At 72.8% G+C, this 56290-nt stretch carries 49 protein-coding genes, 2 tRNA genes, 1 other RNA gene and 2 pseudogenes (2 of these 54 only partly in view); 31 read left to right on the top strand and 23 right to left on the bottom strand.

The genetic code is table 11. From position 1 onward, the window contains the following. Nucleotides 1–450, top strand: partial view of an FkbM family methyltransferase gene (locus tag ACGFIR_RS28865; protein WP_393148353.1) — the 3' portion only. 306 nt of this gene lie to the left of the window's left edge; 450 of the gene's 756 nt are visible here — the last part of the coding sequence; the start codon falls outside the window, past its left edge; the stop codon is at nt 448–450. A 16-nt stretch (nt 451–466) separates the two neighbouring features. Here the strand turns inward: ACGFIR_RS28865 and ACGFIR_RS28860 are convergent, their stop codons facing one another. Beyond that, complete coding sequence (locus tag ACGFIR_RS28860) at nt 467–2344, bottom strand: hypothetical protein (protein ID WP_393148351.1); 1878 nt, start codon at nt 2342–2344, stop codon at nt 467–469. 135 nt (nt 2345–2479) lie between these two features. Here ACGFIR_RS28860 and ACGFIR_RS28855 point away from each other — a divergent pair, with 135 nt between their 5' ends. Next, nucleotides 2480–4198, top strand: a complete 1719-nt coding sequence (locus ACGFIR_RS28855; RefSeq protein WP_393148349.1) for a hypothetical protein — start codon at nt 2480–2482, stop codon at nt 4196–4198. Beyond that, nucleotides 4195–4359 carry a hypothetical protein gene (locus tag ACGFIR_RS28850; RefSeq protein WP_157747273.1) on the top strand — a complete coding sequence of 55 codons (165 nt, stop codon included), beginning with the start codon at nt 4195–4197 and terminating at the stop codon, nt 4357–4359. The genes ACGFIR_RS28855 and ACGFIR_RS28850 overlap by 4 nt, the downstream gene beginning before the upstream one ends. A 156-nt stretch (nt 4360–4515) precedes the next feature. On the opposite strand, the gene ACGFIR_RS28845 is transcribed toward ACGFIR_RS28850, so the two are convergent. Next, a complete protein-coding gene (locus ACGFIR_RS28845) occupies nt 4516–5673 on the bottom strand; it encodes a glycosyltransferase family 4 protein (protein ID WP_393148347.1) in 1158 nt (385 codons plus the stop codon). Between the two features lie 251 nt (nt 5674–5924). Between ACGFIR_RS28845 and ACGFIR_RS28840 the strand changes: the two genes are divergently transcribed. The 6 genes and pseudogenes from ACGFIR_RS28840 (at nt 5925) to ACGFIR_RS28815 (ending at nt 15927) form a co-directional block, all read left to right on the top strand. After that, entirely contained in the window at nt 5925–7595 is a 1671-nt protein-coding gene (locus ACGFIR_RS28840; protein WP_392997859.1) for a substrate-binding and VWA domain-containing protein, read from the top strand. Next, on the top strand, nt 7592–11938 hold the full coding sequence (locus ACGFIR_RS28835) for an alpha-(1->3)-arabinofuranosyltransferase (protein WP_393148345.1): 4347 nt from the start codon (nt 7592–7594) through the stop codon (nt 11936–11938). The genes ACGFIR_RS28840 and ACGFIR_RS28835 overlap by 4 nt, the downstream gene beginning before the upstream one ends. Next, complete coding sequence (locus ACGFIR_RS28830) at nt 11935–12756, top strand: class I SAM-dependent methyltransferase (RefSeq protein ID WP_393148343.1); 822 nt, start codon at nt 11935–11937, stop codon at nt 12754–12756. Before ACGFIR_RS28835 ends, ACGFIR_RS28830 begins: the two co-directional genes overlap by 4 nt. Before the next feature lie 67 nt (nt 12757–12823). Further along, the gene (locus ACGFIR_RS28825) at nt 12824–13843 is read left to right on the top strand and encodes a DUF3068 domain-containing protein (RefSeq protein ID WP_393148341.1); all 1020 of its coding nucleotides are present in this window, start codon (nt 12824–12826) and stop codon (nt 13841–13843) included. 536 nt (nt 13844–14379) lie between these two features. Next, nucleotides 14380–14478 (top strand): annotated as a pseudogene (locus ACGFIR_RS28820) (cholesterol esterase); the annotation flags it as partial. Nucleotides 14479–14553: 75 nt separating this feature from the next. Beyond that, on the top strand, nt 14554–15927 hold the full coding sequence (locus ACGFIR_RS28815; protein ID WP_393148339.1) for a DUF6114 domain-containing protein: 1374 nt from the start codon (nt 14554–14556) through the stop codon (nt 15925–15927). A 59-nt stretch (nt 15928–15986) separates the two neighbouring features. On the opposite strand, the gene ACGFIR_RS28810 is transcribed toward ACGFIR_RS28815, so the two are convergent. Beyond that, nucleotides 15987–17657 (bottom strand): DUF885 domain-containing protein, encoded by a 1671-nt coding sequence (locus ACGFIR_RS28810; protein WP_393148337.1) that lies wholly within the window; start codon nt 17655–17657, stop codon nt 15987–15989. A gap of 234 nt (nt 17658–17891) precedes the next feature. Between ACGFIR_RS28810 and ACGFIR_RS28805 the strand changes: the two genes are divergently transcribed. Next, on the top strand, nt 17892–18893 hold the full coding sequence (locus ACGFIR_RS28805; RefSeq protein ID WP_393148335.1) for a DMT family transporter: 1002 nt from the start codon (nt 17892–17894) through the stop codon (nt 18891–18893). Here the strand turns inward: ACGFIR_RS28805 and ACGFIR_RS28800 are convergent. The 3 genes from ACGFIR_RS28800 to ACGFIR_RS28790 all read right to left on the bottom strand — a co-directional run bounded on the left by ACGFIR_RS28800 (nt 18878) and on the right by ACGFIR_RS28790 (nt 23862). Then, complete coding sequence (locus ACGFIR_RS28800; RefSeq protein ID WP_393148333.1) at nt 18878–19954, bottom strand: PHP domain-containing protein; 1077 nt, start codon at nt 19952–19954, stop codon at nt 18878–18880. The genes ACGFIR_RS28805 and ACGFIR_RS28800 overlap by 16 nt on opposite strands. 65 nt (nt 19955–20019) lie before the next feature. After that, on the bottom strand, nt 20020–22929 hold the full coding sequence (locus tag ACGFIR_RS28795) for a glycosyl hydrolase (RefSeq protein ID WP_393148331.1): 2910 nt from the start codon (nt 22927–22929) through the stop codon (nt 20020–20022). Between the two features lie 171 nt (nt 22930–23100). Continuing rightward, complete coding sequence (locus ACGFIR_RS28790; RefSeq protein ID WP_393148329.1) at nt 23101–23862, bottom strand: peptidoglycan DD-metalloendopeptidase family protein; 762 nt, start codon at nt 23860–23862, stop codon at nt 23101–23103. Between the two features lie 60 nt (nt 23863–23922). Here ACGFIR_RS28790 and ACGFIR_RS28785 point away from each other — a divergent pair, with 60 nt between their 5' ends. The 4 genes from ACGFIR_RS28785 to ACGFIR_RS28770 all read left to right on the top strand — a co-directional run bounded on the left by ACGFIR_RS28785 (nt 23923) and on the right by ACGFIR_RS28770 (nt 25892). Next, the gene (locus tag ACGFIR_RS28785; RefSeq protein ID WP_393148327.1) at nt 23923–24315 is read left to right on the top strand and encodes a hypothetical protein; all 393 of its coding nucleotides are present in this window, start codon (nt 23923–23925) and stop codon (nt 24313–24315) included. Nucleotides 24316–24436: 121 nt separating this feature from the next. Next, on the top strand, nt 24437–24604 hold the full coding sequence (locus ACGFIR_RS28780; protein WP_357877863.1) for a hypothetical protein: 168 nt from the start codon (nt 24437–24439) through the stop codon (nt 24602–24604). 123 nt (nt 24605–24727) lie between these two features. Next, nucleotides 24728–25255, top strand: coding sequence for a tRNA adenosine deaminase-associated protein (locus tag ACGFIR_RS28775; RefSeq protein ID WP_392997871.1), 528 nt, complete (start codon nt 24728–24730; stop codon nt 25253–25255). A 184-nt stretch (nt 25256–25439) separates the two neighbouring features. Further along, nucleotides 25440–25892: a nucleoside deaminase gene (locus ACGFIR_RS28770; protein WP_393148369.1), complete on the top strand. Its 453-nt coding sequence runs from the start codon at nt 25440–25442 to the stop codon at nt 25890–25892. A gap of 92 nt (nt 25893–25984) precedes the next feature. Here the strand turns inward: ACGFIR_RS28770 and ACGFIR_RS28765 are convergent, their stop codons facing one another. The 3 genes from ACGFIR_RS28765 to deoD all read right to left on the bottom strand — a co-directional run bounded on the left by ACGFIR_RS28765 (nt 25985) and on the right by deoD (nt 27907). Next, nucleotides 25985–26452 carry an acyl-CoA thioesterase gene (locus ACGFIR_RS28765; protein WP_393148325.1) on the bottom strand — a complete coding sequence of 156 codons (468 nt, stop codon included), beginning with the start codon at nt 26450–26452 and terminating at the stop codon, nt 25985–25987. Beyond that, the gene (locus ACGFIR_RS28760) at nt 26449–27087 is read right to left on the bottom strand and encodes a TetR family transcriptional regulator C-terminal domain-containing protein (RefSeq protein ID WP_392997873.1); all 639 of its coding nucleotides are present in this window, start codon (nt 27085–27087) and stop codon (nt 26449–26451) included. Before ACGFIR_RS28760 ends, ACGFIR_RS28765 begins: the two co-directional genes overlap by 4 nt. 112 nt (nt 27088–27199) lie before the next feature. Then, a complete protein-coding gene (gene deoD / locus ACGFIR_RS28755) occupies nt 27200–27907 on the bottom strand; it encodes a purine-nucleoside phosphorylase (protein ID WP_392997874.1) in 708 nt (235 codons plus the stop codon). Nucleotides 27908–27982: 75 nt separating this feature from the next. Here deoD and ACGFIR_RS28750 point away from each other — a divergent pair. Beyond that, nucleotides 27983–28069, top strand: a tRNA-Ser gene (locus ACGFIR_RS28750). 180 nt (nt 28070–28249) lie between these two features. Here ACGFIR_RS28750 and ACGFIR_RS28745 read toward each other — a convergent pair. Beyond that, on the bottom strand, nt 28250–28801 hold the full coding sequence (locus ACGFIR_RS28745; protein ID WP_392997875.1) for a DUF5872 domain-containing protein: 552 nt from the start codon (nt 28799–28801) through the stop codon (nt 28250–28252). A 294-nt stretch (nt 28802–29095) separates the two neighbouring features. On the opposite strand from ACGFIR_RS28745, the gene ACGFIR_RS28740 reads away from it, so the two are divergent. Continuing rightward, nucleotides 29096–30277: a right-handed parallel beta-helix repeat-containing protein gene (locus ACGFIR_RS28740; RefSeq protein ID WP_392997876.1), complete on the top strand. Its 1182-nt coding sequence runs from the start codon at nt 29096–29098 to the stop codon at nt 30275–30277. Nucleotides 30278–30436: 159 nt separating this feature from the next. Here ACGFIR_RS28740 and ACGFIR_RS28735 read toward each other — a convergent pair whose 3' ends face one another. From ACGFIR_RS28735 to ACGFIR_RS28720, 4 genes are all read right to left on the bottom strand, one after another. Continuing rightward, a complete protein-coding gene (locus ACGFIR_RS28735; protein WP_392997877.1) occupies nt 30437–30931 on the bottom strand; it encodes a hypothetical protein in 495 nt (164 codons plus the stop codon). 32 nt (nt 30932–30963) lie between these two features. Beyond that, nucleotides 30964–31578 (bottom strand): hypothetical protein, encoded by a 615-nt coding sequence (locus tag ACGFIR_RS28730; RefSeq protein WP_393148323.1) that lies wholly within the window; start codon nt 31576–31578, stop codon nt 30964–30966. A 215-nt stretch (nt 31579–31793) separates the two neighbouring features. Continuing rightward, nucleotides 31794–31985 carry a DUF397 domain-containing protein gene (locus ACGFIR_RS28725; protein ID WP_393148321.1) on the bottom strand — a complete coding sequence of 64 codons (192 nt, stop codon included), beginning with the start codon at nt 31983–31985 and terminating at the stop codon, nt 31794–31796. Beyond that, nucleotides 31976–32743: a Scr1 family TA system antitoxin-like transcriptional regulator gene (locus tag ACGFIR_RS28720; RefSeq protein ID WP_393148319.1), complete on the bottom strand. Its 768-nt coding sequence runs from the start codon at nt 32741–32743 to the stop codon at nt 31976–31978. The genes ACGFIR_RS28725 and ACGFIR_RS28720 overlap by 10 nt, the downstream gene beginning before the upstream one ends. 297 nt (nt 32744–33040) lie before the next feature. Between ACGFIR_RS28720 and ACGFIR_RS28715 the strand changes: the two genes are divergently transcribed. The 3 genes and pseudogenes from ACGFIR_RS28715 to ACGFIR_RS28705 form a co-directional block, all read left to right on the top strand. After that, a complete protein-coding gene (locus ACGFIR_RS28715; RefSeq protein ID WP_393148317.1) occupies nt 33041–33502 on the top strand; it encodes a hypothetical protein in 462 nt (153 codons plus the stop codon). Next, the gene (locus ACGFIR_RS28710; protein ID WP_392997882.1) at nt 33499–33750 is read left to right on the top strand and encodes a flavin reductase; all 252 of its coding nucleotides are present in this window, start codon (nt 33499–33501) and stop codon (nt 33748–33750) included. Before ACGFIR_RS28715 ends, ACGFIR_RS28710 begins: the two co-directional genes overlap by 4 nt. 202 nt (nt 33751–33952) lie before the next feature. Next, nucleotides 33953–34177, top strand: a pseudogene (locus ACGFIR_RS28705) (tyrosine-type recombinase/integrase); the annotation flags it as partial. Between the two features lie 71 nt (nt 34178–34248). On the opposite strand, the gene ACGFIR_RS28700 reads toward ACGFIR_RS28705, so the two are convergent. Both ACGFIR_RS28700 and ACGFIR_RS28695 read right to left on the bottom strand, forming a co-directional pair. Beyond that, entirely contained in the window at nt 34249–35109 is an 861-nt protein-coding gene (locus ACGFIR_RS28700; RefSeq protein ID WP_393148315.1) for a hypothetical protein, read from the bottom strand. A 244-nt stretch (nt 35110–35353) separates the two neighbouring features. Continuing rightward, nucleotides 35354–35438: transfer RNA gene (locus ACGFIR_RS28695), tRNA-Ser, on the bottom strand. Nucleotides 35439–35520: 82 nt separating this feature from the next. Here ACGFIR_RS28695 and ffs point away from each other — a divergent pair. Beyond that, nucleotides 35521–35610, top strand: an RNA gene (ffs, locus tag ACGFIR_RS28690) — signal recognition particle sRNA small type. A 107-nt stretch (nt 35611–35717) separates the two neighbouring features. Then, a complete protein-coding gene (locus ACGFIR_RS28685) occupies nt 35718–38402 on the top strand; it encodes a DNA polymerase III subunit gamma and tau (RefSeq protein WP_393148313.1) in 2685 nt (894 codons plus the stop codon). Nucleotides 38403–38468: 66 nt separating this feature from the next. Here the strand turns inward: ACGFIR_RS28685 and ACGFIR_RS28680 are convergent, their stop codons facing one another. Further along, entirely contained in the window at nt 38469–39542 is a 1074-nt protein-coding gene (locus ACGFIR_RS28680; RefSeq protein ID WP_393148311.1) for a DUF2332 domain-containing protein, read from the bottom strand. Between the two features lie 261 nt (nt 39543–39803). Here ACGFIR_RS28680 and ACGFIR_RS28675 point away from each other — a divergent pair, with 261 nt between their 5' ends. From ACGFIR_RS28675 to ACGFIR_RS28645, 7 genes are all read left to right on the top strand, one after another. Continuing rightward, nucleotides 39804–40112, top strand: a complete 309-nt coding sequence (locus tag ACGFIR_RS28675; protein ID WP_233600326.1) for a YbaB/EbfC family nucleoid-associated protein — start codon at nt 39804–39806, stop codon at nt 40110–40112. Between the two features lie 7 nt (nt 40113–40119). Continuing rightward, entirely contained in the window at nt 40120–40713 is a 594-nt protein-coding gene (gene recR, locus ACGFIR_RS28670) for a recombination mediator RecR (RefSeq protein WP_392997886.1), read from the top strand. A 319-nt stretch (nt 40714–41032) separates the two neighbouring features. Next, complete coding sequence (locus ACGFIR_RS28665) at nt 41033–42697, top strand: ABC transporter substrate-binding protein (protein ID WP_392997887.1); 1665 nt, start codon at nt 41033–41035, stop codon at nt 42695–42697. 78 nt (nt 42698–42775) lie between these two features. Beyond that, a complete protein-coding gene (locus tag ACGFIR_RS28660; protein ID WP_392997888.1) occupies nt 42776–43780 on the top strand; it encodes an ABC transporter permease in 1005 nt (334 codons plus the stop codon). Continuing rightward, nucleotides 43777–44733, top strand: a complete 957-nt coding sequence (locus ACGFIR_RS28655) for an ABC transporter permease (RefSeq protein WP_392997889.1) — start codon at nt 43777–43779, stop codon at nt 44731–44733. The genes ACGFIR_RS28660 and ACGFIR_RS28655 overlap by 4 nt, the downstream gene beginning before the upstream one ends. A gap of 63 nt (nt 44734–44796) precedes the next feature. After that, entirely contained in the window at nt 44797–45978 is a 1182-nt protein-coding gene (locus tag ACGFIR_RS28650; RefSeq protein ID WP_393148309.1) for an ABC transporter ATP-binding protein, read from the top strand. After that, entirely contained in the window at nt 45975–47078 is a 1104-nt protein-coding gene (locus tag ACGFIR_RS28645) for an ABC transporter ATP-binding protein (protein ID WP_392997891.1), read from the top strand. Before ACGFIR_RS28650 ends, ACGFIR_RS28645 begins: the two co-directional genes overlap by 4 nt. Nucleotides 47079–47239: 161 nt before the next feature. Here the strand turns inward: ACGFIR_RS28645 and ACGFIR_RS28640 are convergent, their stop codons facing one another. Together ACGFIR_RS28640 and ACGFIR_RS28635 are read right to left on the bottom strand one after the other, a co-directional pair. Continuing rightward, nucleotides 47240–47695 (bottom strand): hypothetical protein, encoded by a 456-nt coding sequence (locus tag ACGFIR_RS28640; RefSeq protein WP_392997892.1) that lies wholly within the window; start codon nt 47693–47695, stop codon nt 47240–47242. Then, nucleotides 47677–48339, bottom strand: a complete 663-nt coding sequence (locus ACGFIR_RS28635; protein ID WP_393148307.1) for an HNH endonuclease family protein — start codon at nt 48337–48339, stop codon at nt 47677–47679. Before ACGFIR_RS28635 ends, ACGFIR_RS28640 begins: the two co-directional genes overlap by 19 nt. Nucleotides 48340–48446: 107 nt before the next feature. On the opposite strand from ACGFIR_RS28635, the gene ACGFIR_RS28630 reads away from it, so the two are divergent. After that, entirely contained in the window at nt 48447–49883 is a 1437-nt protein-coding gene (locus tag ACGFIR_RS28630; protein ID WP_393148305.1) for an MFS transporter, read from the top strand. Nucleotides 49884–49924: 41 nt separating this feature from the next. Here ACGFIR_RS28630 and leuA read toward each other — a convergent pair whose 3' ends face one another. From leuA to ACGFIR_RS28615, 3 genes are all read right to left on the bottom strand, one after another. Beyond that, a complete protein-coding gene (gene leuA / locus ACGFIR_RS28625) occupies nt 49925–51676 on the bottom strand; it encodes a 2-isopropylmalate synthase (RefSeq protein WP_393148303.1) in 1752 nt (583 codons plus the stop codon). A 237-nt stretch (nt 51677–51913) separates the two neighbouring features. After that, nucleotides 51914–52465: a nitroreductase family protein gene (locus ACGFIR_RS28620; RefSeq protein WP_393148301.1), complete on the bottom strand. Its 552-nt coding sequence runs from the start codon at nt 52463–52465 to the stop codon at nt 51914–51916. 85 nt (nt 52466–52550) lie between these two features. Continuing rightward, entirely contained in the window at nt 52551–53378 is an 828-nt protein-coding gene (locus ACGFIR_RS28615) for a hypothetical protein (protein ID WP_393148299.1), read from the bottom strand. 226 nt (nt 53379–53604) lie between these two features. On the opposite strand from ACGFIR_RS28615, the gene ACGFIR_RS28610 reads away from it, so the two are divergent. Together ACGFIR_RS28610 and ACGFIR_RS28605 are read left to right on the top strand one after the other, a co-directional pair. Beyond that, nucleotides 53605–54870, top strand: coding sequence for an aspartate kinase (locus ACGFIR_RS28610; protein ID WP_392997898.1), 1266 nt, complete (start codon nt 53605–53607; stop codon nt 54868–54870). 5 nt (nt 54871–54875) lie between these two features. Next, on the top strand, nt 54876–55937 hold the full coding sequence (locus tag ACGFIR_RS28605) for an aspartate-semialdehyde dehydrogenase (protein WP_392997899.1): 1062 nt from the start codon (nt 54876–54878) through the stop codon (nt 55935–55937). A 206-nt stretch (nt 55938–56143) separates the two neighbouring features. Here the strand turns inward: ACGFIR_RS28605 and ACGFIR_RS28600 are convergent, their stop codons facing one another. Then, on the bottom strand, nt 56144–56290 hold the 3' end of the coding sequence (locus ACGFIR_RS28600) for a diguanylate cyclase (protein ID WP_393148297.1). 1314 nt of this gene lie beyond the right edge of the window; the window shows 147 of its 1461 coding nt (coding positions 1315–1461); its start codon lies beyond the right edge, outside the window; it ends in the stop codon at nt 56144–56146.

Genomic DNA, 56290 nt, shown 5'->3' with positions numbered 1-56290 from the left:
GAGGGCACCGCGTCGCTCTACCTTCCCGAGGGCGGGGCGATCGTCGGCACCTCCTCGCTGGAGGACCCTCGGCAGGGCGACCCGGTGGAGGTCCGGCGGATCACGCTCGACTCGCTCGGCCTGACCGACGTGCGCTTCGTGAAGCTGGACATCGAGGGGCACGAGCTGCCGGCGCTGCGGGGCGCGGCGGAGACGGTCCGCCGGGACCGGCCGGTGCTGCTCATCGAGGTCGAGGAGCGCATCCAGCCGGTCGGCCCGCTGCTGGAACTGCTCGACGGCTGGGGCTACCGGGGGTACGTGCTGCCGGGGCGGGACTGGGTGCCGCTGGCCGACTTCGACCTCGGCGGGCACCAGCGCGCGGCGATCGCCCGGGTCGGGCAGAGCTTCGCCCGCCGGGTGCTCTGGCCGCGCCCCCGCTACGTGAACTCGGTGCTGTTCCGTCCCGAGTGACCCCGCCCCGGCAGGCTCACTGCTGCGGCACGGGGGTGCCGACGACGACCTCGTTGGTGCAGATCGTCACGCCGTGGCGTGGGACGTGCAGCTCGACGCTGTCGCCGCCGCCGGTGAACTCGAAGTGGTACTGGTGCAGGCCCTTCTTGACGGGGAACTCCCGGGCGCTGCCGCCGAGGCGGAAGACGGCGGTGGCGTCGGCGGAGCTCAGGTAGCCGATCCGGACCACCCAGAACCAGTCGTCGCGCGGCGCGCTGAGCGGTATCCGTACCGTCTGCCCTCCGAGGATCTTGTAACCGCAGCCCTCGTCGGGCCCGGGCGGGACGGCGGGCCCGTCCACCCGGACCGGGGCGATGCGTCCCTGGTCGTCGAAGATCGCCGGCTCCTCCGCCCCGGTGACGAAGACCGGGCCGTCCTCCAGCGCCTGGAAGAACTTCGACTGCCGGTTGTACGGCGCGGAGAGGTTGGGCACCACGCCCTCGGGAACGGGCCGGTCGAGGAAGACAGTGCCGGGCGGGGCGGCGGCCAGCTCGGTGCGCGCGGTCTCCAGGTAGGCCAGGCCCCGCTTCACGGCCCACTCGTCGCCGTACCGCGCGGTGCTCCAGGCCGTGCCCAGACCGGCGGCGAGCAGCACGACGACGAGCAGGGTGCTGGCCGTCTCGCGGTACCGGGTCAGCCACTCCGGTCGCTCGCCGTCCGCCGGGTCCGTCTGCGTACCGGCCGCCGGCTGGCTGACAGGAGAGGCCAGGCCGAGCAGCGCGACGCCGATGCAGAGCGCGGCCACCACGACGACGTCGCTGACGTACCGGGGCACGGAACCGGCCACGGCGCTGTAGACCGAGCCGAGCCGGGTCGCGCCCAGCAGGGTCACCACCAGGACCAGGTACGCCCCGAGCAGCACCCAGGCGCGCCCGGCGGTGCGACGCAGTCGTACGGTCAGCACGACCAGGGTCAGGAAGACGGCCCAGGACAGCCAGCGGCCCAGCTCCGGTGGCGCGGTCACCGGGGCGCCGTCACCCGCCGCCATCCACTGCCACGGCCCGCCGAGCAGGCCCGGAACGACGGTCGAGCCGAGCAGCTGCCACAGGAACGACAGCACCTCGTTCAGCGAGTCCGGCTGGCGCAGGGAGGACTCCGAGCGGGTCAGGTAGAGCCCGGCGAAGCCCAGCGAGACGGCGGTGAGTACGGCCCACGACGGCCAGTAGCGGCGCACCGTGTCCCACACCGCCCGTACCGGCGGGCCGTCGACGAGCAGGCACGCGGTGAACAGGAAGACCAGCGGTACCACCAGCAGCGCCTTCTCGAAGAAGAGCAGCCCGAGCACCACCGCCAGGGCCAGGCTGACCAGGTGTCGGCGGCGGCCGGTGCGGACGTAGCGCAGCTGGGCGCCGACCGCCAGCACCATGGCGAGCTGCATGGGCACCATGTTCACGCCCACCGCCCACCAGGTGCCGGCCTCCAGGGTGAGCGGACTGAACAGGAAGATCGCGAGCGGCACCAGCAGCGCCAGACCGGGCCGGACCAGCGTGCGGAGCAGCCGGAAGAAGGCCACGGCCAGCACCGCCTGGCCGGCGGTCATCAGCAGCACGTACGGCCAGTAGGCGAGGCCGACCACCCGCGTCACCACCCAGGTGAGCAGCAGGGCGGCCGGCATGAAGTGGTTGTTGTACAGGGTGAGCAGGAAGCCCGGCGTGAGGTCGGCCTCCGCCGCCCGGGAGACCAGCACCCAGTCGTCGACCGCGAGGTGACCCCGGGAGGCGAGCTGCGCCCGCCACAGCAGGCTGACCACGATCATGGCGACGCCGATCGCCCGCACCGGGTCGGCGCGTACCCAGCCGCCGGTCGTTCCGTTCTCGTCAGGCTGGGCGGCCCCCTCGGACCCGGTCGATGCCATGGCGGGAAGACTGCCACACCGCCGACCGCTGTTCCCATCAGGCCAACGGATGGTTCGGTCGCGGCCCGGCGTCCGCGTACAGTGGCCGCCACCAGCGCGGCGGTCGTCGCGCCCGGGCAGTGGTGAGGTCAGGGGATGCGCGAACGGCTGGTGCCGCACGGCGTGGCCGCCGCCGTGACGGCGGTGGTGCTCGCCCCGCTGGCCCTGCCCGGGTACGTGCTCCGCTACGACATGGTCTTCGTGCCCCGGCAGGCGCTGAGCTGGGAGGCGATCGCCCCGGCCACGGCGCTGCCCCGGGCCGTCCCGCAGGACGCGGTGGTCGCGCTGGCCAGCCAGGTGGTGCCCGGCTGGTTGCTGCAACGGCTGGTGCTGTGCGCGATCGTCTACCTGGCCGCGCTGGGCGCCGCCCGGCTGGTGCCGACCGACCGGGTCGCGGTCCGGGTGGTGGCCGCCGTCGGGTACGCCTGGACGCCGTACCTCGCCGAGCGGCTGCTCATCGGGCAGTGGGGGCTGCTGGTCGCGTACGCCGCGCTGCCCTGGCTGGTGCGGGCGGCGCTCGACGTGCGGGCGGGCCGGCGGGGCGGGCTGCGCCGGCTGCTGCTCGCGGCGGCGGCGTCGGCGATCACGCCGACCGGCGGCGTGCTCGCCCTGGCCGCGGTCGCGGTGCTGCTGCCCGGGCGCTGTCCGGCGGCCGTCCGGTCGACGGCGCTGGGCGTGGGGTTGACGGTGCTGCTCAACGCGCCGTGGCTGGTCGCCGGGTCCGTCACCGCCGACGCCGGTCGGTCCGATCCGGCGGGGGTGGCGGCGTTCGCCGCGCGCGCGGAGAACTGGGCCGGTCCGCTGGCGGCGCTGGCGGGCACCGGCGGCATCTGGAACGGGCAGAGCACTCCCGCCTCCCGGGCGGTGGTGCTGGTGCCGCTGGCCACCGTGCTGCTCCTGGCGGTCGCCGGGTACGGCGTGCCGCTGCTGCGCCGGCGCTGGCCGCCGTCGGCCGCCGGTCGGTTCGGTCTGCTCGCCGCCGGCTCGTGGCTGGCGGCGGCGCTCGGGGTGCTGCCCGGCGGCGCGGACCTGCTCGGCTGGCTGGTCGCCGACGTGCCCGGCGCCGGGCTGTTCCGCGACGGACAGAAGCTGCTGGTGCCGTACGCGCTGGCGCTGGCGGTGGCCGGCGCGCTCGGCGCGGAACGGCTCGCGGAGCGGCTGGCGGCCCGCTTCGACGCGACGACCGCCGCGGTGACGCTGGTCGGCGCGGCGCTGCTGCCCGTGGCGATCCTGCCCGACCTGGCCTTCGGCGGCGTCGGCCGGCTCCGCCCGGTGGCCTGGCCGGCGGACTGGGCGACGGTGGCCAGGTTGACCGCCGAGCGGCCGGGCGAGGTGATCTCACTGCCGTTCCAGGAGTACCAGAGCCATCCGTGGAACCACGGACAGGTGGTGATCGATCCGGCGCCCCGGTACCTCGCCGTGCCGGTGCTGATCGACGACACGCTGCGGGTGGGCGGCCTGGCGGTGGCCGGCGAGGACCGCCGCGCGGCGCGGGTGCGCGAGAAGCTCGCCGCCGGTGCACCCCTGTCGACCACCGGCGCCCGGTGGGTGCTGGTGCAGCGGGCGGCCGGCCCGCCCCCGACCCCGGCGGCGCTGGCCGGGCTGCGAACCGTCCACGCGGGACCGGAGCTGACCCTCTACGAGAACCCCGACTGGACGCCGCCGCCCGCGCCGGCCCGGCCCGGCGCGGTGGGACTGGCCCACCTGTTGGCCGGAACGGTGGTGGTGGGGATCGTTTTTTCGGGCGCTGCGCGGGTAGGCTACCGCGTGGTAGCGTCCCGGCACGCGAGTCCCGCGGAAGGAGAAGGTGGATGAGGAACCTGCCCGCGTTCGTCGCCGTCGGGGTACTCGGGGTCGTGCTCGGCCTGCTCGGGAGCGTCGGACTGGCGAATGCGCTCAGCCCGTCCGCCAAGGAGGCCGCCAACACCAAGGTGAGTGAGCAGGGAACCGAGGCTCCGCTTTACGGCACGCGCTGAACCAAACGCACGAAGGGCGCCCGCTGACGCGGGCGCCCTTCGTCGTTCCCGGCGGCGGGCGGGCCGGAGCCGTTGCAGGCGACGCTGCGCGAGCCAGCGGACACGTCGGCTCGTTCCCGGCCGGCGGACACGGCGTCGGTGGCCAGGGGGCCGCGCTCAGGGGCGGGCGGTTACCTGCGTGACCAGGTGGGCGAACCGCGCGCCGGTCGCGGTCCAGGTGAAGCGGGACGCGTGCAGCAGCGCGGCCTCACCCATCGCCTTGCGCCGCACGTCGTCGCCGAGCAGTTCGCGGACGACGGCGGTGAACTCCGGCTCGTCGTCGACGAGGAGCCCGGTCTCGGTGTCGACCATCGCCTCGGCGACGCCCCCCGCGTAGCGGAACGCGACGGTCGGGGTGCTCCGGGCGGCGGCCTCCACGATGGTCAGGCCCCAGCCCTCCTTGAGCGAGGGGGTGAGCGCCAGCCACGCCGACGAGAGCACGCGATGCTTCCCCTCCTCGCTGATGAAGCCGGTGAACCGGACATGATTCGCGATGCCGAGTGATTCGGACAGCTCCCGAAGTGGCTGCGTCCACCAGCCCTGGCCGGCCACCACCAGCTCCAGATCGGGCATCTCGGCGACCAGCTCGGCGACCGTGCGCAGGGCGATCTCCACCCGCTTGTGCGGCACCAGCCGGCCGAGCACCAGCAGCGACGGGTGCGGCGTGCGGGGCAGCGGTGGGCCGGTCACCGGCGGCGTCCCGTTGGGCACCACGTCGATCCGGTCCGCGTTCACCCCGAGGGCGGCCAACTCCGCGCGGCTCGCCTCCGACACCGTCACGTAGCGGCAGCGGCGGTAGAGCCGGACCGCCAGCCGTGACTCGATCCACCAGCCCAGCCGGGCCATCTTCGGGCCGAAGACCACCGGCCACTGCTCCCGGTGCACGTGGTGCACCAGGGCGAGCACCGGGCGGCCGGCGTAGAGCGGGGCGAAGAACGGGACCCCGTTGCAGACGTCGACGACCAGGTCCGGCCGGCCCAGGCCACGCCGGCTCAGGGGGCCGAAGCCGAACCGGCCCGCCAGGCAGGTCAGCGCCGCCCGGGCGTAGACCGTCATCCGGGAGCCGCGCCGCAGCACGCGTACGCCCTCGGGCGTGGTGGTGGCCGGGCCGGCGTTCTGGTGCGCGGCGCAGAGCAGGGTGACCCGGTGCCCGGCGGCGACGAGTTCGGCGGCGATGCGCTCGACGTAGACCTCGGAGCCGCCGCCCTCGGGGTTGGTGGTGTCGCGCCAGTTGAGGAACAGGACGTGGCGCGAGCGGGTGTCGGAGTTGTCCACGCTACTCCTACCGGCGAGTAATGAAGCTCGATTCGCGCCACACTAGGGCGACGCGGCTCACATTCGCAATGGGCCGGCGCGACGGCGACGGTTCGGTCACGGCCGGTCGCCAGGGGTTTGCCGGCAACCGAAAACCTTGGCAGGGTGTGCAGCGCGACTGCGTACGGTGTTGGGCGTCGCTCGGCGCCACGAGGCGCGACCTGCGGCCGGACGTCCCCTTCGTTCCGGCGACGACGAGGAGGTGACCGGGCGTGCTGCGCGACGATCCGGCAGCGGTGCGGGGCCTCTTCCGGCGGTCGCCGGTGGTGCTGCTCAGTGCCGCGCTCGCGCTGCTGCTGGCCGGCTGGGCCACGGTGGCGTACCTGCGGTCCGACCGCAACGTCCCGGAGTGCGTGGACCGCGTCCAGCTACGGGTCGCCGCCGCCCCGGTGATCGCGCCGGCCCTCGACCGGATCGTCCGGGCCAGCGTCGGCACCCAGCCCTGCGTCTCGATCTCGGTGCAGGCCCAGGAGTCCGCCGCCGTCGCCGCGCAGGTGGCCGAGGGCGTGGACGTCGCCGACGCGTGGGTGCCGGAGTCGACGTTCTGGCTGTTCCGGGCCCGCGCGGCCGGTGCGTTCGAGGTGCCGGCGCAGGGCACGTCGGTGGCGAGCACGCCGGTCGTGCTCGCGGTGGCCGAGCCCGCAGCGCGCCGGCTGGGATGGCCGGCGAAGCAGCTGACCTGGCGGTCCGCCGTCGGCCCGAAGGCCCGCGCCGTCAAGGTGGGGCTACCCGACCCGGCCGTCGACCCGGTCGGTGTCGGGGCGGTGCTCGGGGTGCGTGGCCTGGCCGCCGGGGAGGACGACCCGGCCGGGGCGGTCGCGGCGGTGCTGCGCCGGCTCGCCGACCGGACGTTCACTCCCGACGCGGGCGGGACGCTGCCGGTCGGGTCGGCCCTGCCGCGCAAGGCCGACGCCGTGGCGACCAGCGAGCAGGCCGTGCTCGTGCACAACGCGCTGGCCGGCGACGACAAGCTGGTCGCGGCGTACCCGGAGGTGGCCGTTCCCGCGTTGGACCTGCCGTACGTGGTGCTGCCCGCCGCCCGCGCTCCGGTCCGGGACGCCGCCGCGCGCTTCCTGACCGACCTGCACACCGTCGAGGCACGCGACCTGCTGAGCGAGTACGGCTTCCGTACGGCTGCCGGTTTCCCGCCGGCGGTGCCCCGCGACAACCGGCTGTCGCCGGAGGTACGCCAACCGGTGCCGCTGCCCGCCGAGGAGGTCGTCACCGAGGCGCTGACCGGCTGGAGCGGCGTGCAGCGCAGTGCCCGCATCCTCACCGTGCTCGACATCTCCGGCTCAATGGCCGCCCAGGTGCCCGGTTCGGACGAGACCCGCCTCGAGGCCACGCTCAAGGCGGCCCGGGAGGGCTCCGGCCTGCTGCTCGACAACAGCGAACTCGGGGTGTGGGTCTTCTCCACGAAGGTCGACGGCGACCGGGACCACCAGGAGATCCTGCCCGTCGCGCCGCTGGACGAGAAGCAGCGGAAGCGGCTGACCGAAGGGCTGCGCGCCGTCCGCGTGAAGCCCCAGGGCGGCACCGGGCTGTACGACACGACGCTGGCCGCGTACCGCGACGCCCGGCGGCACTGGACGCCCGGGCGGATCAACCTCGTGCTGATCATGACCGACGGGCGCGACGAGGACGGCGACAGCATCGGCCGGGCCCGGTTCCTGACCGAGCTGGCCGAGTTGCAGAATCCGCGCCAGCCGCTGCCGATCGTCTTCATCGGGCTGGGCAAGGACATCGACGCCGACGACCTGAAGTCGATCGTCAAGGTCACCGGCGGGCAGGTCTTCAGCACCGACGAGCCCAGCGGCATCCGCGAGATCTTCTTCTCCGCGCTCGCCGACCTCAGCTGCCTGCCCCCGGAGTGCCGACGGTGAACCAGCACTCCCGGCCCCGGCACCCCGGCGGCCTGGTGCGTCGAAGCGTCCGGTCGGTACGCGAGGCGCCGGGCACCGTCCTGTCGCTGCTGCTGCTCACCGTGATCGCGTTCGTGCAGCGGCCCGGTCAGGTCACCTTCGACACCAAGCTCGACCTCGCCGCGAACCCCGTGCACTTCATGGCCCGGGCGCTGCACATGTGGAACCCGGAGGCCACCTCGGGGGAGCTGCAGAACCAGGCGTACGGCTACCTGTTCCCGATGGGGCCGTTCTTCGCCGGGGGGCAGCTGTTGGGCGTACCGCCGTGGATCACCCAGCGGCTGTGGACGGCGCTGCTGCTCGCCGCCGCGTTCTACGGCCTGCTGCGGCTGGCCCGGGCGCTGGGCATCGGCACCGAACCGACCCGGTACGCGGCGGCCCTCGGCTACGCGCTGGCCCCCCGGATGCTCACCGAGATCGGTGCGCTCTCCTCCGAGACGCTCTCCGCCGCGATGCTGCCCTGGGTGCTGCTGCCGCTGGTCCTGGTGCGGCGGATCGGGTCCCCGCGACGGGCCGCCGCGCTCTCCGCGCTGGCCGTGCTCGGCATGGGCGGGATCAACGCGGCGGTGGTGCTGCTCGCCCTGCTGCTGCCCGGGGTCTGGCTGCTCACCCGCCGCTGGGACCGCGAGCACCTGCGGCTGGTGGGCTGGTGGTGCCTCTGCGTCGTCGGGGTCTGCCTCTGGTGGATCGTGCCGCTGCTGCTGCTCGGCGAGTACAGCCTGCCGTTCCTCGACTACATCGAGTCGTCCACCACCACGACCGCCGTGGCTTCGCTCTTCCAGGCCGTACGCGGCACCAACCAGTGGGTCGCGTACATCGTGCAGGGCGATCCGTGGTGGCCGGCGGGGTGGCTGCTGATCGACAACCCGGTGCTGATGACGCTCACCGCAGTGGTGGCGCTGGTCGGCCTGGCCGGGCTGGCCGGCAACCTGCTGCCCGAGCGCCGGTTCCTGGTGCTGGGCTTCCTCACCGGGCTGACCCTGCTCACCATGGGCTACGTCGGCAGCCTGGACAGCCCGTTCTCGGCGCCGGTGCGGGACCTGCTGGACGGCCCGTTGGCGCCGTTCCGCAACGTGCACAAGCTGGACCCGGTGCTGCGGCTGCCGCTGATGCTCGGCTTCGCGCACGGCGTCGACGCGTGGGCCACCCGGCTGCACCGGGCCGCCACCCGACGCCGCCCCGCCGGCCGCCTCTCCCGCCGGCTGCGCCCGCTGCTGTTCGTACCGGTGCTGCTGCTGGTGCTGGGGGCCGCCGCGCCGGCCTGGCTGGGGCAGCTGCGACCCGGTCCGGGCTGGTCGGACCTGCCGCCGCACTGGCGGGCGGCGGCGACGTGGCTGGCCGAGCGCGACGCGTTGGCCCGCACCCTGATGGTGCCGGGCTCCGGCTTCGGCCAGTACGAGTGGGGGCGGTCCGTCGACGAACCGCTCCAGGCCCTGGCCGGGGCGCCCTGGGCGGTGCGCCACCAGATCCCGCTCGGCTCGGCGGGCAACACCCGGATGATGGACACGGTCGAGTCGGTCCTGGCCCACGGCCGGGGTTCGGCCGGGCTGGCCGACTTCCTGGCCCGCTCCGGGTTCCGGCACCTGTTGCTGCGCAACGACATCGACCGCACGCAGGTGGACGCGCCGCCGGTGGCGGCGCTGCGCCAGGCGCTCGCCGGGTCGCCGGGGATCACGCGGGTGGCGACCTTCGGCAGCACCACCACCTTCGGCCGTACGCCGGGCAGCCCCGTCGACGAGGCTGCCGGCCCGCTGCCGGCCGTCGAGGTGTACGAGGTGCAACGCCCGGTGGCTGCCGCCTCGGCGGTGCTCGCCGCCGACGTGCCGACGGTCAGCGGTGGGCCGGAGTCGCTGCTGCCGCTGCTGGAGCAGGGGCTGGTGGAGCGGGACCGGCCGGTGGTGCTGGCCGGTGACCGGGCCGGCTTCCGCGACGGCGGCGACGAGTCGTGGATCGTGACCGACGGGCTGCGCCGCCGCGAGCGTGACATCGGCCGGGTCCGCGACAACCTCAGCCAGACGTTGACCGCGGCCGAGGCGAGCCGGCAGGGCCGCGTCGCCCTGGACCTGCTGCCGTTCCCCGGCGACCAGCACCAGACGGTCGCCACCTACCAGGGCGTACGCGAGGTCAGCGCCTCCAGCGCGATCAGCTTCGTGGACAGCTTCGGCCCCGCCGACCCGTCGCACCTGCCCTTCGCGGCCGTCGACGGCGACGAGCACACCGCCTGGCACTCGGCGCCCCTGGCTGGGCCCGTCGGCCAGTGGCTCCAGGTGGACCTGGACACGCCGCGCGAGGTCGACCGTGTCACGCTCAGCTTCGTCGACGACCTCGGGGTGGGGTGGCCGGTGACCCGGTTCCGGCTCACCACGGACCGGGGCTCGGTGGACCACGAGGTCGCCCGCACGCTGGGCGCGCACGCGTACTACACGCTTCCGGGCTCCACGAGCCGCGTACGCGTCACGGTGCTGGCGGTGGCCGGTGAGCGGATCGACGGCGGGGTCGGCATCAGCGACCTCGGCATCCCCGGCACCACCCCGCGCCGGGCGCTGCGCGTCCCGGCCGACATCCCGGCCGGCTTCGTCGGCCCGGTCGCCTGGTCGTTCAGCCGGGGACCGGCCGACCGCCCCGCCTGCTTCCCGGCCGCCGCTGCCGACTCCGGCTCGGACGCCGCGCCGTCCACGGGTTCCGGCCTCCGGCCCGCCGGCACGGTGATCCGGTGCGACCGGTTCCTGGCCCGGACCGGTGAGGAGCCGCTCGGGGTGGACCGGGTGTTCCAGAGCGCGGCCCCCGGTACGTTCCGGCTGGACCTGACCGCCGTGCCCCGCCCCGGCGGGCAGTGGACGCTGTCCGGGGTGCCGGTGCGGGCCACCGCCTCCTCCCACCTGGCCGGCGATCCGGCCGTGGCCGCGTACGCGGCGATCGACGGCGACCCCGGGACGGCCTGGCTGGCCGACACCGGCGACCTGCGCCCCACCCTGCGGCTGAACTGGTCGGAGCCGCGCCGGATCGCCGAGCTGCGGCTGCTTCCCGCGGAGCTGCCGGTCGGCTCGCTGCCACAATCGGTCGAGGTACGCACGCCGGGCGCCAACCGGGTGCTGCCCGTCGACGCGGACGGCACGGTGCGCTTCCCGGCCGTACGGACGGACCGGATCGAGATCGTGGTGCGCGAGTCCGCCGAACGGATCGCCGACCGGCGGGGCAACGGCTGGACGGCGACCGTGGGGATCGCCGAGGTGCAGATCCCCGGGCTGGACGGCCTGCTCCGCCCGATCGCCGGTGCGACGCGCGTCGTCGAGCGGTGCGGGTCGGGGCCCTCCGTCGAACTGGACGGGCTCCGCTACGACACGTCCGTCGCCGGCACCCTCGCCGACGTGCTCGACGGCCGGCCGCTGCCGGTCACCGTCTGCGGCGCCACCGGCGCGGTCGTGGACCTCCGGGCGGGCGGGCACCGCCTGGCGACCACGCCGTCGGACGGTTTCATCGTGCAGGACGCCGTACTGCGTCCGGAGGCGGCGCAGGCCGCGCCCCGGCACCGCGAGGTCACCGTGGTCGACTGGAACCCGGCCGACCGGCGGGTGCGGGTCGCGGCCGGCGACACGGCGCTGCTGGTGGTGCCGGAGAACGCGAACGCCGGCTGGACGGCCACCGTGGACGGCCGGCCGCTGACCGCCACCCGGGTCGACGGCTGGCAGCAGGCGTGGGTGCTCCCCGCCGGTGGTGAAGGAGAGGTCCACCTGACGTTCGCCCCGGACCGGACGTACCGGGGTGGGCTGGCGGCGGGGGCGGCGACGGCGTTCGGGGTGTTGCTGCTGGCGCTCCTCCCGGTACGGCGACGCGCGGCGGCTGGCGTTCCGCCCCTGTCCGGAGCGGTTCCGGCCGAGGGCCCCGTCTGGGCCACCGGCGCCCTGCTGGTGGTGCTGCTCGCCGCGCTGGGTGGCGTACTGCCGGTGGCCATCGTGCTGGCCGCGATGCTGCTGCGGCAGTTCACCCGCCGGGCGCTTCCGGTGGTGGTGTTCGGCGCGCTGAGCGTCGCCACGGTGACGACGGTGGCCGGCCGGTTGCAGGGCCACGGCCAGGAGTGGGCGTACGGCCCGTGGGTGCAGGGGGCGATGCTCGTCGCCGTCGGGGCGGTGGTCGCCGCCGTGCTCCCCGTTCCGGGCGTCCCGCCCGAAGAGGCCGTCGCGCCGGCGGCGGTGCCCCGCACGAGGACGGGCACGGGAGACGCGGATGATGTGACGCCGGGCCTCGGGAACGGGCGACCGGCCGCAGCCACGGATCGGGACGACGACGGGACGGTGGCGCGATGAGCGCAGCACATGACGGGACGGGTCGGGCGGCGCGCCGCCGGTTCGCCACGCTGGGCAGGTCGGTGGCCCTGTTCCGGGCCTTCCTGGTCGAGCAGACCGACCCGGACCGCTTCTACGGGCTGCTCGCCGGGGACTCCGTACGCCAGGTGTCCGGTTACGTTCCGCTCGCCGGACGGACGGTGCTCGACGTCGGCGGCGGCCCCGGCTACTTCGCGGCGGCCTTCCGTGCCGCCGGGGCCCACTACGTCGGGCTCGATCCCGACGTGGGCGACTTCTCGGCGGCCGGGGACTCGGTCTCCGGCATGCTGCGGGGCAGCGGTACGGCCCTGCCGGTCCGCTCCGGCGCGGTGGACGTGACGTTCTCGTCCAACGTGCTGGAGCACGTCTCGGAACCGGACCGGATGCTCGACGAGATGGTCCGGGTGACCCGGCCGGGCGGGGTGCTCTTCGTGTCGTTCACCCCGTGGTTGTCGCCGTGGGGCGGGCACGAGACCGCGCCCTGGCACTATCTCGGCGGCGACCGGGCCCGGCGGCGGTACGAGCGCCGCAACGGCCGCCCCCCGAAGAACCGGTTCCGGGAGACGCTCCACCCGACCTCGATCGCCCAGACGCTGCGCTGGGCCCGGGGCAACCCGGAGGTGGAGCTGCTCGACGCACTGCCGCGCTACCACCCGTGGTGGGGCCGGTGGGTCATCCGGATTCCCGGCGTCCGCGAGGTCGCGGCGTGGAATTTCCTGTTCGTTCTGCGTCGGACCGGTGCGGAGCCGGGCGGCGCGGCGGAAAAAACAGAGCTGACCGGGGGTCGCATTGCTATGTGACTTGGTAGTAACCTCGCGGCCATCTCTCATCGACAGCAGCGAAATTTAGGTCCTCCGGGGAGGAAACATGAAGCACCGCGCCATAGGTGCCGTGCTGTTCGGCAGCGGCATCCTGCTCCTGGCGCTTGCCGCCGGGCTTGTGTTCGTGGTCAAGCCGGCGATGACCAAACTGCCATACGATCTGGAAGCCTCGACTTCGGTCGCTGAGGCGAGGGGTGCGACCTTCCTCCAGATCACCAACGGCAACATCGCGATCAACCGCGCCGACCTGAGGTCCACCGTCCGCGTGACGCCCGACGCGAAGACGACCGGCGAACTCTCCGGTGACCTCGACGGCAAGGCCATGGTGTGGCAGGTCGGGCAGACCGTGGAGCGGACGGACACCAAGGAGTTGGTGAGCGCCTACGGTCTGGCGCTGGCGCTGGACCGGGTTTCCGGTGCCGCGCTCGACTGGAACAACCAGTACCTCGACGACACCGGTACGCGGGAGAAGGTGCAGTTCTCCGGCCAGATGTACAAGCTCCCGTTCAACGCGGAGAAGAAGGCCTACCCGTTCTACGACCGTGACCTGCGCAACGTGCGGCCCGCGGAGTTCAAGGGCACCGAGGACATCAAGGGCATCGAGTCCTACCGCTACGAGCAGGTGATCACCGACGAGCAGCTGAACCTGGCGGAGGAGCGGGTCAAGCTGCTGCTCGGCACGCTCGCGCCGGGTGCGACCACCGGCAAGGTCGTCTACAGCAACACCCGTACCGTCTGGATCGACCCGGTGACCGGCTCGTTCCTCAAGGTGCGCGAGGTGCAGCGCAAGACCCTGGTGCCGGACATCGGCGCGCCGGCCACGCTGCTCGACGCCGACTTCTCGTACACCGAGGACACTATCGCCGCCTCGGTGAAGCGGGCGGAGGACAGCCGGCAGAGCCTGACCCTTCTCGGCGTGTGGGCGCCGATCGGCCTCGCGCTGCTGGGCCTGATCCTGGCGGTGGTCGGTCTCATGGTGGCCCGGCGGGGCGCGGCCCAGTCGGCGACGGAGCCGCGTCACCGGGCGGACGTGACCGCCGAGCAGCCCGCCGTCCCGGGTCGCTGAACGATGGAGGATTCCCCGGTGTCGACGACGTGGCGTGCGGACGGTCCGGCGGTGCCGGGCCGGCGTCCGTCGCCGGGGAAGGTGGACCAGCGCTGACTGCGCGCTGAGCGTCATGCGAAGGGGTGGGCCGGGTTCGGTCCGCCCCTTCGCTGTGTGCTGGGCGCGACGGCCTCGTTACTGAATCGTAATGCATCGATGCGTAGTCACTCAGAGTAATCGATGCTGGCGGGGTAAATCCCCTTTGGCCGTTTTGTGGTGCGGTCGATGCCCTGCCGTCGCCCACTCTCGGTCACCGCAGCGCCACCTCGCGCGGATCCTGCGTCGCGCGCGGGCGGTCGGGGTCTTGTGACCCGTGCCGCGCAGGAGCAGCATCATCGGCACATTCGTTACCCGCCGGTAACAGGGGGCGAGGCTCAGGTGCGGGGCCACCAGTCGCCGACCGGCCGTCCGCGCGACATGGCCGAGGAGGAAACCTCGTGCAGGATCGGTTCGACAACCAGGGCCGCACCCGGTGGCGGCGCTTCGCCGCGATGATGGTGCCCGCGACGGCGCGGTCCACCCACGCCGGCACCTTCAACCTGACCGGCCTGACGATGAAGGTCAACGTCGGTGCGGACGCCAAGGAATGTTTCTGACCTGATCCCCGGGCCCGCGGCGGTCACGCTCCGCGGGCCCGATCCCGTCCCCTCTGGTTCCGGCAGGAGGCGTACGTGACGACCGTCGATCAGCAGCCCGCGCGGCTCGACCGGTTCCGCGAGGCGTGGCACGGCTTCCGCCGCTGGCGGCGGGTGCGACCGTTCTGGGGCGGCCTGCTGACCGCCCTGGCCGGCCTGGAGATCTTCGGTACCACCCAGATGTCGCTCGGCGACCTCACCTTCCAACTGGGACCGACGGGCTTCCTCTCCTGGCTGATCCCCACCATGCTGGTCGCCTGCGGGCTGCTGATGTGGTTCAGCCCGCAGCAGCGGATCTTCTACGCGGTGATCGCCTCGGTCACGGCGCTCTTCTCACTGATCGGCGTCAACCTGGGCGGCTTCTTCGTCGGCCTGCTCCTCGGCCTGGTCGGCAGCGCCCTCGGTTTCGCCTGGATGTCGGACGCCGCCCCCGCCGACGGCCCGGCACGGTCGGCCGGCGACCACCGCTCGTACGCCGTGCTTCCGGTGCTGCTCGGCCTCTCGGCCGCCGTGGCCCTCGTCGCGCCCGGCCCGGCGCCGGTGGGTGCCGCCGCGCCGCCGGCCCCCGCCTGCCCGACCACGGCTCCCGGTCCGGGCGGGACGCGGCCGGCCCCGACGGGCACGCCGAGCGCGACGGCGGCCCCGACCGGCACGCCGAGCGCGTCGCCTGCACCGGCCGGTCCCAGCCCGTCCCCCTCGCGGGGCGGCATCGTCGACGACATCCTGGACGGTATCGGGGACCTCTTCGACGGCGACCGGAACGACGACAAGGAGCCGGCCGCCGGGGCGACGCCGTCGGCCACGCCGAGCCTCCGCCCCACGCCGACCGTCAGCGCCACGCCGACCGTCGGCCCCACGCCGACAGGACGGCCCAACCCCCGACCGACCGACAGCGGCCAGGGCTGCGCCCCGGCCGATCCGAAGCCGAGCCCGTCCGGGGAAGTGCCGCCGGGCGAGAAGCTGCCGCGGATCGCCCCCGCCCCGGGCCAGCCGGTGGTGGCGGCGGTGCCGTCGAAGCTCACCGGTTCGAAGGTGACCATGGCCGGGCTGCGGTTCGAGGGCATCGTCGACCTGCCCACCGCCGACGGCAGCCTGCGGGTGCTGAAGTTCAGCATGGACCAGGCGGTCACCGAGGACTTCGTGCTCCGCTCGCCGGGACCGGACGGACGGACGATGCGGTTCGTCACGGACGAGCTGACGGTGCGCGGGGACGTCGCCTTCTACGCCACCCGGTTCGTGGGGCGGCTGCTCGGCATCCCGGTCACGCTCACGCCGGACCTGCCCTTGCCCGACGGCCTGCCGATCACGTCACCAGTTCCGATCACCTTCACCGACCCGGCCATGGACCTGGCGTACGTCAGCAGCGACACGCTGACCGCCCGGCCGGTGCTGAGGCTGACCCTGCCCTGACCTCACTCCACCACCACCCGGTGCGGGGCCGGTGTCCCTCCGGCCCCGCACCGCCCACCTCAGAGCCGGGCGAGCGCCTTGCGCAGCGGGTCGAGCCCCAGCGAGCCGAGGTCGAGCGCCTGACGGTGGAACTCCTTGAGGTCGAAGTCGGCGCCCTTGCGGGTCTTCACCTCGTCGCGGGCCTGGAGCCAGATCCGCTCGCCCACCTTGTAGGAGGGGGCCTGCCCCGGCCAGCCGAGGTAGCGGTTCAGCTCGAAGCGCAGGTTCTCGTCCGGCACCCGGCAGTGCGCCCGCATGAACTCCCAGCCCAGCTCCGGCGTCCAGCGCTCGCCCGGGTGGAATCCGAACGGGTTGTCCTTCGGGATCTCCAGCTCCAGGTGCATGCCGATGTCGACGATCACCCGGGCGGCCCGGAGCGCCTGGCCGTCCAGCATGCCGAGCTTGTCGCCCGGGTCCTCGAGGTAACCCAGCTCGTCCATCAGCCGTTCCGCGTAGAGCGCCCAGCCCTCGCCGTGCCCGGAGGCCCAGCAGAGCAGCCGCTGCCACCGGTTGAGCAGCTCGGCCCGTACGGCGGTCTGGGCGACCTGGAGGTGGTGACCCGGCACGCCCTCGTGGAAGACGGTGGTCACCTCGCGCCAGGTCGAGAAGTCGGTGACGCCCTGGGGCACCGCCCACCACATCCGCCCGGGACGGGAGAAGTCCTCGCTCGGGCCGGTGTAGTAGATCGCGCCGTCGCTGGTCGGGGCGAGGCGGCACTCGATGCGGCGGACCTGCTCCGGGATGTCGAAGTGGACGCCGTGCAGGTCACTGACGGCCCTGTCGGCGAGCGCCTGCATCCAGTCCCGGAACGCCTCCTTGCCCTGGATCGTCCGGGCCGGGTCGGCGTCCAGTGCGGCGACGGCCTCGTCGATGGTGGCGCCGGGGCCGGCGATCCGGCCGGCCACCGTCCGCATGTCGGCCTCCAGCCGGGCCAGCTCCTCGAACCCCCAGGCGTACGTCTCGTCGAGGTCGACCCTGGCGCCGAGGAAGTACTGCGAAGCCAGCTCGTAGCGCTCGCGACCCGCGGCCTGCTTCTCCCGGCCGAGCGGGGCCAGTTCGGTACGCAGGAACTGGCCGAACTCGGCCGTCGCCGCGGTGGCCGCCGCCGCGCCGCGCCGCAGCTCGGCGCCGAGGGTGCCGTCGGCGTCCAGCCGCTCGACCAGCCCGTGGAAGAAGTTGTCGCCGTCCGGGTCGACCCAGGCGTCGCACTGCTTGGCGACCTCGACGAGTTGCACCCGGGCGCTGACGTGGCCGGCGGCGGCGGCCTCGCGCAGCGTCGTCTTGTAGCCCTCGATGGCGCCCGCGAAGCGGTTGAGCCGGGCCGCCACGTTGGCCTTGGCCTCGTCGCCCTCGGTCGGCATCAGGTCGAAGACCATGCGGACCTCGTGCAGGGCGCTGGAGATCACGTTGACCTCGCTGCTCGACTCCCCGGCGTCGTAGCGGGCGAGGTCGAGGCCGAGTCGCTCCTGCATGGCCTCCTTGGCGGTCCGCTCAGCCTCGGACTCCGGCTCGGTGACGTCCAGGTCGGTGAGCGTCCGCCGGATCAGCTCCGCCCGGGCTGTGTAGCCGTCGGGTGACAGGTCGTCGAGCTGGTCGTCGTAGCCGGCGATGCCGACGTAGGTGGCACTGATCGGGCTCAGCGGCGCCCACTCGGCCACGTAGCGGTTCGCGAGGTCATCGATTCGTCCCACGCTGCGACCCTACGTGAGGGCACAGCCGTGTTGTCGAACGGTTCTGTGTGTTCAGGGCGGCACGTCGGCGGATGCCGTCGAGGTCGACGAGCGGGTCGAAACGCATCGGCATCGCCACGGCGTGCACCTCCTCGGCTGGTCAACGCGTGACCAGCGTAGGCGGTTTCTGTGGTGGTCGACACGGCGTCCGAAAGTCGCAGGACTTCGTCGTACGCCTACGGCAGAGTGTCAGGGGTGACACCGGATATCACTCCTGACCGGGCGGCGCTGCGGAGCTGGCTGCCCGGGTTCCTGGCACTGGCCGCGATCTGGGGCTCCAGCTTCCTGTTCATCAAGATCGGCATCGGGGAACTGCACCCGGTGCACCTCACCCTCTACCGGGTCGCCGCCGGCGCGGTGACCCTGCTGGTGGTGCTCGCCGTGCTCCGCGACCGGCTGCCCGCCGAGCCCCGGGTCTGGGCGCACCTGACCGTGGTCGCCGCGTTCGGGGTCGCCGTGCCGTTCACCCTCTTCGGCTACGGCGAGCAGCGCGTCGAGTCGATGCTCGCGGGCATCTGGAACGCCACCACCCCGCTCATCGTGCTGCCGCTGGCCGTGCTGGTGTTCCGCACCGAGCGACTGACCGTACGCCGGGCCGTCGGCATGGCGCTGGGCTTCGCCGGGGTGCTCGTGGTGCTCGGGGTCTGGCAGGGGGTGGGCGGGGCGCACTTCGCCGGGCAGCTCATGTGCCTCGGCGCGGCCGCCTGCTACGGCGTCGCCATCCCGTACCAGAAGAAGTTCGTCGCGGGCAGCGCGCACTCCGGGCTCTCGCTCTCGGCGGCGCAGCTGCTGGTCGCGACCGCGCAGCTCGCCGTCGTCGCGCCGTTCGTGGCGGGTGCGCCGCCGGCCCCGACCGGCCTCTCGGTCGAGGTGCTCGCCAGCGTGCTCGCGCTCGGCGCGCTCGGCACCGGCCTCGCCTTCGTCATCAACCTGCGCAACATCCGGGTCGCCGGGGCGAGCACCGCCGCCGCCGTCACCTATCTGGTCCCGGTGTTCGCGGTGCTGATCGGCGCCCTGGCCCTCGGTGAGCGGCTCACCTGGCACCAGCCGGTCGGCGCGCTCGTCGTGCTGTTCGGCGTCGCCGTCTCGCAGGGCCTGATCGGCCGCAACGGCCTGGCACCCGCACCCGTGCCGCCGGGCAGCCGTGAGGGCGCCGTCCAGCAGGTACGGCGGGAGGCGGGTCAGCCGGCGGCGTGAGCGCGGGCCCAGTCGACGAGCCGGTCGGCGTCCCAGGTGTTGACCACCCGGTCGGCGGGCACCCCGCACAGGGCGGCGCGCTCGCAACCGAACCGCTGCCAGTCGAGCTGCCCGGGGGCGTGCGCGTCGGTGTTCACGGCGAAGTCGCAGCCCGCCTCCAACGCCCGGCGGATCAGCCGCTTCGGCGGGTCCTGCCGCTCCGGCCGCGAGTTGATCTCGACGGCCACGCCGTGTTCGGCGCAGGCGGCGAAGACGGCGTCGGCGTCGAACTCGCTCTCCGCCCGGGTACGCGGCCGGTGCGCCCGGTCGCCCGGCCCCTTCACCCCGGCGGGCCGGGACGACACCATCCGCCCGGTGCAGTGGCCGAGGATGTCCAGGTGCGGGTTGGCGATCGCGGTCAGCATCCGCCGGGTCATCTTCGCCCGCTCGTCGTTGAGGCCGCTGTGCACCGAGCCGACCACCACGTCGAGGCGGGCCAGCAGTTCCTCGTCCTGGTCGAGTGATCCGTCGGCGAGGATGTCCACCTCGATGCCGGTCAGGATCCGGAAGCCCTCCGGCAGCGCCGCGTTGACCTTCGCCACGTGGTCGAGCTGCCGGCGCAGCCGGTCGGCGGTGAGACCCCGGGCCACCTTCAGCCGGGGCGAGTGGTCGGTCAGCACCATGTACTCGTGGCCCAGTTCGACGGCCGCGAGCGCCATCTCCTCGATGGGCGAGCCGCCGTCGGACCAGTCGGAGTGCGTGTGGCAGTCGCCGCGCAGGGCGGTGCGCAACGCGGTGGCCGCCGCGTCCAGGTCGGTGCCCTCGGTGGCGACCAGCCGGCGCAGGTAGACCGGTTCCTCGCCGGCCAGCGACTCGGCCACGCAACGGGCGGTGACGTCGCCGACGCCGGGCAGTTCGGTGAGCTTGCCGGTACGCGCGCGCTCGGCCAGTTCCCTGCCGGGCAGCGCGGCGAGGGCGGTGGCCGCCGAGCGGAACGCCCGCACCCGGTAGGTCGCCTCGTTCGCCCGTTCCAGCAGGAAGGCGATCCGGCGCAGGTCGGCGATGGGATCCCGGGCGGTCATGCCAAGGAAAATACGCCTCCGCGCCGCCGGTCGTGAGACGACCGACGGCGCGGAGGACCACGGGATCAGGAATGCGGCAGCTTCACCAGCGACCTGTCGCCGATGCCGACGGTTGTCGGGTTGTTACCGATCGCCGACCAGACCTCCACCCGTACGGTGCCGTTCGACAGGTTGCCGAGGGTGCCGGTGGCGGAGTGCAGGCCGCTCTGCTGGGTGTAGTGCTCGTACCCAAAAACCGGGTCGGTGGCGAAGTAGCGGTACGTCTCCACCCGTTCCCAGCTCCCGTTGCCGGTCAGGTCGTAGGAGACCCGTACCTGCACCCCGTTGCCGACGGCGGTGCCGGCGTCCAGGAACAGGTCGAACGTGGTCTGCCCGCCGGCGTACGTCAGGTTCAGGCCCGTCGCGGTGAAGACCTGCGGGTTGGTGGGCGTGCCGTCGCGGTTCACGCCGCCCGCGCCGGCCACCGTGGCGGTCGCCGGTCCACCGGCCGCGCCCAGCCCGCCGCCCGGCAGCAGGTACCGGGTGGGGAAGCCCGGCGACGGCGGCGGGGTCGTCGGCGGGGCCGTGGTGGGCGGGGCGGTCGTCGGTGGCGTCGTGGTGGGCGGCGTCGTGCCGGTGACCCCACCGGTCGCGGTGCCGCCGCTCCAGGCGTACGCGCCGCTGGTCGCCGTCTTCCCGGCGGGCACGTCGAGCCGGGTGCCGTCGGAGAACGTGACCGTCAGCGGCGCGGCGGTGATGTTGCTCGCCACGTAGGTGCGCGCGCCGTTGCGCTGGAACACCGACGCCAGCGGGTGGTTGGCGGTGATGCCGGTGTGGACCGTGCCCAGGGCGGCGAGGTTGCGGATCCAGTGGAAGGTGTGCGCCCGGCTCTCGCCCTCCTCCGGCGTGTACCCGGGGTTCGCGCGGAGCTTCGCCAGCGCCGCGTCCGGGTCGCCGAGCGCCAGGAACTGCCAGAGGATGTCCTGCCACACCGTCGGTTCCCCGCCGTTGTTGCGTACGAGTTCCTGGTAGTTCGCGCGGTTCGACGCGGGGTGGTAGCCGAGGTAGAGGTGCCCGCCGGTGACCGGGAGCATGTTGATGCCCTGGATCATCTCCGGGTCGGCGCTGAACCAGGTGGCGTACGCGCCGCCGTCGCCCCAGACCATGCCGACCGTGGAGTGCCCGAACGCCGCCGGGTAGTTCTCGTCCGTCACGTCGAACCAGTACTCGTGGATCGCGGCGGCCTGCGTGGTGTAGATGAAGATGCCGGCGTCGCGTACGGCGGTGTTGCCGGTCGCCTGTCCCCACTGGATGAGGGCGTTGGCGAAGTTCATCCCCTCGGACGAGGACTCCTGGTTGTTGCCGGCGTGGAACGAGCCGTGTCCGGCGGCCCAGTCGTGCCCCGCGTAGATGTCGAAGTCGCGCAGGTACGGGAAGCGGTTGTCGGCGCGGTCGTAGTTGTTCGCGTCCCGGATCAGCAGGTCGATCATGCCGCCGTACTGGTCCTGCCGGGCCCAGGTCGGGTCGAACTTGGCCAGCGTGGCGGCGGCGGCGATGTAGTAGCCGTAGTGGAAGTGGTGGTCGTTGAGTTCCTGGTCGGAGCCGTAGGAGGCCGGGTAGCCGATGAGGGTTCCCCAGTTGCGGTCGTAGTGGAAGAGCCGCTCGGTCTCGCCGGGCGCGGCGGTGAGCCAGTCGGTGAGCGTGCTCCGGATGGCGTTCAGCGCGGCGGTACGCGTCTCGGCGTCGCCGACCTGGTCGGCGATCTCGGCGATGCGGGCGGCCCGGCCCAGGCCCTTGCCCGTCCAGTAGGTGTCGCCGCCGCGCTGGTCCATCGGGTTGCCCCGGACGGCCGCGAGGTGGCTGCGCAGCGTGGTCAGGTCCGTGCCGTTGCCGGTCGCCACGGCGGGGACCTCCGGCAGCACCCCGTGGAACTTCATCGAGGTGCGGAACGCGTCGACGCCGGTGAGCACCTTCATCCGACCGCGTGCCGACGGGTAGGTGAGCGTCAGCGGGGTGGCCCCGGTCAGCGACCGCCACTGGTGCGGGTAGAGGCTGACGACCGTCCGGTTCGCGGTGCCCTCCCGGGCGGTCGTGGTGAAGGCGTACGTGGTGTTGACGGTGCTGGTCGCCTGGTCGTACGCGTACGAGACCCGGGTGCCGGTGACGTGGGCGTGGGCGTACTGGCCGTAGGCGCCGGCCAGCCCGGCGCGGGTGGCGGCGTCGGTGCCCGGGGTGGTGGGCAGCAGGGCGACGGAGAAGTAGCCCCTGCCGGCCAGGTTGGAGGTGATCCGGCCGCCGTTGACGGACCAGGTGGCGCCGGTGGGCGCGTACGCGACGTAGTCGTGTCCCCGTACGGTGAAGCCGATCGTGGCGCCGCTGTTCGACCAGACCGTGGGGCTGCCGCCGGTGGCGTTGATCAGCGCGTCGCCGCCGCTGGTGCGGAAGTACGCGAACGGCAGGCCGTGGCCGATGGTGGCGCGCATGGTCCGCGCGCCGTCGTTCCAGTAGGGCGTGACGGTCCAGTCGGTCCAGCCGTCGACCTTGACGACCGGGGCGCCGAGCGCGGCGATGCCGACGCGGATGTCCTCGGTGTACGTGTACTTGAACTCGCCGACCCCGGTCGCGGTGCCGCTGATCGTGGGGGTGGAGGTGGCCGACAGGCCGAGGCCGTCGCCGAAGGGCTGGTAGGAGACCGGGTGCGCGTGCAGCGGCTCGCTGTAGGAGCAGTTGGTCCGCTTCCACAGCAGTGACGACCACCAGTCGTTGGTGGGGACCGGTCCGGGTGGCGCGTCGGCGGTGGCGAACTGCCGTGGGTTGGTGGTCATGTCTCCGCAGCCGGTGGGCAGGGGGCCGACGCGGTCGGTGGTGTAGCTGCCGGCGCCGACGGTGGCGGCCTGGGCGGGGGTGGTGGTCACGACGGCGAGGCCGCCGAGGGCGAGGGCCAGGGCGGAGGTGGCCGCCACGGCCCAGGTGCGGCGTGTCGCGGGAGGTGTCACAGTGCCTCCGGTCGGGGAGCGCCGGTCGGGGACGGGCGCGTTCTGCGGGCGAATTGTGCGGAAAGGGGCCTCAGAGAGCGCTCTCTTGGGACGGGACGCTAGCCCAGCGCCGAGACTTCCGTCAATGTTTCCGACCGATGAAGCGCTGATGACGACAAACGGAAGGGTCCGTCAGGCGGCGGGCGGCGCCTTCGGGCAGCCGTTGCGGCGGTGCCAGGCGGCCACCTCGGCGGCCGGCTCCTTGTTGCCCTTGCGCCGCCACGAGTTCAGGTAGGGCGCCGGCCAGACCACGCCCCGGCGGATCCACCAGCCGTCCCGCCCCGTGCACGGCGGGGAGATGCCGAAGTGCAGGTGGCAGACGTTGTTCGCGTTCCCGGTGCGGCCCACCTCGCCGAGCCGCTGACCGGCGCGCACCCGTACCCCCGCGTCGATGCCGTCGGCGATCTTGCGCAGGTGCGAACCGTAGTAGCGCACCCCGTCGTCGCCGAGCAGCGACACCGACAGCCCGCCGTTGAAGGGCCCCCGCGGCCCGCGCTTGTCGAACCGGTCCACCCGGCTCACCTCCAGCAGCACGCCGTCGGTCACCGCCACGACCGGCTCGCCGCAGTCCGCGAAGATGTCCGTCCCCGGATAGGCCGAGTGGGTCGGGTGGTAGGCGACGTTCGCCGCGCGTACCGGGAAGACGTGCGGCAGCCCGGCGCGGGTCGGCGCGGTCGACGGGCCGGACGGGGCGACGGCCGTCGGGGTGCCGCCCGGGGTCGGGGTCGCGGCCGGGGACGCCGGCTGCGCGGCCGTCGCCGGCAGGCTCGGCCGGGGGTTGCCGGGCGCCGTCCCGGGCCGGGTCGTCGCGCAGCCGGCGGCCAGGACCGGCACGAGCAGCAGCAGGACGGGGTACGCCGGACGCGCCCGGCGTCCGATCGTCGGCGAGGACATCCGGACATCCTGACAGAGTCGGTACGGTGGGACGAGGCACCCGGCAGAGGGGAGGGTTCGGTGACGACCGGAGGGTACGCCTTCCCACCCGAGCCGGACGCCCGGTTCCGGCCCCCGCCACGGCTCCCCTCGGGGCTCTTCCCGTCCGGGCCGCCGTCGCAGCCCACCTACCGCGAACCGCACCCGGTCACCGGCGCGGGCGTCGCGTCCGGCGCCGCCGTGGCGACCGTGTGGCTGCTCCTGTTCGGCCTGCTCGGCGGCGGTGTCTCCGGGTACGCCGGGTGGACGCTGCTGGCCGGCGGGCTGGCCTGGCTGGTCGCGCTGGTGCTGGTGCGCGTCGGCGACCGGGGGGTGGCCGTCGGGGTCGCGATCGTCACCGCCGGCGGGTGGAGCATCGCCGCCGTCATCGTGGCGGCGCGGTGGCTGTCGAGCGGGCAGTGGCCGCTCTGGTGAACCCCCGCTCGGGCCGTCTCCCGGCCCGTTCCGGCGGGCCTGCGGCTGCGCTGCGTCGCGGGCCGGCTGCGCAGCGAATCCCGTCTTGACGTGGCCGCCGGAACTCGGCACCCTCGGCGTTATGGCCTGGACCACTCCGCGGCTCGATCCCGAACGTAGCCGCCGTCGCCAGCAGCTCCTCGCCGAGTTGGCGGGCGCCCGGGCGGTGCGCCAGCGCGTTCGGCCACAACGGGTGCGCACCGAGCGACTGCGGGAGCTGATCGCCACCCGCCGCCGGGTCGCCGGCTGACGACCGGCAGACTTTCCCCAGGATTGACCGGCCCTTCGGGGCGTTGACCGGTCGCCTGCCGACCCGACCGGCTAACGTGCACGCGTAACGGGTCGGCCTGCCGAGGCTCTATTTGGGGGAACCGTGTCGTACTTCGCTGCGGCCGTCGTGCGTGACGACAGCGGTTGGACGGCCGCCGAGGTGAACCTGCGGGGCGTCACCGACATCGAGGACGTCGCCGACCGGCTGCGCGACGTCGACCAGGACGCCGACCTGTCGCTGCTCTTCGTCGAAGCCGACGACGCGTACCTGGTGATCATGCGCCTGGACGAGGGCGAGGACCTGCGAGTCTTCGGCTCCGACTCGGCCTACGCCGAGGAGTCCCGGCTGGGCGCCCTGCTGGTCGGGGACCTGAAGACCTCGGTGACCGGGCTGGACGACACCGAGGAGCCGCGCCCGTCCGGCCGTGGCGACGACGACACCGAGCAGCCCGCCGTCGACCCCGAGGCCGACCCGGTCGGCGAGGCCGATCTCCTGGCCGACCTGGGCATCTCCGCGCAGAAACTGCTCAACCTCTGCGCGCGGGAGGGCATGATGCCGGCCGACGTCACCGCCGAGATCTGCCAGGTGCTCGGCTGCACCGACGACGTCGAGGAACTGCGTGAGGTCTGAGCCGTCCGGGCCCGGCCGGGCCGGGGCGGGCGGCGCCGAGCCGGCCGACGCCACCGACCCGACGCTGGGCACCGTACGCCCCGGACAGCCGACCCCCGGCGCGGCCGGCCGGGTCGGCCCCGGCGCCCACGAGGGGCTGGCCGACCCGGACGGCGCCGGCCGGCGGCAGCGGCACGAGGTGTGGATGCGCCGGGCCCTGGAGGTGGCCGTCACCGGCCCGGACGGCCCCGCCGACGCGGGCACCGACGACGCCGCCGACGACATCCCGGTCGGTGCCGTGCTCTACGGTCCGGACGGCACCGAGCTGGCGATCGGACGCAACGAGCGGGAGCTGACCGGCGACCCGACCGCGCACGCCGAGGTGCTGGCGCTGCGCCGGGCCGCCGGCCGACTGGGCCGCTGGCGGCTCGACGGCTGCACCCTGGTCGTCACCCTGGAACCCTGCACGATGTGCGCGGGCGCGCTGGTGCTCGCCCGGGTGTCCACCGTGGTCTTCGGTGCCTGGGAACCCAAGACCGGGGCGGCCGGATCGCTGTGGGACGTGCTGCGCGACCGCCGGCTCAACCACCGGCCGGAGGTCTACGGCGGCGTCCTGGAGCCGGAGAGCGCCGCGATCCTGCGCGCCTTCTTCCGCTGACCGCTCTTCGCTTCTGCCGCTGGCCGCCGTGACCCCGCGTGTCCTGTTCCGCCGACCGCCGCCTCGTCCGTCGGCCGCCGCTTGCCTGGCGCTCAGGCGTCGGCCGGGGCGGGCCGCAGCAGGGCGGAGGCGATCGCGCGGGCGGTGTCGGTCCACGGCGCGGGGCGCATGGTCGCCGGATCGATCCGGACGATCGACCGCTGGCCCTCGGCGTGCACCGTGCGGCCGTCCGTCGACTGGAACCGGTAGGAGTACCGCGCGCTGCTGTTGTTGAAGTAGTCGAGCCAGAAGTGCACCGCCACGGGCCCGGTCCCGGTGACGGGGGCCTGGTAGGCGATGGTGAACTCGCGGACGGCGTGGAACACGTCCGGGGCGCTGCGCTGGCCGGCCTGGTAGGAGACGCCGCGGTCCGCCCAGTACCCCGTCAGGGCCCGTTCGAGCAGTACGGCGTACCGGGAGTTGTGCAGGAGGCCGAACGCGTCGAGGTCGTCGAAGTGCACCGTGACGTGCGCGACGTGACCGAACTCGACGGCGGGCTGGTCGACGATGGCCTGGCTCATGAGATGCCTTCCGGTAGCAGGGTCGGATCGGGGCACAGCGCCCGTAGTCGGTTCAGCAGGCCCTGGCGGGCGTGCCGGTAGGCGGTGTCGGGGTCCAGCAGCCGGGAGCGCATCGCGGCCGTGATCCCGAGCGCGTCGATCTCGTACGCCAGCTGCGCGACGTCCACGTCCGGGGCGAGTTCGCCGGCGGCGACCGCCTCCCGGACGAGGTCTTCGAGGAACGCGGTCCAGCGGCCGAAGGCTTCGGCGAGCCGGTCGCGGACGGGGCCGGGGCGCGCGTTGTACTCGAAGTCGGCGCTGGCGAAGAAGCAGCCGCCGGGGAGGATCCGGGCGGCGAAGAAGTCGATCCGGGCCTGGTGCAGCGCCCAGAGCCGCCGTACGCCCCGGGGGGCGCGCAGGGCGGGGCGTACGACCAGTTCCTCCTGCTGTTGCACGGCCCGGTCGACCGTGGCGAGCTGGAGCGCCTCCTTGGACCCCCAGTGCGCGAAGAGGCCGGACTTGCTGACGCCGAGCGTGTCGGCGAGCTGGGCGAGGGAGAGTCCGTGCAGGCCGACCTCGGTGGCGAGGACCACGGCGGCGTCCAGCGCGGCCGTGCGGGTCCGGTCGCCCCGCGCCACGCGTCCGTCGACTGTCATGGGCAGAGGCTAATTAATAAGCACGACCGTTCGTATAGTTTTTGGACGTGACGGTGGTCACGAAACCGCCCCGCCGTCCGAGCGGACGACGGGGCGGCAGTTGGACGGAGAATCAGGCGACGATCGTGTCCAGCGCGATCTCGACCATCTGGCTGAAGGTCTGCTCACGCTCCTCGGAGGTGGTCTTCTCGCCCGTCTTGATGTGGTCGCTGACGGTCAGCAGCGTCAGGGCGCGGGCCTTGAACCGGGCGGCGATCGTGTAGAGCGCCGCCGACTCCATCTCCACCGCCAGCACGCCGTACTCGGCGAGGCTGTCGTAGAGGTCCGGGCGGTCGGTGTAGAAGGCGTCCGCCGCCAGGATCGGCCCGACCCGCATCGCGATGCCGCGCCGCTCGGCCACCTCCACCGACGTACGCAGCAGCCCGAAGTCGGCCACCGGGGCGTAGTCGATCAGCCCGTCGAAGCGCATCCGGTTCATGTTCGAGTCGGTGGACGAGCCGATGGCGGCGATCACGTCGCGCAGCCGCAGGTCCTCGGTCAGGGCCCCGCAGGAGCCGACCCGGATCAGGCTCTTCACGCCGTACTCGTTGACCAGCTCGTGGGCGTAGATCGAGGCGGAGGGCATGCCCATGCCGGAGCCCTGGACGGAGACCTCCACGCCGTTCCAGCGGCCGGTGAAGCCCAGCATGCCCCGGACCGTCGAGTAGCACTGCGCGCCCTCGAGGTAGGTCTCCGCGATCCACTTGGCCCGCAGCGGGTCGCCCGGCATCAGGACCCGCTCGGCGATCTCTCCCGGCTTCGCGCCGATGTGCGTACTCATGCCAAGGATCCTGCCAGGCCGCACCGAGGCGTACCGGTTCGGCGTCCGCACCCGGGGTCATGTACCCTTCTCGGCGGTGGCGTGTCCGAGTGGCCTAAGGAGCACGCCTCGAAAGCGTGTGAGGGTTTACGCCCTCCGCGGGTTCAAATCCCGCCGCCACCGCTCGTGACAACGCCCGGACGATCCCGACGGATCGCCCGGGCGTTCTCGCGTTCGGCCCCCACCTTGGCCCCCCTCCGTGCCCCCTGCCTGCGCCGATCATGCAGTTGTGGTGCCCCGCGAGAGGGGTGCATAGGCAGTTTCCGTCCACCACAAGTGCGTGATTGACGAAGTGCGTGGGGTTCAGCGGCGGGTCAGTTCCCGTTCCAGGCGGTTGATGAGGGTCTTGCGGGACTTGCCGTTGCGCTCTCGGCGCAGGGCCGACTTCAGTTGGCCCTTGTCGAGGTCGCGGACGAGCTTGGTCGCCTCGGCGACCGGCAGCTCCGACAGTTGTTCGGCCGACGTGGCGTTGCGGCGTGCGCGTTTGGCCGGTCCGGTGTTGGCGACGTACTGCCTGCCGGACCTGGACGCCTTCCGCTTCTTGGCGTCTGTCGCCCGCCGATCCTTCTCGGAGAGTTCCTTCCAGGCCTGTTCGGGCAGGTAACGGCTGGTCTCGTCGCCGTGCCGCGCCCGGGTGTCGCCCTCCTTGGTCTGCCAGTGCTCGCCGCCCCAGCGCTGCAACGACTTCTGCCGCTCGTCCTTCGGGCCGACGAAGCCCCCGCCACGCCTCTTGTACTCCTGGGTGAGCAGCTGGGACTTGCGCGCCGACCACTGCCCCGGCCGACCGCCCTTGTCGGAGGCCTGGATCTCCTCCTTGACCTGCTGCCTGAGCTCGGGCTTCGTGTACCGCGCCATGCCCGGCGGTTACCCGGCGACCTGCGGCTCATGCTTCCGGGGTGCCGGTGTGCTGCCCGAGCGTCCGCCAGCACCCTCGGATCGGTGCGCGGGAGGGCACACGGCTCGGCGGTCGAATGGAATGATGTCCTCCGATGGCGCCAGAGATGGCGTCTCCACGGGGGATCGTTCAAGCGGAGACAGCACGACCAGCCTGGAGCAAGCGAAGGGCTGGTCGTCGGCTGCTCCGCTTCCTCGTGTCCGTTCTCACCTCGACCCACCCTGTTCAGGGCGGGTCGTCCCTCAGGAGGAAACGTGCACGAAAAGCGCTCGCACCGCCGCCAGTTGTTCCGGGCCGCGGCCGTCACCGCTGGTACAGCCGTCGCCGCGCCGCTGCTTGGGGGCGTCACGCCCGCCCAGGCCGCCGCGCTCGCCACCACCGGCGCCATTCCCTGGGTCGGCCCGGCGGGTTCCGGTGCCCCGTTCGAGGTGAACGAGACCCTGGGCGCGCAGGCCGCCATCAACGCGGCACTGGGCACGAGCAGCCGCCGGGCCGTCTACGTCGCCCCCGGCAGCTACGACCTCAAGGCCCCGGTGGTGCTCGGCGACAGGCAGGCTCTGATCGGAGCGGGTCCGCTGGTCACCATGCTGACCGCAGCGGCGGGCTTCAGCGGGGCGGCCCTGGTGGTCAACCCGTGGTCCGGTGCCCAGGCCGGCGCGTCCCGACAGTGCGTGACCGACATCGGGCTCGACGGCGCGAACCGCGCGGCCAACGGGGTCAACTTCCAGATGAACACCACGCCGGACCTGTACGGGCCGGACCCGGCGCCGTGGTTGACCCGGGTCTTCGTCACCCGGACCACGGGCGACGGGTTCCTCCTTGGCGGCACGTACGCCGGTGGGCAGCGAGAGTTCAAGCTCACCGACTGCCGGGTCGAGAAGGCGGGCGGCTGGGCGTACAACTTCCAGTCGTCGGACGGGTTCATCAGCGGGTGCTCGGCCCAGGGCTGCGCCGGGGGCGGCTACCTCCTCGGGGGCGGCAACATCAAGATCTGGGGCAGCAAGGCGTACGGCATCGGCACCGCGGCCACCTCCGCCCCCGCGTTCCGGATCGACTCCGCGCGGGCGACCGTCGTCGGCTGCGAGGCCCAGGACACCATCGGCAACGGCTTCGAGATCCGCGCTGCCAACACGACACTCTCCGGCTGCACCGCCGACTCGACCGGGCGCGGCAGCACCGGTGTCGACTCGGAGTCTGCGGGCTTCTACGTGGCCGCGTCCGCAGTGAGCCTGGAGGGTGGCGCGTTCCAGCGGAACAACGGTGGCGCGAAGTGGATCGTGAGCACCGAGCCGGGCATGCGGTGCGCCCTGTACCTGGCCCCCGGCGTCGACTTCCTCTCCGTACGGCTGGTCACCGGGGCGGGCCGGCCCGCGCCGTTCCAGCGGCTGATCACCGGGACGGTCGGCGCCGGTTCGTCGGTCTCGGTCCTCGGCTGACCGGGTAGGTCGCAGGGCCGCCCCCACCGGGTCGGCCCTGCGACCGCACGAGCTCCTGTCGGGGCCCCGGTCAGTCGACGAGATGCCTGCCGAACCCCGCCCCGGTCAGCCGACGAGCGTGCTGGGGTGGGCGCTGGTTGCGGCAAGTGGCGGTGCCGGTCAGCAAGGGCTGTGGCCCTCGTCGAAGAGGCGCTGGGCCCAGTCCGCGTACCCGGCGATGATCTTCTTCACCGCGCGCCCGTCGTGCAGGAAGAGGTACGCGCGGTCGCCCTGCCGGGCGAGCAGCCCGTCGAGCCGGTACGTCCCCTGTGGAGCGTCCAGGTCCCGGGCGGACGGGTAGCGGGTGCGGACGTCCTCGACCGGCGTGCCGGCGGTGACGCCCTGCGGGGTGCGGGTCGCCTCGCCGAGCCAGAGCAGCACCAGCCGGTCGTCGACGAAGATCGGGCTGGTCGTGTCGTAGCCGGCCAGCGCCGGGCCGCAGGCGTCGACGTCGGAGCGCAGGATGCCCCGCCGGGTCAGCTCGTCCTCGGTGTCGCCGAACTCGACGTCGCGCAGGCCGTTGAGGTCGACCACCTCGACGGCCCCGACGGGCCGACCGTCCAACTCGCGCAACGGCGGGTGCACGCCGCTGCCCGAAACCCAGGCAGCCGTCATCAGCGTGGCGATAAAGCCAAATTGTCGCAATTTCATCGAATCCCCCAGTCCCCAACGGGACTGGGGCGCTCAGGTTGCTGCCCGCCCGCAGATTGCCGGTCTTCCCATTCCTCAGCCAGCTCGTCCCAGTAGTCGGCGCTCAGTCGTCGGCGCCCGTGCGCCAGCCAGCCGGCGGTGCTCCGTTCGACGTGCAGGCCCAGCTCGGCGAACGGGTCGATCCACGCGCCGGGCTCCGCCCCGAGCCGGGCGAGCGCCGCGTTGAGCGGCCACTCGGCGCGCGGCCCGTCGAAGAGGCGGTCGAACCCCGGCCCCCAGCTCACCTGGCCGCCAAGCCACACCACCGCCGACTGGTAGCCCGCGCCGCCGGCGAACTCCGCCTCCAGGTACGCCACCGGGCCCGAGCGTGACCACCGGGCCAGGGCGTCGGCGAGGGTCGCCGAGAGCGCCAGGTGGAACGGCTCCTCCGGCGACCGCTCCGCCACGGAGAAGTCGGGCAGCGCCCCGGTCAGCTCCTCGACCAGTTGCGGGGTGACCGGCAGCAGCGCGAAGTCCTGACGCAGCTCGCCCAGGACCGCGTGGTCGAGGTCGGCGGTCTGCTCGCGGAGCAGCTCGGCGTCCGCGACGACCGCACTGAGCTGGTAAGCCATTCGAGCCCTCCGCCGTCCACAGCCTGTGGATGGAACATGTGTACGACGGATTCCGCCTCCGCCGCCCCCTCGCACCGTACCGAATTATCCCTCTCGATCCCGCCCCGCGACCTTGCGCGCCCGGCGCACCGTCCGGGGCGCGATGCGGCCTTGGTCCGGTCAGGAGCTGCGACCGGGCAGGCGGGCGAGGAGAGGGCGGCGTCGGGCAGGCCCGGTCAGGGGCGGTCGGCGACGGAGCCGACGAAGGCGCGCCACGCCGTCGGCGGGAAGGCGAGCGTCGGGCCGGCCGGGTCCTTCGAGTCGCGCACCGCGACGACGCCGGGCAGGTTGTCGGCGACCTCGACGCAGTTGCCGCCGTTGCCGCTGCTGCGGCTGCTCTTGCGCCACCGCGCGCCGTTCAGCTCCATGTCTCCGCCACTTCCGTGATGAGATCGACCGACTGCCAGTGGGACAGCGCCTCGCCGCGCACGTTCTCCCACGCAGCCATCATGGCCGCGATGTCCGCCGGTTCGCTAACCAGTTGGCCCTGGAGCTGGTTGTCGAGGTAGCCGGCGATCCGGTGGTCGTGGCTGCTGGCGATCACGAACGGCCCGTTCAGGCCCGCGTAGGCACCGACCGACGACGGCACGACGTGCACCCGCACGTGCGGCTCGGCGCAGGCGGCGATCACGGCCCGGAGCTGCTCGCGCATGGTGGCCCGGCCGCCGACCGGGCGGCGCAGCACCGCCTCGTCGATCACGGCCGTGAGCTGTGGCGGTTCGTCCTGCCGCAGGATGCCCTGGCGGGCGAGCCGGGCGGCGAGGTGCCGCTCGACGTCGCCCCGGGGAAAGAGGCCGCCGTCGGTGAGCACGGCCCGCGCGTACGCCTCGGTCTGGAGCAACCCGGGCAACACCACCGATTCGTACGACCGCAGCGACACCGCCTCGCGCTCGATCTCCTGCCAGGGACGGAACCAGATCGGGTCACGACGTCTCGAAGTGTCCGGCCAGATGTCCGACACGTCCCGCCGGAGTGCCTCCGCCGCTCCCAGCCGGTGCCGGGCGTGCGGGATACGGTCCTCGGTCAGCCATCGCCCGACCGTCTTCGGATCGACGCCGACGGTCTCGGCGAGCGATTCGATCGTGTGCCCGGTGTCGCTGAGCGCCACCCGTAGCGCATCGTTCACGGGCTCCTCCCATTGGATGTCCCAGATATCTGGCGACCATAGCGTTACGGGCTGTATCTGTCTGCCCACGCACGGCAAGTTGGGGTGACGAAGACGGCGCGGCCGGTGGAGGCGAGAGAGCCCGGCGGTCGCGTCAGTCGCGGGGCCGCCCCGACGGGGAGGGCGGGGCGGCCCCGCTCCAGTCCCACGTCCGTCCCTTCCGGCCCAACAGCCTTCCGTCGCCCACCGCCCTTCGTCCCCAATGGCCTTTCGTCCCGTCGGGCGAGCGCTGCCGAACCAGCCGAGGAGGTCCCGCCCGTGCCGACCCGCCGCGCCCCAGCCCCCGAGCACCGGGGCGAGTCCCGCCGCCCGGTCGACCACGACGATCCGCCCCCACCCGTCGCCCCCGCCCGGGACCGGCGGACAGCCTGGCCCTCCGGTACGACCATCCGCGTCCCCGACGACGCGTACCGCTTCGGCGAGGGCCCGCTGACACTGCGGATCGTCGAGGTGCTCAGCGCGGGCTTGTTCGAGGGCCACCTCTGGGCCGAGGTACGCGGCCACCAGGTGAACGCCGACGGCACCCTCCGCTCCCGCGAGCGCTTCGCCTCGATCCGCGTCGACCGCGCCCGGGTGGTTGCCCCCGGTGCCTCCCGGGTCGAATCAGCGGACCCGGTCGGGGCGGCGGACCAGGCTGGGTCGGCAGGCAGCGTTGAGCCGGCGGCTCAGGTCGGATCGGCAGGCGGCGTCGAGCCGGCCGGACCGGTGGCGACGCGGTGAGCCGCCGTCCCCGGGAGCACGTCCCGACCCGGCCCACGTGGCGGTGCCGGGCGTGCGGCATCGCCTGGCCCTGCTCGCCGGCGAAGCTGCGGCTGCTCGGTGAGTACCGCCATGACCGCGCCGCGCTCACCGTCTACCTGGCGACCCTCCAGATCGAGGCCGCCGCGCAGCTCGTCGCGCTGGACCCTGACGTGAGCCCGGCCCAACTGGCCGACCGCTTCCTCTCCTGGGCCCGCCCGCGCGGTTGAGCGCACTTGCTCAGAGCAGCAGGTTGACCAGGGTGGCGGCCGGACCATGAGGCGTAGCCGGACGAGATGCCGCGTACACCGAACGACGCGATCCCCCCCCCGGGTGGTCGTATGCCCCGGCTAGCAACGACTACTCGACTAGCTCGGCGTGGGCCAGGTACTCGTCGTTCAAAGGACGGTCGCGGTGGAGCAGCACGGATGGCGTCTGCTCAAGCTCGTCGGAGTGCGGGACGGCCGGCTGCACGACGCTCGGCACACGGCCGCCACCGTGCTCGTGGTCCTCGGCGTCTCTGGTCGCGCGGTGATGGGCATCATGGGCTGGTCCAACTCGGCGATGGCTGTCCGGTACCAGCACATGACGGATCAGGTACGCCGCGACATCGCGCAGCAGCTTGGGGGCCTGATTTGGGGGACTGAACAGATGTAGCTTTGGCGGGGCTCAGGCTGCTGATCGGCTGTTGCTCGTTGTCCCCACGGCAATTAAACAGTCGGTCACTTTTACTCGGGACTCCTTTGTCTGGCTAGTGCTAAGCGCCGAATTCTGTCGTAAGACTTCGAGAGTCCACGTGAGGTTTCCGATGCTTGCCGGGCATACTCCTGAATGCCAGCCTCGGTTACAACGTGAACGATGGTGTGAGGCGGAGCGGACGGCACGACGTTGTTATGCCAGATTAAGGTGCCCGCATCGACTCGCCAGAGCCGAAGACCTCCCGCCTCGTCGATATCGCACTTGAACAGGGGTGCATCGATCACGATTACTGGGAAGGCGATGACGGATATCTCGTTAAGTGTGGGGTAGATGTCTTTCCGGGTTGTCTCCCAGTGGGCTGCCTTCACGGCTGAGATGATTGCTTTATAAGCAATATCCTCGCGCTGCTGATTTGGGCCGAGGGTGGCCTTTATCAGGTTGTGCCCGGGATGCTCCTCGATGGTCAAGAGCGGGAGGGCGCGTACTTCGTGGCTATGTGCGGCTGCCTCTATCCACTCTCGGGCGGCGGGCGAAGTGAATCTCTGTACAACCTGCGCCACCGGATGCAATGGGGGTACCCTTTCTCCGCAGAAAAGTACCCATGGTTTGTCTGTGCCGCTCTTTGCTTCAATGCATAGGAGTACGTCCAGCCACTCCATTCGTGATCTAGCGTTGGAGATCATGCTCACCACTACGTCGATCTCGCGGTGGCATGCGGATTCGCTGTCATAGTAATAGTCTGACTGGCGTACATTGCCGATTTCTCGAAACGCTTGCGCTGTTCGCATTTCCAGCGGATACCCCTGGTTCGATAACCACTGCTGCAACTTCGCTTTCAGGGGATCATCGGGAGATTCAGTCCCACCCACTGCTGTTCCGACCTCGGTCACCCTGTCATTGAAGCCCTAAGGCATCTCGGAGACAACATGGTTGTGATGATGCTTGGCTGGTCGGCTCCGGCCGTCGCTCCGCCCCTGCTGTCCGCCGCGACCCGCCGGTGCGTGCACGACCGTGGTTGGTCCATGCCCCGAGCCGCGCGGGCAACTGAGACGAGAAGTGAGACGGAAGCCAGGTGGAGACGACGCGAGGGCCGGCCCGATGGGGCCGACCCTCGCGTTCGTGCTGCTCAGCGAGCGGAGGATACGAGATTCGAACTCGTGAGGGTGTTAACCCAACACGCTTTCCAAGCGTGCGCCCTAGGCCTCTAGGCGAATCCTCCGCAGACGAGGATACAGGTCCCCGGCGGGTGGGCCACCCCACCACCCCCTGAAGATCGACGCGGCGTCGGGTAGGGTTGGCGGTACCTCCCGTGCGGCGGTATCTCGTGAACCTCCCCAGGGCCGGAAGGCAGCAAGGATAAGCGAGCTCTGCCGGGTGCACGGGAGGCCTTTTTGTCTCCGGGCCCCGGTAACGTCCCCGCGGGTCAGGTCACGGGGTGGTGGGTGGTCACCCGCGCCTGACCGGCGCAGAATGGCTCGGTCGAGAGGAGGCGGGACGGGTGGCACTGGCGCTCTACCGCAAGTACCGGCCGCGCACCTTCGCCGAGGTCATCGGGCAGGAGCACGTCACCGAGCCGCTGTCGCAGGCGCTGCGCAGCGGGCGGCTCAACCACGCCTACCTTTTCTCCGGCCCACGCGGCTGCGGCAAGACCTCCAGCGCCCGCATCCTGGCCCGCTCGCTCAACTGCGAGCAGGGGCCCACCCCGGAGCCGTGCGGGCAGTGCGAGTCGTGCCGCGAGCTGGCCACCGACGGCGGCTCGATCGACGTACTGGAGATCGACGCGGCCAGCCACGGCGGCGTCGACGACGCCCGCGAGCTGCGCGAGAAGGCGATCTTCGCGCCGGCCAAGAGCCGCTTCAAGATCTACGTCATCGACGAGGCGCACATGGTCTCGTCGGCCGGCTTCAACGCCCTGCTCAAGCTGGTCGAGGAGCCGCCGGAGTACGTCAAGTTCATCTTCGCGACCACCGAGCCGGAGAAGGTCCTCGGCACGATCAAGTCGCGGACCCACCACTACCCGTTCCGGCTGATCCCGCCGAAGGTGCTCCGGCCCTACCTGGAGCAGCTCTGCGAGGCCGAGGGCGTCGCCGTCGAGCCGGCGGTCTTCCCGCTGGTGGTGCGCGCCGGTGGTGGCAGCGCCCGCGACAGCCTCTCCGTGCTCGACCAGCTCATCGCCGGCGCCGGGCCGGAGGGGGTCACCTACTCCCGGGCCGCCGCCCTGCTCGGCGTGACCGACTCCGCGCTGATCGACGAGATGTGCGACGCGCTGGCGGCCGGCGACGGCGCGACGGCGTACGCGACCGTCGACCGGGTCGCCGAGGCCGGGCACGACGCGCGCCGGTTCGCCTCCGACCTGCTGGAGCGGCTGCGCGACCTGATCGTGCTCCAGCAGGTGCCCGACGCCGCCGCCAAGGGCCTGATCGACGGCCCGGCCGACCAGATCGAGCGGATGGCCGCCCAGGCCCAGCGGCTCGGCCCGGCGACGCTGTCCCGCTGCGCCGACATCGTGCACAACGGCCTGGTGGAGATGCGCGGCACGACCGCGCCCCGGCTGCTGCTGGAGCTGATCTGCGCCCGGATGCTGCTGCCGGGCGCCGACGACTCCACCGGCGGCCTGCTCCAGCGCCTCGAACGCATGGAGCGTCGGCTCACCCTCGTCGGCACCGACGCGCCGTCGGCCGCCGCCGGGCCCGCGCCGGTCACCGCCCCTCCTCCCGTACGCCCCGACTCTCCCGCCCCGACCGCGGCTGCCGCCGCGCCCGACCCGTCGCCCGCCGGCCCGCCGGCGGCTGCCGGTGCCCCCTCCGGTGCCGCAGCCGCCCGCGCCGCGGCCCTGGCGGCCACCGGTTCCCGACCGGCGGAGGCGGCCCCGGCCGCCGCGGAACCGGTGGGTGCGCCCGCCGATGTGCCCGCCCGTCGCCAGGTGCCGCCTTCGGCGGTGATGCCCGACCCGGCCACCCCCGCCCCGCCCCGCCCGGGTGCGGCTCCGGCGGGCGCCCTGGACGCCGTCGCGGTACGCCGGGCCTGGCCCGACATCGTCGCGAAGGTCAACCGGATCAAGAAGCAGGCCGGCGCGCTGATGCGCGACGCGGTGGTCCGCGACGTCGACGGCGACACCCTGGTGCTGACCGCCAAGTCGCCGGTGCTCGCGCAGATGATGGGCAACCACACCTCGGTGCTGGCCGAGGCGCTCTACGAGGAGTTCGGCGGACGCTGGCAGATCCGCTGCGAGGTGGCCGGCGAGCGGGGCGGCACGTCGCTCGGCGGCCCGTCCCGCCCCGCCGCTCCGGCCCGCCCGGCATCCCCGCCGCCGGCCGCCCCCACCCAGCAGGACCGAGGCGCTGCCGGCCCGTCCGACAACGGCGCGGGTGGCGGCATGTCCGGCGTCCCGAGCGGTCCGGCAGGCCCGAACGGCCAGTCCGGCGCGAGCGGCCCAACCGAGCCGGGCGGCCCAGCCGCTTCGAGTGGCCCAGCTGGTCCGGGTGGCTCAGCAGGCATGAGCGGCCTCGGTGGTGTGGCCGGTGGACCTGGTGGCGCGAGCGGTTCGGGTGGTGATTCGGGCGGCCACGCTGGGACGACCCGGTCCCCCTCCGGCGCTGGTGCGTCGGGGGCCGGCGGTGCTCCCGCCGCCGACGGGGCCGACGACTGGCCCGAGCCGGCCCGCCCGGGTGGCGCGGCCGGGGGCGCCGACGACTGGCCGGAACCGGCCCGGCCGGGCGGCACGCCGACTGCCACCTCGACGGCCGGCGCGGCGACGGACAGCACATCGGCGACCGCACCGACGGCCGTGCCGGCCGTACCGAAATCGGCCGCCCTCTCGGCGGCTCCGCAGCAGGCCGCGCCCGCCAGCCCTCCGGTGAGCAGCGCGATCGCGGCTGCGCGGGCGGCTGCGGCGGGACGCGGTCCGCGTACCGGCCAGCCGGCCCGGAAGACCGCGGACGCCGACTGGGCCGGCGAGCCGCCGTACGACCCTGACTTCGACGGCCCGCTGCGCGGCGGCGCGGGGCGCCCCGGCGGCGCCGCGCCGGCGGCCCCGAACTTCGAGGGCTTTGACCCGGGCGACGAGCCGCTGGACGAGGTCATCGACGAGCGGACCGCGCGCGAGTCCAGCGAGGAACAGGCGGTACGGCTGCTCCGCGAGGCGTTCGGCGCCGAAAAGATCGACGAGGTCGACGCCCGATAGCCAACCCGGCCCCGACCTCGACTCTGACACCGAGGCCGACGCGATGACGGGCCAGGGAACGGGCGGTCAGGTGGGCCAGGCGGGGAGGCCGTGGGGGTGTGCCTCCGCGAGCAGGCGTTCCGGCCCGGTGCCGAGGCGGGCGCGGAGCTGGAAGTCGTTGCGGGCCTCCCGGGGGTGCGGCTCGAAGGACACGTGGGCGACCGGCGCGTCGGCGCTGCCGGCAGCGGCCAGCCGGTCCAGTTCGGCGGTGACCCGCGTCCACTCCTCGACCGGCACGTACTGCCGCATCACCGAGTGCCAGACCACTGTCAGCGTGCCGGGGCGCGGGGTGATCCCGGCGAGGAAGTCGGCCGCCCCCGCCGTGACGACCCGCACCGGCAGCCGCCGGGCCAGTTCCAGCGCGCCGGCGAGCCGGGCCGCGCGGGCCGTGTGCTCCGGCCAGACGTACGCCCGCAGCGCGAGCGCGTCGTCGAGGTCGCCCGGATCGAGCGGGGTGAGGTCGCAGCCGAGCCGCTCCACGACGCTCAGCCGGGGGTACGCGCCGGCCGCCTCCCGCAGCCAGCCGGGCGCCCCGCCCCGCCAGGCGTCCGGCAGCCGTACCGGGGAGTCGGCCGGTCCCCAGGTGAAGTCGGCGGCCTCGACGCGGAACCGGTCGGCGCGCAGGTTCAGCCCGCCGCTCGCGCCCAGCTCGACGAGGCGCACCGGCAGGCCGCCGGTCTCGTGGGCGGCGTGCAGCAGCCCGGCCAGCAGCAGGTTGGCCCGTCCGACCTCGTTGGTCTGGGGCGGGCGGCGCAGCCAGCCGCTCAGCGTGTCGCGCTCGGCCTCCACGATCGCCCGGAACGCCGTCCAGCAGGCGGGGGCGTCCGCCGCCCGGTACGCCCCGCCGGCGCTGGGATAGAACCGGGCCAGCTCCGGTGCCAGGCCGGAGAGCACCAGCGCGTGCACGCCACCGAGCAGGCGCAGCGACACGACGTCGTCGGCGGGGGCGTCCTCGTACCCCGCGATGGCGGCGGCGCACGGGCCGCCGGCCAGGACGTCCGCGGCGGCGCGCGTCAGCAGGTCGGCGTAGAGGCCGGCGTCCATGTGGGCGCAGGCGCGCGCCTGTCGTCGTATGGCCGCTACGGCCTGTTCCCGGGGCATCCGCCACCTCCGTCCGGTCGCGCGCGACGTGCCTGCCGCCGAGTCTCGACGAGGGTTCCGTGCGCGTGCGCGGAGTTCTTCGACACGGATCCCCTGGGCGTGCGCCGAGTTTCTCGACAAGCTCCGATGATCGTGCGTCCCGGACCCGCCGCGAGGGAAGCACCGGGCGGGGCGAGGCCGCTCACAGCCGATAGGCTGAGCGGCGGCCGAGCAGACGAGTGCGAGAAGGAGCCATCCGTGCGCCCAGGTGGACAGCCGAACATGCAGCAGATGCTGAAGCAGGCGCAGAAGATGCAGCAGCAGATCGCCAAGGCGCAGGCCGAGCTCGCCGAGGCGGAGCTGACGGGCACCGCCGGCGGTGGCCTGGTGACCGCGACCGTCGCCGGCACCGGCGAGCTGAAGTCGATCAAGATCGATCCGAAGGCGGTCGACCCGGAGGACGTGGAGACCCTGGAGGACCTGGTCGTCGCGGCCATGCACAACGCCGCCGAGGCGGCGCGGGAGCTGACCGAGAAGAAGATGGGCCCGGTCACCGGCGGCATGGGCGGCCTCGGCCTGCCCGGTTTCTGAGCGGCAGATGTACGAGGGCGCCATCCAGGACCTGATCGACGAGCTGGGCCGGCTGCCGGGCGTGGGCCCCAAGAGCGCCCAGCGGATCGCCTTCCACGTCCTGTCCGCCGACCCGGCCGACGTGAACCGGCTGGCCGGGGCGTTGCGCAAGGTCAAGGAACTGGTGCGGTTCTGCACCAGCTGCTACAACGTGGCCGAGTCCGACCGGTGCCGGATCTGCCGGGACCCGCGCCGCAGCGACGAGGTGCTCTGCGTGGTCGAGGAGCCGAAGGACGTGGTGGCGATCGAGCGGACCGGCGAGTTCCGGGGCCGCTACCACGTGCTCGGCGGGGCGATCAATCCGCTGGAGGGGATCGGGCCTGACAATCTGCGCATCCGCGAGCTGATGGCCCGGCTCAGCGACGGCACGGTGCGGGAGTTGATCCTGGCCACGGACCCGAACACCGAGGGCGAGGCGACCGCGACGTACCTGGCGCTGATGGTCAAGCCGATGGGCATCTCGGTGACCCGGTTGGCGAGCGGCCTGCCGGTCGGCGGCGACCTGGAGTACGCCGACGAGATCACGCTCGGCCGCGCCTTCGAGGGCCGTCGCGCCGTCTGAGTTTCCGTCGTGGCCGGCACCCGGATCGGGTGCCGGCCACCGTCGTACGGGCACCGCCGGATCCACCGTCAGGTCTGACATGGGAGCGATGCGGGCGACGTTCGATGTAACAAAACGGCATCGGTCAACTCGGACATAATTCCCCTTTGGCGGCGGTCCGGAACGGCCCTCGCGGCGGGGCGCATCGGTTAAGACACGATCCGGTACCAACCGGTTCCTCGAAGGTTTCCCGCCGGTCCGAACGGCGGCTAAGGTCACGGCGATCGGTGACCCCTGTCACCACGATTGTCCGTAACCCCAAGGACGAGGTGAAGCACCCATGCGTGCATCCAGGCCGAAGGTCGCGATCGCGGCCATCGCGGTCGCGGCCCTCGCGGTAGCAGGCTGCGCCGAGAGCGACCGCGATGACAGTTCCGGCGGTAGCAAGAAGGACACCCTTGTCTTCGGCGTAGCCGGAGACCCGAAGGTGCTCGACCCGAGCTTCGCCAGTGACGGTGAGTCGCTGCGCGTGGCGCGTCAGGTCTTCGAGACGCTGGTCCGTCCGGAGGAGGGTGGCACCAAGGTCACCCCCGGCCTGGCCGAGTCCTGGACGCCGGACGCGGCGGGCACCACGTGGACCTTCAAGCTGCGCTCGGGCGTGAAGTTCCACGACGGCACCGACTTCAACGCCGAGGCGGTCTGCAAGAACTTCGACCGCTGGTACAACGCCAAGGGCCTCATGCAGAGCCCGGACGTGACCGCGTACTGGCAGGACGTCATGGGCGGCTTCGCCAAGAACGAGAGCGCGGACCTGCCGCCGAGCCTCTTCAAGTCCTGCACCGCCAAGGACGCCACGACGGTCGACCTGGCCTTCACCCGCGTCTCCAGCAAGATCCCGGCCGCGCTGATGCTGCCGTCGTTCTCCATGCACAGCCCGACCGCGCTGGAGAAGTACGACGCCAGCAACGTGAGCGGCACCGCCGAGGACATCAAGTACCCGTCCTACGCGATGGAGCACCCGACCGGCACCGGCCCGTTCAAGTTCAAGTCCTGGGACGTCGCCAACAAGACGCTCACCATCGAGCGCAACGAGGACTACGCGGGCAACAAGGCCAAGCTGAAGACCCTCATCTACAAGACCATCTCGGACGAGAACGCGCGCAAGCAGGCGCTGCGCTCCGGCGACATCCAGGGGTACGACCTGGTCGGCCCGGCCGACGTCGAGCCGCTGAAGGGCGAGGGCTTCAACGTCCTGACCCGCCCGGCGTTCAACATCCTCTACCTGGCCATCAACCAGAAGGGGAACCCGAAGCTCGCCGACCTGAAGGTCCGCCAGGCCATCGCGCACGCGCTGAACCGGCAGGCCCTCGTGGACTCGAAGCTGCCCCCGGGCGCCAAGGTCGCCGAGAACTTCCTGCCGGACACCGTCGAGGGCTGGAACGGCGACGTCACCAAGTACGACTACAACCCGGAGAAGGCGAAGGCGCTGCTGGCCGAGGCCGGCGCGACGAACCTGACCCTGAAGTTCCACTACCCGACCGAGGTCACCCGGCCGTACATGCCGAACCCGAAGGACATCTTCGAGCTGCTCTCGGCGGACCTCAAGGCGGTCGGCATCAACGTCCAGGCCATCCCGCTCAAGTGGAGCCCGGACTACCTGAACGCCACCACCTCGGGCAACAAGCACGACCTGCACTTCCTCGGCTGGACCGGTGACTACGGCGACGCCTACAACTTCATCGGCACGTTCTTCGACCGGCCGAAGGACGAGTGGGGCTTCAGCAACCCGGCCCTGTTCGAGCAGTTCAAGGACGCGGACACCACCGCCGACGCGGCGGCCCGGACCGAGAAGTACAAGGCCCTGAACAAGGCCATCATGGACTTCCTGCCCGGCGTCCCGGTGTCGCACTCGCCGCCGGCGATCGTCTTCGGCAAGGACGTGACCGGGGTCAAGGCGAGCCCGCTCACCGACGAGCGGTTCTCCACCGCCGAGTTCAAGTCCTGATCTGACGCTCCGAGTCGTGGGCGGGCGCTGTTTCGGCAGCGCCCGCCCACGACCCTCCGTACCCCTTTCGAGGCCGCCGTGTTCCGGTTCATCGTCAGACGCCTGCTCCAGCTGATACCCACGCTGTTCGGGCTCTCCCTCCTGCTGTTCATCTGGCTCCGCCGACTGCCCGGCGGTCCCGAGACCGCCATCCTCGGTGAGCGAGGGACACCCGAGATGCGCGCTGCGATCCGGCGCAACATGGGCCTCGACGAGCCGATCCTGGTGCAGTACGGCCGGTTCGTACGGCGGCTGGTCCGCCTCGACCTGGGCACGTCGACCTCCACCAAGCGCACCGTCGTCACCGAGTTCGTCGAACGCTTCCCCGGCACGGTGGAGCTGTCCATCACGGCGATGCTGATCGCGGTCGGCGTCGGCATCCCGCTGGGCTACCTGGCGGCCCGGCGTCGCGGCCGGATGCTCGACCACCTCTCCGTCGGCGGCTCGCTGATCGGCATCTGCATCCCGGTCTTCTTCCTCGCGTACGTGCTCAAGGCGATCTTCGCGGAGAACCTCGGCTGGTTCCCGGCGAGCGGCCGGCAGGATCCGACGCTCGGCGCGACGCGGATCACCAACTTCTTCGTCCTCGACGGGATCATGACCCGGGAGTGGGACGCCGCCGCCGACGCGCTCTGGCACCTGGTGCTGCCGGGCGTCGCACTGGCCAGCATCCCGCTGGCGATCATCGTCCGGATCACCCGGGCCAGCGTGCTGGAGGTCCTCAACGAGGACTTCGTACGCACCGCAGAGGCGAAGGGGCTGACCGAGAGCACGGTCCGGCGCCGGCACGTGCTGCGCAACTCCATGCTGCCGGTCGTCACCTCGATCGGCCTGCTCACCGGCGGCCTGCTCTCCGGCGCGGTGCTGACCGAGACCGTCTTCGCCTTCAGCGGCATCGGAGCCTTCATCTACGAGGCGATCAGCCAGCGTGACTATCCGGTCCTGATGGGCTTCATCCTGATCATCGCGGTGGTGTACGTGCTGGTGAACCTCCTGGTCGACCTCTCCTACAGCCTGATCGACCCGAGGGTGAGGGTCCGATGACGATCACCACAGGCAAGAAGAAGGAAAAGATCGACCGGCTCGCCGAGCTGGCGGGCCGGGAGGACGAGCGCGGCGTCAGCCTCTGGAAGGAGGCGTTCCGCCGGTTGCGGCGCAACCCGGCGGCGATCGTCGGCGCGGTGATCCTGAGCCTGTTCCTCCTGGTCGCCATTCTCGGGCCGTTCTTCGTCCCGTACGCCCCGGACGCCCAGCTCTGGAAGGGCGAGATCCGCCTCGGCGACTTCCCCGGCTTCCGGGGCGAGAACTGGTTCGGCGTCGACCACATCGGTCGCGACGAGTTCAGCCGCATGATCGTCGGCGCCCGGCAGACCCTGCTGGTCGGCGTGGTCTCCACCCTGATCGGTCTCGCCGTCGGCTCGCTGATCGGCGGCGTCGCCGGGGCCGCCGCCGGCCTCGGCGGCCGGTGGGGCCGGGCGGTCGACAACGTGCTGATGCGTTTCGTCGACATGCTGCTGGCCATGCCGAGCCTGCTGCTGGCGATCAGCATCGCCGCCCTGCTCGGCGCCGGCCTGACCACCGTCATGATCGCCGTCGGTGTGGTGTCGGTGCCGGTCTTCGCCCGGCTGCTGCGCGGCTCGATGATCTCCCAGGCGAACAGCGACTACGTCCTGGCCGCCGTCTCGCTGGGCGTCAAGAAGCCGAAGATCGCGCTGACCCACGTGGTGCCGAACTCGCTCGCCCCGGTCATCGTGCAGGCCACCCTCACGCTGGCCACCGCGATCATCGAGGCCGCGGCGCTCTCCTTCCTCGGCCTCGGCAACAACGACGCCTCCATCCCGGAGTGGGGTGTGATGCTCGCCGACGCGCAGCAGTACCTCGACTCCGCGCCCAGGCTGGCGATCCTGCCCGCCCTCGCCATCATCGTCACCGCGCTGGGCTTCACCCTGCTCGGCGAGGCGATGCGCGAGGCACTCGACCCGAAGCTGCGGAAGTAGGACCGGTGAGCGCGAGGAGTGAGCTTGCGAGCCCCGCAGTAGCGAACGAAAGGCGGGCCCGTCATGGCTCTGCTTGATGTCGAAGATCTCTCCGTCACCTTCGCCCGGCGCGGCCAGCGCGCCGTGCACGCCGTCGACGGGGTCTCCTTCTCCGTGGACGCGGGCGAGATCGTCGGCCTGGTCGGCGAGTCCGGCTGCGGCAAGAGCGTCACCTCGCTGGCGATCATGGGCCTGCTGCCGAAGCAGCCGGGCCTGCGCGTCGGCGGCAAGGCGGTCTTCGACGGCACGGACCTGCTCCAGCTCGACGACCGGTCCCGGCGGGACATCCGTGGCCGGGACGTCGCGATGATCTTCCAGGATCCGCTCTCGTCGCTGAACCCGGTCATCCCGATCGGGTTGCAGGTCACCGAGGTGCTCACCCGGCACCGGGGGATGAAGGGCGCGGTAGCCGAGAAGGAGGCGGCGCAGCTGCTCGACCGGGTCGGCATCCCGGACCCGAAGCGGCGGCTGAAGGAGTACCCGCACCAGCTTTCCGGCGGCATGCGCCAGCGCGCCCTGATCGCGATGGCCGTGGCCTGCAAGCCCCGGCTGCTGATCGCCGACGAGCCGACCACGGCGCTGGACGTCACCATCCAGGCGCAGATCCTGGAGCTGCTCAAGGAGCTGGTCCGGGACTCCGGCACCGCCCTGGTGATGATCACCCACGACCTGGGCGTGGTCGCCGGCATGTGCGACACGATCAACGTGCTCTACGGCGGCCGGGTGGTGGAGACGGCCCGCCGTCGCCCGCTGTTCCGCGAGCCCCGGCACCCGTACACCGTGGGGCTGCTCGGTTCGGTGCCGCGCCTGGACGCCGGGCGCGGCGAGCGGCTGAACCCAATCCCCGGCTCCGTCCGCGACCTGCTGCCCTGGCCGGACGGCTGCGCCTTCGCGCCGCGCTGCGCGCGGCGGCTCGACGAGTGTGTGGGGGAGCCGCCCGCGCTGGTGCACGCCCACGACGGGCGCAGCTACCGTTGCGTCAACCCGGCTCCGCTGCCCGGCACCGCGCCCCCGCGGTCCGCCACCGGCACCACCCCGGCGGAGCCGGCCGCCCCGGTCACCGCCACCGACGCCCCGGCCGCCACCCCGGCACCGGCGACCGACGCACCGGCGACCGAGGCCCCGGCCGTCACGGTCGCCGACGCCCCGGCGGCGGAGGCGACCGCGGGCCCCGTGCCCGCCCCGCGCGAGGAGGAGAAGCCGTGACCGAGAGCGACATCCTCGTCGAGGTCCGCGACCTGAAGGTGCACTTCCCGATCCGGCGGGGCGTGCTCTTCGACCGGACGATCGGCCACGTGAAGGCCGTCGACGGGGTCGACCTGAGCATCCCGCGCGGCAAGACGTACGGCCTGGTCGGCGAGTCCGGCTGCGGCAAGTCGACGCTGGGCCGGGCGCTGCTCCAGCTCACCCCGCCCACCGGCGGCGAGGTCCGGTTCGACGGCGTCGAGCTGACGAAGCTGCCGGCGGGCAAACTGCGGTCCATGCGCCGCCGGATGCAGATGATCTTCCAGGACCCGATGTCGAGCCTGGACCCCCGGCAGAACGTCGAGTCGATCCTCACCGAGGGTCTACAGGCCCACGGCATCGGCGGCGACCGGGACGCGCGGCGCCGGATCATCGGCGAGACCCTGGACAAGGTCGGGCTGCCCCGCTGGGCGCTCTCCCGCTACCCGCACGAGTTCTCCGGCGGCCAGCGGCAGCGCATCGGCATCGCCCGGGCGCTGGTGCTCGGGCCCGACCTGATCGTCGCCGACGAACCGGTCTCCGCGCTCGACGTGTCGATCCAGGCACAGGTGGTGAACCTGCTCGACGATCTCCAGGACACCCTCGGCCTGACCTACCTGGTGATCGCGCACGACCTCGCGGTGGTGCGGCACATCTCCGACACCGTCGGCGTGATGTACCTGGGCGCACTGGTCGAGGAGGCGCCGAGCGACCGGCTCTACACCGAGCCGCTGCATCCGTACACGCGGGCGCTGATGTCGGCGGTCCCGGTGCCGGACCCGGACGTGGAGGACCGCCGCGAGCGCATCCTGCTCGCCGGCGACCTGCCCTCGCCCGCCAACCCGCCGACGGGCTGCCGGTTCCACACCCGCTGCCCGTGGGCGCAGCCGACCCGCTGCGCCGACGAGCGGCCCGCGCTGCGCGAGATCGGCGGCAGCCGGGTCGCCTGCCACTTCGCCGAGCGGATCGCCAGCGGGGAACTGCGCCCGCACGAGGTCAGCGTGCAGCTCACCCGCCCGCTCGGCGAGGGCGACGAGCCGCACACCGTCTCCGCCCCCAGCGAGCCCGGCTCGTACGTCTGATCCGCGTCACGGGCGCGGCCTTCCGTCGAGGGGGCCGCGTCCGGGCGGGTCGTCGCCGAGGTCCTCCCGATGCGGGGCCTCGACGGGCGTGGCGGTCGTCGACGAGGTCGACCGGCGCGGCGGTTCCGCGCTTCGCCACCGGCGGTGAGTGCCGGGTGCGGTCAGCCCTCGGGGCGGTGCAGCAGCGCGACCGCGATGCCGTGCACCGCGTCCAGCCCGGCCGCGTCGGCCAGCGCGACCCTGCCGCCGGTGACCGCGTACCACTCGTCGGCGTCCTTGTACTGCACCGTCAGCGTGACCTGGCCGTCGGCGTACCCGGTGCGCAGGGTCAGCTCGCCGGTCACCACGCCGACCTCGTCGGTCATCACCCCGCCCGGGCCCGGCACGATGTCGGCCGTACGCTCCTGCGCGGCGGTCGAGGTGCCCTCGGCGTCGGCGGCCATCCCGGCCCCCGGCACCCCGGCGGCAGTGCCGGCCGTGCCGTCCGCCGCCATGCCGGCCGTGCTCGGTCCGGCCGGCGCGCCGCCGGTGGCCGCCGCCGCGTCCTCCCCGGTGGCGTCCGGCGTCTGTTCCGGGGCGGGGGTCGCCCCGGCTCCGGTCACGGCTTGCTCGCCCATGTGCAGCCCTCCAGCATGTCGGTCAGGGCGGCCTTCTCGGCACTGGTCACCGTGAGCCGCCAGTGGTGCTTGACCGTCACCCAGTTCTCGGCGTACTGGCACCAGTACGACCGGTTCGCCGGTTTCCACTGGGACGGGTCCTGGTCACCCTTTGCCCGGTTGGAGGACGCGGAAACCGCGATGAGCTGCGGCCGGTCCAGATCGTTGGCGAACTCGCCGCGCTTCGCGTCGTCCCACTCGTCGGCACCCGAACGCCACGCGTTCGCCAACGGCACCGTGTGGTCGATGTCCACGCCGGACGGGTCGGTGAAGGCGCGGTTGTCGTACACGCTCTCCCAGTGGCCGCCGACCACGTTGCAGCCGGAGAGCCGGATGTCCTCCCCGTCGCGTTTCAACACGCTGTCGCGTACGTCGCAGTTCTTGCCGGTGTTCCGCCAGTGCGGGAAGCGGCTGCGGCTGTAGCCCTTCATCGACCCGGCGGTGGCGACCGTAAGCTGGCTCAGCTTCTGTGCCGCGTTGCCGCCGCCGCCGCTGCTCGGCGCGACGTCCGGCTCGTCGACAGCGACACAACCAGCCGCGCCGAGCGCCAACGCCGCGGCGAGCGCGGCCGTCACCGCGGCGCGCGGTCCTGATCTGGTACGCACAGAGGACACCTCTCCAGCTTGCGGGCTTCCGGCGATCCCGCACAGTACCCCGACCTGGTTTTGGCGATTCGTGGCGTCTCTCATTTCGGGCGGGCAGATTGGACGCCATGACCGCAACCACGCCCGCGCTCCGCCTGGGCACCGCCAAGGGGCGGGGCACCCTGCTCGCCGCCGTCCTCGCCTCGGGCATGGTCTTTCTGGACACCACCGTGGTCAACGTCGCGCTGCCCCGCCTCGGTGCGGACCTCGGCGCCACCGTCGCCGGTCTCCAGTGGACGGTCAACGGCTACCTGCTGATGCTCGCCGCCTTCGTCCTGCTCGGCGGGGCGCTCGGCGACCGCTTCGGGCGGCGGCGGATCTTCCTGCTCGGGGCGGTCTGGTTCACCATCGCGTCGCTGCTCTGCGGGTTGGCCCAGGGCACCGAGTGGCTGATCGCGGCCCGGATCCTCCAGGGCATCGGGGGTGCGCTGCTCACCCCCGGCTCGCTGTCGGTGCTCCAGGCCAGCTTCCATCCGGACGACCGGGGCCGGGCCATCGGCGCCTGGTCGGGGCTCTCCGGCGTCTCCACCGCGCTCGGCCCGTTCCTCGGCGGCTGGCTGATCGACGCGCTCTCCTGGCGGTGGATCTTCTTCCTCAACCTGCCGCTGGCCGTGCTCGTCGTGCTGGCGGCGCTGCGCTGGGTGCCGGAGAGCCGGGACGAGGCCGCGTCCCGCACCGGGGGGTCGGGGCGGGGCCGCCGCCGCTTCGACGTGGCCGGCGCGCTGCTCGGCGCGTTCGCCCTGGCCGGGGTCACGTACGCGTTGATCGACGCCCCCGTCCGGGGCTTCGACTCGCTGCCGGTGCTGGCCGCCGCGCTGACGGGTGTGGCCGGCGCGGTGGCCTTCGTGCTCGTCGAGCGACGCCGGGGAGACGCCGCGATGCTGCCCACCGGGCTGTTCGGCAGCCGGCTCTTCTCGGTGCTGAACGTCTTCACCGTGCTCGTCTACGCGGCGCTCGGCGGCTTCACCTTCTTCCTCGCCGTCTACCTCCAGAACGTGGTCGGCTGGTCGGCGCTGCTCACCGGGGTCGCGCTGCTGCCGATGACGGTGCTGCTGCTGGTCGGCTCGGCCCGCGCCGGCGCGCTGTCGGCGCGGATCGGGCCGCGGCTGCCGCTGACCGTCGGGCCGGTGGTCGCCGCCGCCGGGCTGGTGCTGCTGCGTGGCGTCGGCCCCGACGCGTCGTACTGGCGGGACGTGCTGCCCGGCGTGGTGCTCTTCGGGCTCGGGCTGACGCTGGTGGTGGCGCCGCTGACCGCGTCCGTGCTGGCCGCCGTGGACGACCGGTTCGCGGGCGTGGCGAGCGGCTTCAACAACGCCGCGTCCCGGGCGGGCGGCCTGCTGGCGGTGGCCGCGCTCCCGCTGCTGGTCGGGCTCTCCGGCTCCGGCTACGCCCAGCCGGCCGAGCTGACCGGCGCGTACCGGGGCGCGATGCTCTGGTGCGCCGGCCTGCTGCTGGCCGGCGCGGCGATGGCCGCCCTGCTCATCCACCGCCCGCCGAAGCGGTAGGAAGGGCACCCTGCCGCAGCAGGATGCCCTTCCTCGCCGGGTCAGGCGCGGGCGCGGTTGACGGCGCTCGTCACGGCCTTCACGGAGGCGGTCACGATGTTGGCGTCGGTGCCGACGCCCCAGACCGTCCGGCCGTCGACCTCGCACTCCACGTACGCGGCGGCCTGCGCGTCCCCACCGGAGGAGAGCGCGTGCTCGTGGTAGTCGAGCACCCGTACCGCCACGCCCACCGAGTCGAGCGCGTTGACGTACGCGTCGATGGGGCCGTTGCCGACGGCGGTCAGCGTGTGGGACTGCCCGCCCTGGCCGACGCGGGCCTCGATTTCGACCTTGCCGTCGGCGGTGCCGATGGCGTACCCGTCCAGGGTGAGCGCCGGGTCGGCCTGGTGGTCGAGCAGGTAGTGCCCGGCGAAGATCTCCCACATCGTGCCCGGGTCGACCTCGCCGCCGTCGTGGTCGGTGACCTGCTGGACCACGCCGGAGAACTCGATCTGGAGCCGGCGCGGCAGGTCGAGCTGGTGCTCGCTCTTCATGATGTACGCGACGCCGCCCTTGCCGGACTGCGAGTTGACCCGGATGACGGCCTCGTAGGTGCGGCCCAGGTCCTTCGGGTCGATCGGCAGGTAGGGCACCGCCCAGGTGTGCTGGTCGATCGGCACCCCGGCCGCCGCCGCGTCCCTGGCGAGGGCGTCGAAGCCCTTCTTGATCGCGTCCTGGTGCGAGCCGGAGAAGGCGGTGTAGACCAGGTCGCCCGCGTACGGGTGGCGCTCGTGCACCGGGAGCTGGTTGCAGTACTCGACGGCGCGCTTCACCTCGTCGATGTTCGAGAAGTCGATCATCGGGTCGACGCCCTGGGAGAAGAGGTTCAGCCCCAGCGTCACCAGGTCGACGTTGCCCGTGCGCTCGCCGTTGCCGAACAGGCAGCCCTCGACCCGGTCCGCGCCGGCCAGCAGCCCCAGCTCGGCGGCGGCGACGCCGGTGCCCCGGTCGTTGTGCGGGTGCAGGCTCAGCACCAGGCTGTCGCGGCGGGGCAGGTGCCGGTTCATCCACTCGATCGAGTCGGCGTAGACGTTCGGCATGGCCATCTCGACCGTGGCCGGCAGGTTGACGATCAGCTTGCGGTCCGGCGTCGGGTCGATCACCTCGATGACTTTGGTGCAGACCTCCAGCGCGTAGTCCAGCTCCGTGCCCGTGTAGGACTCGGGCGAGTACTCGTAGTAGATGTCCGTGTCCGGGGTGTGGATCTCCGCGTACTTGCGGCAGAGCCGCGCGCCCTGGGCGGCGATGTCGGCGATGCCGTCGCGGTCCAGCCCGAAGACCACCCGCCGCTGGAGCGTGGAGGTCGAGTTGTAGAAGTGCACGATCGCCCGCCGGGCGCCGCGCAGCGACTCGAAGGTCCGGTCGATCAGGTGCTCCCGGCACTGGGTGAGCACCTGGATCGTGACGTCCTCGGGGATCAGGTCCTGCTCGATGAGCTGCCGTACGAAGTCGTAGTCCGTCTGGCTCGCCGAGGGGAAGCCGACCTCGATCTCCTTGTAGCCCATCTGCACGAGCAGCTGGAACATCCGGCGCTTGCGCTCCGGCGACATCGGGTCGATCAGCGCCTGGTTGCCGTCGCGCAGGTCCACCGCGCACCAGCGCGGCGCGGCCTCGACGTGCCGGGTCGGCCAGGTGCGGTCGGGCAGGTCGATGCGGAACTGCTGCTGGAAGGGCTCGTAGCGGTGGTACGGCATCCGGCTGGGGCGCTGCCGGGCGATCGGATCGTTCTCAGCGTCGGTGACGGGTCGAGCCATGACGGAGTGCTCCTCGGAACATGTGGCGTCAGCAATCGGAAGGTTTCGGCCGGGTGCCGGGCGACGGTGCCCGGGCGGTTGCCGATGGGAGGTTCGGATGTGCTGGACGGCGCGGTTCGACTCCGCGACGAGGTGCCGGCCTTCAGGCCTCGTCGCGGCGACCAAGGAGGAGGTACGCCTGCCACATGACGACGTAACCCTACGTGGCGGGATGGGGTGTGGGAAGGCAGGTCCGGACTATGAGACGCACTTCGCATACCTGCCGGTCAGCAGCAGGTCGGCCAGGGGGAGCCGGCGGCGCAGGCCGGTCTCGGAGCGCAGCAGGTCGGCGGGGAGGCTGAGCGGGTCGCCGAGCTGCCCGACGGCCGCCACCACGTGCGGTCGTACGTCCGCCGGCAGGTCGAGGTCGGCGGTCAGGCCGGCGTGGTCGAGTTCGTGCAGCTGGCGTACGTGCAGGCCGAGCGCCGTGGCCTGCACGGTGAGGTGGGCGACGGCCTGGCCCAGGTCGTACGCGTGCCCGGCGGATCCGGTGCGGTGCGCGCCGAGCAGCAGGGCGGCGGCGCGCTGCGCCCAGCGCTGGTCGGCTTCGGGCAGGTTGACCAGGATCCGCTTGAACGTCTCGTCGTTGCGGTGCCCGAGCGCGAACCGCCACGGTTGGCCGTTGCCGGCCGAGGGCGCCCAGCGGGCCGCCTCCAGCAGCGCGGCCGCGTCCTCGCCGGACAGCTCCGCCACCGGGTCGAAGGACCGGGGGCTCCAGCGGAACGCGAGCAGCGGGGTGAGGTCGGCCATGCGTCAAGTGTCCCGTAAGGGCGAATCAGTCCTTTAGGTCGGGATGTCCGAATGTGGCGAAGAGCACCCGTAACGTGCCCGACGCTCAGAACGTTCCCGCGCCCGGGCTCGCGGACGGTTCCCCGGTCGGGTCCGGCGTCGCCGTGCCGAGCGGCTCGGCGTCGACCACCGGCCCGGCCAGCTGCACGGTGGCCGGGGCCGGGGCCGGCGTACCGACGAGGAGGAGCGTGCCGAAGGCGGCGTGCACCGCCGTGGGGGTGCCGTCGGGGCCGTAGCAGTAGATCCCCACGTCGAGGGGCGCGTTGATCGACGCCGAGGTGGTCTCGACGGAGTAGCAGGCGCCGGACGCGCCGGACGGCGGCTGGGCGGGCGACACGGCGAGCGGGGCCCGCCGGTCGGTCAGCACGGCCAGCCAGTCGGTGAACGGGTGCTGCACCCGGGGATCGAGCCGGCGGGGCACCGCCTCGTCCTTGTCGCCGAGGCGTACGCAGGCCGCCGGCTCGGGTCGGGCGGCGGACGGCAGCGCGCACTGGAACAGCCCGTCGGCGGTGGCGGCGAACGAGACGTCGGCGCTCCCGCCGAGGGCGCCGCCCGGCACGTCGACCCGCCAACTGCCGTCGTTCGCGCTGGTCACCAGGATCGTCCGGTCCGGGGCTCCCGGGGCGCGCAGCGTGTAGCTCGCGACCAGGTGCCGGTCCTGCGCGGCGGCCGCCAGCGCGGCCAGTTCGTCGCGCGCCGCGTCCAGGCCCGCCGGCGCCGGTGCCGAGGTGGGCGTGGGCCGGGTGGCCGGCTCGTCGGCGGCGCAGGCGACGAGGAGCGCGGGCAGGGCGAGCGCGAGCGGGCCGGCGAGACGTCGCGCCAGCGCGCGCAGGGGCTTCGCGGAAGGCCCGGCCGGGCGGAGATGGGCGTGCACGGGCACATTCTGCGGCCCGGGAACGACGCGCGGGGGGCCCTGCCGGCGCGGCGTCCCGGCGTGTCGCGCACCACCCCGGCCCCGGCGGACCCGCCGGATCGTGGGATCACCCGACCAGGCCCGGTCAGGCGACCGATACCCTGGGTGCGTCCGACATCGCGCCGCCGGCTGAAGGGTCGGCGGCGTCGGCACGCTCAGGACCGTCGCTGGGAGGGAGTGCACCGTCGTGGCACTCGTGGTGCAGAAGTACGGCGGGTCCTCCGTCGGCAACGCGGAGCGGATCAAGCGGGTGGCCGAGCGCATCGTCGCCGCCCGCAAGGCCGGCGACGACGTCGTCGTCGTGGTCTCCGCCATGGGGGACACGACCGACGAGCTGCTCGACCTGGCCAACCAGGTCAGCCCGCTGCCGCCGGGTCGCGAACTGGACATGCTGCTCACCGCCGGGGAGCGGATCTCCATGGCGTTGCTCGCCATGGCCATCCACAACCTGGGGTACGAGGCCCGCTCGTTCACCGGCTCGCAGGCCGGCGTGATCACCACGTCGGTGCACGGCCGGGCGCGGATCATCGACGTCACGCCGGGCCGGCTCAAGGGCGCGCTCGACGAGGGCGCGGTGGTCATCGTCGCCGGCTTCCAGGGCGTGTCGCAGGACACCAAGGACGTCACCACGCTGGGCCGGGGCGGTTCCGACACCACCGCCGTGGCGCTCGCCGCCGCGTTGCAGGCGGACGTCTGCGAGATCTACACCGACGTCGACGGCGTCTTCAGCGCCGACCCGCGCATCGTCCCGAACGCGCGGCACATCACCCAGATCACGTACGAGGAGATGTTGGAGCTGGCCGCCTGCGGCGCCAAGATCCTGCACCTGCGCAGCGTGGAGTACGCCCGCCGGGCGGGCTTGCCGATCCACGTCCGTTCGTCATACTCGACCAACACCGGCACCATGGTCACCGGATCGATGGAGGACCTTCCTGTGGAGCAAGCACTGATCACCGGGGTCGCCCACGACCGCAGCGAAGCCAAGATCACGATCGTGGGGGTGCCCGACGAGCCGGGCGCCGCCGCGCGGATCTTCGACACCGTGGCCGGCGCCGAGATCAACCTCGACATGATCGTGCAGAACGTGTCGACCGAGGGCACCGGCCGTACGGACATCTCCTTCACGCTGCCCAAGGCCGACGGCCCGACGGCCATGGCCGCCCTCAGCAAGATCCAGGAGTCGGTCAAGTTCAAGGGCCTGCTCTACGACGACCACGTCGGCAAGGTCTCGCTGATCGGGGCCGGCATGCGCTCGCACCCCGGCGTCGCGGCCGGCTTCTTCGCCGCCCTCGGCGCGGCCGGGGTCAACATCGAGATGATCTCCACCTCGGAGATCCGGGTCTCCGTGGTCTGCCGCGACACCGACCTGGACGCCGCCGTACGCGCCATCCACGAGGCATTCGACCTCGGTGGCGACACCGAGGCCGTCGTCTACGCGGGGACGGGACGGTAGCCAGCGTGTCGGCGCTGCCCACCCTGGCCGTGGTCGGGGCGACCGGTGCTGTCGGCACGGTGATGTGCGAGCTGCTCAGCGGGCGCAAGAACGTCTGGGGCGAGATCCGGCTGCTCGCCTCCGAGCGCTCGGTCGGGCGGCGGCTGCGCTGCCGGGGTGAGGAGCTGACCGTCCAGGCGCTGACCCCGGAGGCGTTCGACGGCGTCGACGTGGCGATGTTCGACGTCCCGGACGAGGTCTCCGCGCAGTGGGCGCCGATCGCGGTCGCGCGTGGAGCCGTCGCGGTGGACAACTCCGGCGCCTTCCGGATGGACCGCGACGTCCCGCTGGTGGTGCCGGAGATCAACCCCGAGCAGGTACGCAACCGGCCGAGGGGGATCATCGCCAACGCCAACTGCACCACCCTGGCGATGATCATCGCGATCGCCCCGCTGCACCGCGAGTACGGGCTGCGCGAACTCGTGCTCGCCTCCTACCAGGCGGCCTCCGGCGCGGGCCAGAGCGGCGTGGACGCCCTGCACGCCCAGCTCACCAAGATCTCCGGGGACCGGGCGCTCGGCTCTCGCGCCGGCGACGTACGCCAGGCGGTCGGCGACGACGTGGGCCCGTTCCCCGCGCCGCTGGCGCTCAACGTGGTGCCCTGGGCCGGCTCCCTGGTCGACGCGGGATGGTCGTCCGAGGAGATGAAACTGCGCAACGAGTCGCGCAAGATCCTCGGGCTGCCCGACCTCAAGGTCTCCGCCACCTGCGTACGGGTGCCCGTGGTGACCGGCCACTCCGTCGCGGTGCACGCCGTCTTCGCCACCGAGGTCGACGCCGAGGGCGCCCGCGAGGTGTTGCGGAACGCGCCCGGGGTGATCCTGGTCGACGACCCCGCCGCGGGAGAGTTCCCGATGCCCATCGACGCGGTCGGCACCGACCCGTCCTGGGTGGGCCGGCTCCGGCGCGCCGTCGACGACCCCCGCGCCCTGGACTTCTTCGTCACCGGCGACAACCTCCGCAAGGGCGCCGCCCTCAACACGGCCCAGATAGCCGAACTCCTGGCCAAGGAACTAACCCCCCGCTGACCCACCGGCCACCCCCATCCGCGCCTCCCCACCCTCCCCACCCCTCCCAGGCCCTTCTCCGCGCACTCCCCGCCCCCTCTCCGGCGTCGATCATGCACTCGTGGTGGGCGAATACTGCCCTTTCATGGCTTTCGCGGAGCACCACAACTGCATGATCGACGCGGGTCGGCGGGTGGGGCGCGGGTCGGGGTGGGGGCGCGGGTGGGTCAGGCGGGGGCCAGGCGGACGCCGTCGCGGCCGTGGTGTTTCACCGCGTAGAGCGCCTGGTCGGCGCGGCGCAGCGTGGCCTCCGGGGACTCGCCGGGGCGGGGCAGGGCCACGCCGACGCTGATCGTGCGGCCGATCCGCCGCGC

This window comes from Micromonospora sp. NPDC049051 (assembly GCF_043197575.1).
In the GTDB taxonomy this organism is placed as follows: Bacteria; Actinomycetota; Actinomycetes; order Mycobacteriales; family Micromonosporaceae; genus Micromonospora.
This window is presented reverse-complemented; position numbering and strand designations above follow the sequence as displayed.

What these genes read in the sequence shown, in the direction of transcription:
- ACGFIR_RS28860 (WP_393148351.1), bottom strand. Translation starts at nt 2,344, where the DNA reads ATGGCATCGACCGGGTCCGAGGGGGCCGCCCAGCCTGACGAGAACGGA.
- ACGFIR_RS28855 (WP_393148349.1), top strand. Translation starts at nt 2,480, where the DNA reads ATGCGCGAACGGCTGGTGCCGCACGGCGTGGCCGCCGCCGTGACGGCG.
- ACGFIR_RS28850 (WP_157747273.1), top strand. Translation starts at nt 4,195, where the DNA reads ATGAGGAACCTGCCCGCGTTCGTCGCCGTCGGGGTACTCGGGGTCGTG.
- ACGFIR_RS28830 (WP_393148343.1), top strand. Translation starts at nt 11,935, where the DNA reads ATGAGCGCAGCACATGACGGGACGGGTCGGGCGGCGCGCCGCCGGTTC.
- ACGFIR_RS28825 (WP_393148341.1), top strand. Translation starts at nt 12,824, where the DNA reads ATGAAGCACCGCGCCATAGGTGCCGTGCTGTTCGGCAGCGGCATCCTG.
- ACGFIR_RS28800 (WP_393148333.1), bottom strand. Translation starts at nt 19,954, where the DNA reads ATGACCGCCCGGGATCCCATCGCCGACCTGCGCCGGATCGCCTTCCTG.
- ACGFIR_RS28790 (WP_393148329.1), bottom strand. Translation starts at nt 23,862, where the DNA reads ATGTCCTCGCCGACGATCGGACGCCGGGCGCGTCCGGCGTACCCCGTC.
- ACGFIR_RS28780 (WP_357877863.1), top strand. Translation starts at nt 24,437, where the DNA reads ATGGCCTGGACCACTCCGCGGCTCGATCCCGAACGTAGCCGCCGTCGC.
- ACGFIR_RS28770 (WP_393148369.1), top strand. Translation starts at nt 25,440, where the DNA reads ATGCGCCGGGCCCTGGAGGTGGCCGTCACCGGCCCGGACGGCCCCGCC.
- ACGFIR_RS28765 (WP_393148325.1), bottom strand. Translation starts at nt 26,452, where the DNA reads ATGAGCCAGGCCATCGTCGACCAGCCCGCCGTCGAGTTCGGTCACGTC.
- ACGFIR_RS28760 (WP_392997873.1), bottom strand. Translation starts at nt 27,087, where the DNA reads ATGACAGTCGACGGACGCGTGGCGCGGGGCGACCGGACCCGCACGGCC.
- deoD (WP_392997874.1), bottom strand. Translation starts at nt 27,907, where the DNA reads ATGAGTACGCACATCGGCGCGAAGCCGGGAGAGATCGCCGAGCGGGTC.
- ACGFIR_RS28745 (WP_392997875.1), bottom strand. Translation starts at nt 28,801, where the DNA reads ATGGCGCGGTACACGAAGCCCGAGCTCAGGCAGCAGGTCAAGGAGGAG.
- ACGFIR_RS28735 (WP_392997877.1), bottom strand. Translation starts at nt 30,931, where the DNA reads ATGACGGCTGCCTGGGTTTCGGGCAGCGGCGTGCACCCGCCGTTGCGC.
- ACGFIR_RS28730 (WP_393148323.1), bottom strand. Translation starts at nt 31,578, where the DNA reads ATGGCTTACCAGCTCAGTGCGGTCGTCGCGGACGCCGAGCTGCTCCGC.
- ACGFIR_RS28725 (WP_393148321.1), bottom strand. Translation starts at nt 31,985, where the DNA reads ATGGAGCTGAACGGCGCGCGGTGGCGCAAGAGCAGCCGCAGCAGCGGC.
- ACGFIR_RS28680 (WP_393148311.1), bottom strand. Translation starts at nt 39,542, where the DNA reads ATGCCCCGGGAACAGGCCGTAGCGGCCATACGACGACAGGCGCGCGCC.
- ACGFIR_RS28675 (WP_233600326.1), top strand. Translation starts at nt 39,804, where the DNA reads ATGCAGCAGATGCTGAAGCAGGCGCAGAAGATGCAGCAGCAGATCGCC.
- recR (WP_392997886.1), top strand. Translation starts at nt 40,120, where the DNA reads ATGTACGAGGGCGCCATCCAGGACCTGATCGACGAGCTGGGCCGGCTG.
- ACGFIR_RS28665 (WP_392997887.1), top strand. Translation starts at nt 41,033, where the DNA reads ATGCGTGCATCCAGGCCGAAGGTCGCGATCGCGGCCATCGCGGTCGCG.
- ACGFIR_RS28655 (WP_392997889.1), top strand. Translation starts at nt 43,777, where the DNA reads ATGACGATCACCACAGGCAAGAAGAAGGAAAAGATCGACCGGCTCGCC.
- ACGFIR_RS28650 (WP_393148309.1), top strand. Translation starts at nt 44,797, where the DNA reads ATGGCTCTGCTTGATGTCGAAGATCTCTCCGTCACCTTCGCCCGGCGC.
- ACGFIR_RS28640 (WP_392997892.1), bottom strand. Translation starts at nt 47,695, where the DNA reads ATGGGCGAGCAAGCCGTGACCGGAGCCGGGGCGACCCCCGCCCCGGAA.
- ACGFIR_RS28630 (WP_393148305.1), top strand. Translation starts at nt 48,447, where the DNA reads ATGACCGCAACCACGCCCGCGCTCCGCCTGGGCACCGCCAAGGGGCGG.
- leuA (WP_393148303.1), bottom strand. Translation starts at nt 51,676, where the DNA reads ATGGCTCGACCCGTCACCGACGCTGAGAACGATCCGATCGCCCGGCAG.
- ACGFIR_RS28620 (WP_393148301.1), bottom strand. Translation starts at nt 52,465, where the DNA reads ATGGCCGACCTCACCCCGCTGCTCGCGTTCCGCTGGAGCCCCCGGTCC.